At 71.6% G+C, this 57,671-nt stretch carries 42 protein-coding genes and 1 pseudogene (1 of these 43 running past the window's edge); 29 read left to right on the top strand and 14 right to left on the bottom strand.

Annotation, left to right across the window (positions count from 1 at the left end; genetic code table 11):
* Positions 1–4,085, top strand: partial view of a DEAD/DEAH box helicase gene (locus tag MXD60_RS10640; protein ID WP_248818857.1) — the 3' portion only. It extends 2,644 nt beyond the left edge of the window; 4,085 of the gene's 6,729 nt are visible here — the last part of the coding sequence; the start codon falls outside the window, past its left edge; it ends in the stop codon at positions 4,083–4,085.
* Positions 4,082–6,379, top strand: coding sequence for a UvrD-helicase domain-containing protein (locus MXD60_RS10635; RefSeq protein ID WP_248818856.1), 2,298 nt, complete (start codon positions 4,082–4,084; stop codon positions 6,377–6,379). Before MXD60_RS10640 ends, MXD60_RS10635 begins: the two co-directional genes overlap by 4 nt.
* Before the next feature lie 197 nt (positions 6,380–6,576).
* Here the strand turns inward: MXD60_RS10635 and MXD60_RS10630 are convergent, their stop codons facing one another.
* Positions 6,577–6,771 (bottom strand): helix-turn-helix transcriptional regulator, encoded by a 195-nt coding sequence (locus tag MXD60_RS10630; RefSeq protein ID WP_248818855.1) that lies wholly within the window; start codon positions 6,769–6,771, stop codon positions 6,577–6,579.
* Positions 6,772–6,922: 151 nt separating this feature from the next.
* Between MXD60_RS10630 and MXD60_RS10625 the strand changes: the two genes are divergently transcribed.
* A complete protein-coding gene (locus MXD60_RS10625; RefSeq protein ID WP_248818854.1) occupies positions 6,923–7,183 on the top strand; it encodes a frankia-40 domain-containing protein in 261 nt (86 codons plus the stop codon).
* A 319-nt stretch (positions 7,184–7,502) separates the two neighbouring features.
* Here the strand turns inward: MXD60_RS10625 and MXD60_RS10620 are convergent, their stop codons facing one another.
* Positions 7,503–8,243, bottom strand: coding sequence for a DUF2786 domain-containing protein (locus MXD60_RS10620; RefSeq protein WP_248818853.1), 741 nt, complete (start codon positions 8,241–8,243; stop codon positions 7,503–7,505).
* Between the two features lie 619 nt (positions 8,244–8,862).
* Here MXD60_RS10620 and mobF point away from each other — a divergent pair.
* Entirely contained in the window at positions 8,863–13,200 is a 4,338-nt protein-coding gene (gene mobF / locus MXD60_RS10615; RefSeq protein ID WP_248818852.1) for a MobF family relaxase, read from the top strand.
* Positions 13,201–13,423: 223 nt separating this feature from the next.
* Here mobF and MXD60_RS10610 read toward each other — a convergent pair whose 3' ends face one another.
* The 3 genes from MXD60_RS10610 to MXD60_RS10600 form a co-directional block, all read right to left on the bottom strand.
* On the bottom strand, positions 13,424–13,801 hold the full coding sequence (locus MXD60_RS10610; protein WP_248818851.1) for a hypothetical protein: 378 nt from the start codon (positions 13,799–13,801) through the stop codon (positions 13,424–13,426).
* Positions 13,802–14,059: 258 nt separating this feature from the next.
* Positions 14,060–14,713, bottom strand: coding sequence for a DUF2637 domain-containing protein (locus MXD60_RS10605; RefSeq protein WP_248818850.1), 654 nt, complete (start codon positions 14,711–14,713; stop codon positions 14,060–14,062).
* A gap of 354 nt (positions 14,714–15,067) precedes the next feature.
* Positions 15,068–15,760 (bottom strand): hypothetical protein, encoded by a 693-nt coding sequence (locus MXD60_RS10600; protein WP_248818849.1) that lies wholly within the window; start codon positions 15,758–15,760, stop codon positions 15,068–15,070.
* Between the two features lie 655 nt (positions 15,761–16,415).
* Between MXD60_RS10600 and MXD60_RS10595 the strand changes: the two genes are divergently transcribed.
* The 12 genes from MXD60_RS10595 to MXD60_RS10540 all read left to right on the top strand — a co-directional run bounded on the left by MXD60_RS10595 (position 16,416) and on the right by MXD60_RS10540 (position 26,945).
* Entirely contained in the window at positions 16,416–16,880 is a 465-nt protein-coding gene (locus MXD60_RS10595; RefSeq protein ID WP_248818848.1) for a hypothetical protein, read from the top strand.
* The gene (locus MXD60_RS10590; protein ID WP_248818847.1) at positions 16,856–17,743 is read left to right on the top strand and encodes a hypothetical protein; all 888 of its coding nucleotides are present in this window, start codon (positions 16,856–16,858) and stop codon (positions 17,741–17,743) included. Before MXD60_RS10595 ends, MXD60_RS10590 begins: the two co-directional genes overlap by 25 nt.
* A complete protein-coding gene (locus MXD60_RS10585) occupies positions 17,740–18,528 on the top strand; it encodes an SAF domain-containing protein (protein WP_248818846.1) in 789 nt (262 codons plus the stop codon). The genes MXD60_RS10590 and MXD60_RS10585 overlap by 4 nt, the downstream gene beginning before the upstream one ends.
* The gene (locus MXD60_RS10580) at positions 18,525–19,874 is read left to right on the top strand and encodes a TadA family conjugal transfer-associated ATPase (RefSeq protein ID WP_248818845.1); all 1,350 of its coding nucleotides are present in this window, start codon (positions 18,525–18,527) and stop codon (positions 19,872–19,874) included. Before MXD60_RS10585 ends, MXD60_RS10580 begins: the two co-directional genes overlap by 4 nt.
* Positions 19,874–20,788, top strand: coding sequence for a type II secretion system F family protein (locus MXD60_RS10575; RefSeq protein WP_248818844.1), 915 nt, complete (start codon positions 19,874–19,876; stop codon positions 20,786–20,788). Before MXD60_RS10580 ends, MXD60_RS10575 begins: the two co-directional genes overlap by 1 nt.
* Positions 20,785–21,657, top strand: coding sequence for a type II secretion system F family protein (locus tag MXD60_RS10570; protein ID WP_248818843.1), 873 nt, complete (start codon positions 20,785–20,787; stop codon positions 21,655–21,657). Before MXD60_RS10575 ends, MXD60_RS10570 begins: the two co-directional genes overlap by 4 nt.
* A gap of 7 nt (positions 21,658–21,664) precedes the next feature.
* Positions 21,665–21,946 (top strand): hypothetical protein, encoded by a 282-nt coding sequence (locus MXD60_RS10565; RefSeq protein ID WP_248818842.1) that lies wholly within the window; start codon positions 21,665–21,667, stop codon positions 21,944–21,946.
* Positions 21,946–22,398, top strand: a complete 453-nt coding sequence (locus tag MXD60_RS10560; protein ID WP_248818841.1) for a hypothetical protein — start codon at positions 21,946–21,948, stop codon at positions 22,396–22,398. The genes MXD60_RS10565 and MXD60_RS10560 overlap by 1 nt, the downstream gene beginning before the upstream one ends.
* Positions 22,395–22,847, top strand: coding sequence for a hypothetical protein (locus tag MXD60_RS10555; RefSeq protein WP_248818840.1), 453 nt, complete (start codon positions 22,395–22,397; stop codon positions 22,845–22,847). Before MXD60_RS10560 ends, MXD60_RS10555 begins: the two co-directional genes overlap by 4 nt.
* Complete coding sequence (locus tag MXD60_RS10550) at positions 22,844–23,257, top strand: hypothetical protein (protein ID WP_248818839.1); 414 nt, start codon at positions 22,844–22,846, stop codon at positions 23,255–23,257. The genes MXD60_RS10555 and MXD60_RS10550 overlap by 4 nt, the downstream gene beginning before the upstream one ends.
* 201 nt (positions 23,258–23,458) lie before the next feature.
* A complete protein-coding gene (locus tag MXD60_RS10545; RefSeq protein WP_248818838.1) occupies positions 23,459–26,329 on the top strand; it encodes an SARP family transcriptional regulator in 2,871 nt (956 codons plus the stop codon).
* 214 nt (positions 26,330–26,543) lie between these two features.
* A complete protein-coding gene (locus MXD60_RS10540; RefSeq protein ID WP_248818837.1) occupies positions 26,544–26,945 on the top strand; it encodes a hypothetical protein in 402 nt (133 codons plus the stop codon).
* 249 nt (positions 26,946–27,194) lie between these two features.
* Here the strand turns inward: MXD60_RS10540 and MXD60_RS10535 are convergent, their stop codons facing one another.
* Positions 27,195–27,653, bottom strand: a complete 459-nt coding sequence (locus tag MXD60_RS10535; protein WP_248818836.1) for a hypothetical protein — start codon at positions 27,651–27,653, stop codon at positions 27,195–27,197.
* Positions 27,654–28,670: 1,017 nt separating this feature from the next.
* Between MXD60_RS10535 and MXD60_RS10530 the strand changes: the two genes are divergently transcribed.
* A complete protein-coding gene (locus MXD60_RS10530) occupies positions 28,671–30,218 on the top strand; it encodes an SCO6880 family protein (protein WP_248818835.1) in 1,548 nt (515 codons plus the stop codon).
* Positions 30,218–31,612 carry a putative type IV secretion/conjugal transfer ATPase gene (locus MXD60_RS10525; RefSeq protein WP_248818834.1) on the top strand — a complete coding sequence of 465 codons (1,395 nt, stop codon included), beginning with the start codon at positions 30,218–30,220 and terminating at the stop codon, positions 31,610–31,612. Before MXD60_RS10530 ends, MXD60_RS10525 begins: the two co-directional genes overlap by 1 nt.
* 313 nt (positions 31,613–31,925) lie before the next feature.
* On the opposite strand, the gene MXD60_RS10520 is transcribed toward MXD60_RS10525, so the two are convergent.
* The 8 genes from MXD60_RS10520 to MXD60_RS10485 form a co-directional block, all read right to left on the bottom strand.
* A complete protein-coding gene (locus MXD60_RS10520; RefSeq protein ID WP_248818833.1) occupies positions 31,926–33,152 on the bottom strand; it encodes a hypothetical protein in 1,227 nt (408 codons plus the stop codon).
* A complete protein-coding gene (gene fxlM / locus MXD60_RS10515) occupies positions 33,149–35,224 on the bottom strand; it encodes a methyltransferase, FxLD system (protein ID WP_248818832.1) in 2,076 nt (691 codons plus the stop codon). Before fxlM ends, MXD60_RS10520 begins: the two co-directional genes overlap by 4 nt.
* Positions 35,225–35,249: 25 nt before the next feature.
* On the bottom strand, positions 35,250–36,548 hold the full coding sequence (locus MXD60_RS10510; protein WP_248818831.1) for a lanthionine synthetase C family protein: 1,299 nt from the start codon (positions 36,546–36,548) through the stop codon (positions 35,250–35,252).
* Entirely contained in the window at positions 36,545–39,697 is a 3,153-nt protein-coding gene (locus MXD60_RS10505) for a lantibiotic dehydratase (protein ID WP_248818830.1), read from the bottom strand. The genes MXD60_RS10510 and MXD60_RS10505 overlap by 4 nt, the downstream gene beginning before the upstream one ends.
* A 90-nt stretch (positions 39,698–39,787) precedes the next feature.
* Positions 39,788–39,955 carry an FxLD family lanthipeptide gene (locus MXD60_RS10500; protein ID WP_248818829.1) on the bottom strand — a complete coding sequence of 56 codons (168 nt, stop codon included), beginning with the start codon at positions 39,953–39,955 and terminating at the stop codon, positions 39,788–39,790.
* Between the two features lie 222 nt (positions 39,956–40,177).
* On the bottom strand, positions 40,178–40,801 hold the full coding sequence (locus MXD60_RS10495) for a 2'-5' RNA ligase family protein (protein ID WP_248818828.1): 624 nt from the start codon (positions 40,799–40,801) through the stop codon (positions 40,178–40,180).
* Between the two features lie 28 nt (positions 40,802–40,829).
* Complete coding sequence (locus MXD60_RS10490) at positions 40,830–42,074, bottom strand: helix-turn-helix domain-containing protein (protein WP_518467700.1); 1,245 nt, start codon at positions 42,072–42,074, stop codon at positions 40,830–40,832.
* Between the two features lie 108 nt (positions 42,075–42,182).
* The gene (locus MXD60_RS10485; RefSeq protein ID WP_248818826.1) at positions 42,183–43,376 is read right to left on the bottom strand and encodes a toprim domain-containing protein; all 1,194 of its coding nucleotides are present in this window, start codon (positions 43,374–43,376) and stop codon (positions 42,183–42,185) included.
* A gap of 386 nt (positions 43,377–43,762) precedes the next feature.
* Between MXD60_RS10485 and MXD60_RS10480 the strand changes: the two genes are divergently transcribed.
* The 11 genes and pseudogenes from MXD60_RS10480 to MXD60_RS10425 form a co-directional block, all read left to right on the top strand.
* Positions 43,763–44,587 carry a hypothetical protein gene (locus MXD60_RS10480; protein ID WP_248818825.1) on the top strand — a complete coding sequence of 275 codons (825 nt, stop codon included), beginning with the start codon at positions 43,763–43,765 and terminating at the stop codon, positions 44,585–44,587.
* A 26-nt stretch (positions 44,588–44,613) separates the two neighbouring features.
* Positions 44,614–46,656, top strand: a complete 2,043-nt coding sequence (locus MXD60_RS10475; RefSeq protein ID WP_248818865.1) for a type IV secretory system conjugative DNA transfer family protein — start codon at positions 44,614–44,616, stop codon at positions 46,654–46,656.
* Positions 46,657–46,835: 179 nt separating this feature from the next.
* The gene (locus MXD60_RS10470) at positions 46,836–47,885 is read left to right on the top strand and encodes a hypothetical protein (RefSeq protein WP_248818824.1); all 1,050 of its coding nucleotides are present in this window, start codon (positions 46,836–46,838) and stop codon (positions 47,883–47,885) included.
* Positions 47,882–49,435: a hypothetical protein gene (locus tag MXD60_RS10465; RefSeq protein ID WP_248818823.1), complete on the top strand. Its 1,554-nt coding sequence runs from the start codon at positions 47,882–47,884 to the stop codon at positions 49,433–49,435. Before MXD60_RS10470 ends, MXD60_RS10465 begins: the two co-directional genes overlap by 4 nt.
* Positions 49,432–50,514, top strand: coding sequence for a hypothetical protein (locus MXD60_RS10460; protein ID WP_248818822.1), 1,083 nt, complete (start codon positions 49,432–49,434; stop codon positions 50,512–50,514). The genes MXD60_RS10465 and MXD60_RS10460 overlap by 4 nt, the downstream gene beginning before the upstream one ends.
* Positions 50,511–50,894, top strand: coding sequence for a hypothetical protein (locus MXD60_RS10455; RefSeq protein WP_248818821.1), 384 nt, complete (start codon positions 50,511–50,513; stop codon positions 50,892–50,894). The genes MXD60_RS10460 and MXD60_RS10455 overlap by 4 nt, the downstream gene beginning before the upstream one ends.
* The gene (locus MXD60_RS10450; RefSeq protein ID WP_248818820.1) at positions 50,891–52,438 is read left to right on the top strand and encodes a hypothetical protein; all 1,548 of its coding nucleotides are present in this window, start codon (positions 50,891–50,893) and stop codon (positions 52,436–52,438) included. Before MXD60_RS10455 ends, MXD60_RS10450 begins: the two co-directional genes overlap by 4 nt.
* 79 nt (positions 52,439–52,517) lie before the next feature.
* The gene (locus tag MXD60_RS10445) at positions 52,518–52,946 is read left to right on the top strand and encodes a helix-turn-helix transcriptional regulator (RefSeq protein WP_248818819.1); all 429 of its coding nucleotides are present in this window, start codon (positions 52,518–52,520) and stop codon (positions 52,944–52,946) included.
* Between the two features lie 34 nt (positions 52,947–52,980).
* Positions 52,981–54,660 carry a hypothetical protein gene (locus MXD60_RS10435; protein ID WP_283098153.1) on the top strand — a complete coding sequence of 560 codons (1,680 nt, stop codon included), beginning with the start codon at positions 52,981–52,983 and terminating at the stop codon, positions 54,658–54,660.
* A 174-nt stretch (positions 54,661–54,834) separates the two neighbouring features.
* Positions 54,835–56,010 (top strand): annotated as a pseudogene (locus MXD60_RS10430) (ISAs1 family transposase).
* A gap of 316 nt (positions 56,011–56,326) precedes the next feature.
* On the top strand, positions 56,327–57,671 hold a 1,345-nt coding region (locus tag MXD60_RS10425; protein WP_248818817.1), incomplete at its 3' end, for a YopA family protein.

The following is a 57,671-nucleotide window of genomic DNA, read 5'->3' as shown; positions in this document are numbered from 1 at the left end:
GCGGGATCGCCGCGCCGCTGTTCCTGCTGGCCCAGCCGAAGCCGGGCAGCGAGTTCGACGTCGCCGCCGGCCGGCTGTCCTGGTACGAGCGGTGGGCGGGCCGCTGCCTGGAACTGCCGCGCGAGCTGGCCCCGGAGTTCTGGGCGACGCTGCTGCCCGCGTTGGTCGGCGCCGGCCTGCTGGCATCGCACACCCCGCGGGACACCACCGCCCGGCTCTACGGGCTGTCACCGGGGATCATCGAGGCGGAGCTGCTGACCGACGAGGAGGTGAGGGCCGCGTTCGTCCGCTGCCCGGTCTGCTTCTGGGAGCAGACGGTGCACCCGTCGCTGCTGGAGGAGTGGCGTGACGCGCCGTGCCCGTCCTACCGGTGCCGCAACCGGCAGCTGGCCGCCGGCGACCAGCCCGAGCGACTTGGCCGCCACCACCGCGACCGCGACTTCACGCAGGACTACTACCGCCGCCTCTACCGGACCGCCGGCCCCTACCAGGTGATTACCGCCGAGCACACCGGGATGCTGACCCGGCGCCAGCGGGAGCTGGTCGAGAAGGCGTTCCGCGACGGCACCGGGTTCAAGGACCCGAACGTGCTGTCGTGCACGCCGACGCTGGAGCTCGGCATCGACGTCGGGGATCTCTCCACGGTGGTGCTCGGCGCGCTGCCCCGCCGGCCGGCGAACTACGCCCAACAGGTCGGCCGGGCCGGGCGGCGCACCGGCAACGCCTTCCTGCTGACCGTCCTGGACCGGCGACGCCGCGACCTGTATTTCCTCGACCGGCCCAAGGACATGATCTCGGGGCAGATCGTGCCGCCGGGCTGCTACCTGTCCGCGGTGGAGATCCTTCGGCGCCAGTACCTGGCGCACCTGCTGGACCTGGCCGCCGCCGGCCGGCTGACCCGGCCCGACGGGGTGGTGCTGCGCGCCCTGCCCCGCCGCGCGCCGACGTTGTTCGGCCCGTCGGGTTATCTGGTCGACCTCGTTGCGTCCGCGCTCGCCTCCGGCGAGGAGCTGGTCGGAGGGTTCCTCGCCCTGTTCCCGACCGGCGTCAGCGACCAGGCCCAGACGGAACTGCGGGCCTACGCCACCGGCGGCCTGCGCAGCGCAGTCGAACAGGCCGAACGACAGTGGCGTAGGACCGAGGACGGGCTGCGAGCCCGGCTGCGGGCGATCGACGACGCATCCGGCGAACTGCACGACTCCAACCCGGAGCAGGCCGAACAGAGGGCAGAACTGGACGCCGAGCGTCGCGGGGTGAGCCGACGGCTGCTCGAGGTCGGGGACACGCCGGCACAGAGCGCGCTGTGCGACCTGGGCCTGCTGCCGAACTACGCGCTGATCGACACGACCACCACCCTGTCGGCCACTCTGTACGGCCAGGACGGCGTCGACCCGGCGACCGGCCGGCCCCGGTACAGCTCGAAGACAGTGTCCTACGAGCGGCCGCGCCGGCTTGCGCTGTCCGAGCTGGCCCCGGGCAACAGCTTCTACGTGAACGGCTACCGCCACGAGATCACCGGCCTGGAGATCACCACTGACGGTCGGCGGGACTGGCAGACCTGGCGGTTCTGCCCCGGCTGCGGCTATGTGCGGACCGAGAACGCCGCCGCCGACCGCTCGCCCTGCCCCCGCTGCCACACCGATCACATCGCCGACGACGGGTCCTGCCTGTTCCAGGTGATCGAGCCGGTCACCGTCACCTCCCGCGACAAGCAGGAGGACGCCCGGATCAGCGACGACCGCGACGAACGTGACCAGCGCTTCTACACCGAGATCGACGCCGTCGACTTCCCCCTCGACGCGCTCGAGCCCGGCTCCTGGCGCCACACCCGCGCCGCCTTCGGCCTTGACCACTGCCGCACCGCGATGATCGGACGCATCAACGTCGGCCCCCTGCGGTTCGATGCCCGGTCCCACGACCACTTCGCCGGCCACCGGGTCCGGATCGCTCCCTTCCATGTGTGTACCGGCTGCGGGGCGGCGACCGCCGACGGCCGGCCGGTGTTCGACCACGACCCGGACGCGCTCAGCTCCTCGGCGGCGCGCCACCCGGCGCTGAAGCACCATCGCCCCTGGTGCCCCCTGCGCCGCGGGAAACGCGACAGCGGCGTCACCCAGGAGCCGGTGCTGCTGGCCCACCGGCTGCGCACCGAAGCGCTGCGGATCCTGCTGCCGGCCGCCACCGCCGACGTCGACACCCGGGTGTGGTCATTCCGCGCCGCCCTGCGGATGGGTGTCGACCTGCACTTCGGCGGTGATCCGCAGCACCTGGACACGACCCTGGCCTCGATGCCGGACCCGGGCACAGGGGAGCGGCGCTGGTATCTGGTGCTGTTCGACTCCCTGCCCGGCGGCACCGGCTACCTCGACCGGCTCGTCACGCCGGAGGCGATGCGCGACACCCTGCGCGCCGCCTACGAGGCGCTGGGGGCCTGCCCGTGCGCCGAGGAGCAGCGCCGGGCCTGCCACCGCTGCCTGCACCGCTACACCCCCGAACGCCAGCAGGACGTCGTCTCCCGCCAGACCGCGCAGGCCATGCTGGAAACGCTGCTGTTCGACGAGGACGGCGAGGACGGCTGGACGGTCGCGGCCGTCGCGAACACCGGCGACGTCGGCCTGGACGGCCAGGTCGAGTCGGATCTGGAAGCCCGCTTCCTCGCCACGCTACGGACCTGGGCGCGGATCTCCGACGGCGTCGCGCTGGACGAGGACGGCCACGCCAGCGGCCACCTGCGTTTCACCACCGGCCAGGACCTCGTCCACTGGCGGCTGACCGCCCAGAACCAGCTGGCCGGCACCCGCGCCGACTTCACCTTCACCCGGGTCGACGGGCCCAGCCAGAAGGTCCACGTCTACCTGGAAGGCTTCCGCTTCCACGCCACCGCCGACCACAACCGCATCGCCCCCGACGCCGCCGCCCGGACCCGGTTGCGCGCGGACGGCGCGGCCGTCTTCCAGATCACCTGGGACGACGTCGACCTGTTCGAGCAGCGTCCCGGCGTTCCGGTCTGGCCGCCCTACGACGGGCGAGCCCAGCAGATCGCCCGGGAGTCCTACGAGCAGTTCGGCGGCCAGCGCGCTCAGCTCGCGCCGCACGTGTTCACCAACCCGATCAGCAGTCTGATCGCCTATCTGCGGGAACCGGACCGGGTCAGGTGGTCGCGGCTGGCAGGCGCGCTGGTCGCCGGCCTTCTTCCCACGCCCGGGACCGAGCAGCTCGTCAGCGCGGCCCAGCCCGACTCGCTCGCCGCTGCGCTGCGCCGTGAGCTGCGTGAGCTGGGCGGTGCTACGCCGCGCCCGGCCGCGCCCGGCCGGCCTGGGCCGGCCGGGGACTGGTTCCTCTTCCGGAGCCGCGACGGCAACGGCCTGCTGATCCTCGTCACGCTCGACGCCGCCGAGCCGGCCACGCCGCGCTGGTCCGCCGTCGCCGTCCTCGACGACAGCTCGGTGGCCCTGGACGAGAACGGTCACCGCCAGCGGTGGCGGGCCTGGCTGTACTGGACCAACCTCACCCAGTTCCTCACCGCCAATGGCGGCGACGGTGTGCAGCTCGCCACCAGCACTGCCGCCGACTTCCCCGTCGAGGTACTCGCCGTGTGCGGTGGCGCCGGTGAGCTCGACTCGCTCGACCGCACGCCGCCGGCCGCCTTGGCAGTCGAGGCGGCGCCCACGATCGCGCCGCCGTCCGCGCCGATGATCCAGACGAGTCGGGCCGCCGATGCGGCGACCAGCGAGGGGCCGCTCGACGCGGCCTGGGAAGAAATCAGGGAGCTTCAGGAGGACGACGTCCCCGAACTGCGCCAACTCACCGAGATCCTGGCCCGCGGGGGCGTGCCTGTCCCGGTTCCCGGCTACGAACTGGGGGCCAGCCGCTGGCAGGCCGACCTCGGCTGGGAAGGCCACCGGGTCGCAGTGGTTCCCGCTCACCGCGACGGGGACGACGAAGGGGAGCGGCGCGACGCCGCCTATGCCGCCGCAGGCTGGACCATCCGTACCGCCGCCGGCTGGCTGGAACACCTCACCGAGCTGCGCACGCTTCTCGGCCCCGGCCAGGAAGGCCCCCGGCAGGAAGGCGCCACTCGATGAAGGCCCGGATCAGCCTCTATCGCAAAGCCGAAGAGGAGGTCTATCGGCTCGATGGCCGGATCAAGGCCCGGTTCTACGACTTCTGCCATACCTTCCGGAACAACCCCGACCAGCCCGGCCTCGACCTCAGGCCGCTCAAGGGCGACGGTCGGATCTACCGGGCCAAGGTCACTGGCGACTTCCGCGCGCTGCTCACCCCGGCCGGCGTGGACCCCGACGGCACCCAGAGCTGGCTTCTGATCGCCATCCGTGACCGCAAGCACGTTTACGAACAGCTCCAGGTCGCGATCAACCGCATTACCGGCGAAATCGAGTTCGTCGACCTGTCCGTCGTCGGTGACAGCGCCCTGCGCCGCGCGGGCATCACCCTCACGCCAGTCCGGGAGCCGGAACCCGCCCCCAGCCCTGGTGGCGTGCCAGAGCCGGACCAGCCGGCGCTTCCGGTCGAACCAGAACCCGCCCCAGCGCTGCTCGCCGGATACGTCCCTGACCAGCTGCTTGACCTCGGGGTCGCCGAGCCGCTCATTCCGCTTGCCCTCGCCGTCACCACAGACACCGAGCTCGACATCCTTCTGGACAGCGCCCCTGCGCTGTCCAAGGACGTCCTCTACGCCCTGGCAGCGGGCATGACTCCCGATGAGGTCCGTGCCGAGATCACCGCGCACGTCCGCCTCGAGGTACGGCCCGACCTCGACGACATGGCCGCCGCCCTCAACCGTACCCAGGTCACCACCGTCGACGACGAGGTCCGCTCCGCCATCGAAGAAGGCGACTTCCGGGCCTGGAAGGTGTTCCTCCACCCCGCCCAGGCCCGTGTCGCCCACGCGAACTACCGCGGCCCCGCCCGGGTCTCCGGCGGCCCCGGTACCGGCAAGACGATCGTCGCCCTGCACCGGGTCAAGCACCTCATCGGTCAGCTCCCACCCGGCGCAGGGAAATCGATCCTGCTCACCACCTACACGGCGAACCTGGCCAGCGACCTGCGGATGAGGCTCGCCTCCCTGCTGAACGACCCGGCCGATCTGGCGTGCGTCGACGTCACCCACATCGACCAGCTCGCCGCCCGTGTTCTTGGTGAGAACACCTCAGCCCACCATCGCAAGCGGCGCGTCAGCGACCAGGCGGCACTCACTGAACTCCGCCAGCTCCTCGCTGAACTTGGCGAAACCGCCTGGGACGCCGACTTCCTGTTCGACGAATGGGAACAGGTCATCCTGGGCCAGGCCGTTACCACGCGCGCCGAGTACTTCCAGGTCCGCCGGGCCGGCCGCGGCCGAGCCCTCACCCGGCTCGACCGCAACCGGATCTGGAAACTCGTCGAACAGCTCACCGCCCGGCTCGACAAGCTCGGGATCGAAACCTGGGGGCAGGCCGCCGAACGCGCCGCCCGCTACGAGAACGACCGCGCCCGCCGCATCCAGGAACGCGTGGCGGACGACAGCTCCGGCCGCGGCAACCGCACCTACCGCTACCGGCACGTCATCGTCGACGAAGCCCAGGATCTCCGCGCCGCCCACTGGAAGATGCTGCGCGCGATGGTCCCCCCTGGCCCGAACGATCTGTTCATCGCGGGCGACACCCACCAGCGCATCTACGACCACCACGTGACCCTCGGACCGCTCGGCATCAACATCCGCGGCCGTTCCAGCCGGCTGACCCTCAGCTACCGCACCACCCGGGAGATCCTCGCCTGGGCGCTGCGCATCGTGGCGACCGGCCGCGGCGCCTACGACGATCTCGACGACGGCACCGACACCCTCGCCGGCTACCGCTCCGTCCTGCACGGTCGTCGACCCACCGTCGACGGGTACCCGACCTGGGACAAGGAACTCGAGGAGCTGGCCAAGACCCTGATCGACTGGCGCACTCAACTGTCCACCGCCAAGGGCCAGGCAGCGGTGGACCCGGCCGGACGGATCGCCGTCTGCGTCGCCGACCGCAATCTCGTCGGCCGCACCATCGACCACCTGACCGCTGAAGGCCTCACCTGCGTCGAACTCACCAAGGACGGCCCGCGGGGCGACGGCCAGATCCACGTCGGCACCATGCACCGGTTCAAAGGCCTCGAATACCAGAACCTGGCTATCGTCGCCGTCACCGACGGCGTCATCCCCCGCACCGCCATCCACCGTTTCGCCGCCGGGGACCCAGTGCGTTACGCCCAGGAGCTCCGCAAGGCGCAGGCGCTGCTTTTCGTTGCCGCCACCCGGGCTCGCGATACCCTCGCCCTCAGCTGGAACGGCCCCCGCAGTCCGCTGATCCCGACCGACGGAAACGCGGAACGGCACCAGTGACACTGGTCACCCATCTGCGCCCCGTCACCCACACCGCGCATCGGTCAGGCTGAGCCGACCGCGTCGTAGGGCGCTGATTGGCTCCGTTTCGGTCGGCTTCGCCGATCCATTCCTTGATCCGGTGGCCTGACCCTCTTGCGTGCTGACCATCGTGAGGTGGATGCCGTGACCATTGCCCGCAATGAGTCGAGCGATGGTCAGGTGTCTGGGCGTCGCCGCTCGCGTCGGTTGGCGTAGGACTCGATGTCGTCGGTGTTCCAGATCAGGCCGGCGGACAGTTCGGCGATCGGGCGGGGGAACGTGGGGTCGTCGCGGAGCAGCCGGAGGACGTACTGGCGGGAAACGCCGAGGCGGTCGGCGACCTCGCGGGTTCCCATCACCGGCGGTGCCACAAGGCGATCATAGGGAGTTGTCAATTGACAACCTTCGAGTGAAGGGGGATGGTTGTCAATTGACGACCACGTCGAGGTGGCGTGCGTCGCTGATGGTCCCGCCGGCCGCGGCGGTCGGCGGCGGACTCTGGCTACCAGGAGGCCGTAGATCATGAATCATGCTCCGATCCCTGATCCGATCGGTGGTCCGTCTCTCTCGTCCCAGTCCGTTCACGTGGCGACGATCGCCCACGCGCCCGTCGTGGATCATGGGCTGACGGTTGATCCACACGCGACGGTGGGGCAGGTGTCGGCGGCGCTGGCGACGCTGCCGGCGGACGCCTTCTTCGCCGAGCACTTCGGCGATGTCGAGGTGACTCTGGTCTTCCGGGAGCCGCCTAGAGGAGGCCGGCGACTTCCGGCCGCCCGTTGATCGTCTGATGCTCGGGCTGGCCGCGCGGTCGGTCAGCCCGAGCGCCTTTTCGGGCGCGTCGCCGCGGCGTGTTTGCGTATCGCACGGGTCGATTGAGGATCCTGGGAGCTTGCGCGTAGCGCAAGCTCCATATGTGCCGTCGGAGTTTGGTGATGCGGGCTGCCGTTCCGTTCGGCTCCAGGATTCCGCTGGGAACGCGGGGGTGGTCTCCTGGCCGGCGTGCGCGTGTGAGGTAGCGCTGCTTGTTTGGGTGAGTTCGGGCATGCGGAATGGCCGGCGCTGCGTGGGTGGGCAGCGCCGGCCGTTGGGGCTGAGGAGGTTAGCTGCTGAGGGCGGCTCGGCGTTGGTTTGGGGTGAGGCGGGTGCCGCCGAGGTCGGCGCGTTCGCCGGCGCGGTAGCCGTCTCGGCCGCCGGAGCCGGTGAGCTGGCGGGATCGGCCCTTGCGCAGGTGGGGGTAGGTGGTGGTGAGGTGGCGTTGTACGAGGGTGGCGCGGTCGGCGAGGACGAGTGCGGTGGACAGGCCGGTGTGGGTGGCGTCCTCGTCGGCCGCGCGTGCTCTGGCGGCAGCCTCGGTTGCGGTCAGTCGTTTGTGGACGGCGGCGGAGAAGCCGAGGAGCCAGGAGCGGCGGAACGCGCGTGGGTCTTCGTAGGTGGGGACGCGGGCGGCGGCGAGGCCGAAGGTGGCCTGGACGAGCAGTGAGGTGAACAGGACCTGGGTGCGGTCGAGATCGGCGGCCATCCCGAACAGGTGGGCCTCCTGACCCGGGCGTCCAGGCTTGGTGCTCTTGCTGGACACGATCCGGCAGCCGAGGGGACGGGCGATGGAGCAGAGCAGGTCGAGCTTGTCCAATGCGTAGGGTGCGTCAACGGTGATCCGTATGTCGCTGGCCGTGGCTGGTTGTTCCTGGCGGGCCTCGAGGCGGGCGCGGTCGATGCCGTAACGGGCGATGAGTTCGGCGGCTTTGAGGTTGTAGCTTTCACGCGCCTCGTCGGTGAGGCCGTCGGATTCGGCTGTGGCCAGAAGCTTGCGAACCTTGTCGAGTGCGTCATCTGGTTGCATGACCCGCCCCTGTCCGATGTTGGAATTCCGTTTCCCCGGCCACACTACAATTCTACAAAATAGACGCGCCGGTTGACCGTGGAGTGCGAGTTTTTCTTCCGGATTTCCTCGGCTTTTCTGTCGCCGTTTCGGGGTGGCTCCTTTTGTTGATTGGTCGGATAGCTTTAGAAGGCGCCTGCGGTAATTCTCCTTCTCCTGGCTTTGGTTGGACCTCGATGTGCGTCGTGCTGGAGTCGGTCGTGGGCGGGGCGGTGTGATCCTGGGTGTCGCGCAGCGACGCCATGCCGATCCGCCCTTCGTACCAAGATCGGTCTGATAGCGGGCTGTGGGCCGGCGCGATGGCGATGCGAGCCGCGTCGCGGTGGCCGGTCCCGGCTGGCGGCATCTCGGGATCGTTGACGAATGGTTTCCGCGCCCGGGGGATGGGATGGACGGCGCCCGCGGTGGCCCCCGGCTGGCTGGTGCGGTGGAGATGACCCCGGGGAGGTACCTGGCGAGGTCACCGGCGATGCCGTCCCCAACGAGGATGATCTTCTGGGTGATTCTTGTCCGCGCCGGTCCGGCCGTCTGCTGGCACGGCACCCGGGCGGAACGGCCGGCGACTTCGGGGGCGCGCTCTGTGATCACGACGGTCAAGGTGTTGACGCTGCGGGCGCGCGATGCGGCGGCGGTGGCCCGGGCCGCGCGGGCGGTGGTGGCGTATGTGGAAGGTGGGCAGCCGACATCGATGGCGCCGCTGCGTCGGTATTACGGCGAGGGTCTGGCGCCTGGCCGGGCGCGCGGTTCGGCGGCCTACCTGGTGGGGCTGGCGGCTGACCGCCCGGTGTCTGAGGTGGCTCTGGAGCGGCTGCTGTCTGGTGATCATGCTGTCACGGGTCGGCCGCTGTTGTCAGGGTCCGGTTCGGCAGGCCGGGCGGCGTCTGCGGGGCAGCGGAGGCCTGCGGGTGGCGCGGGCGACGGGATGCTGACGTTGGAGGAAGCGGCGCGGCGTGCCGGCGTGAGCGCTTCTTACCTGCGCGAGTTGGCGGCTCGGACCGAAGCGGCGGCGGGGGCGAAGCCGGCGGACACGACCGGGGCTGCCGCCGCATCATCTGCCCAGGGTCCCCGTTTGGCGGCGACGCGGGAGGAGGCTACTGGCCGGTGGTTGGTGAGCGTGGCGGAGGTCGATCGGTTCTGTGCTGACCGGTTGCCGCCTGCGGTGGTCCTTGGTTTCGACGTGACGTGTTCGGCGCCGAAGTCGGTGTCGTTGCTCTGGGCGTTCGGCGATGAGGAGATCCGTCGGGATGTCGCAGCGGCGATGAATGTCGGTGTCGACGCGGTCCTCGCCTACCTGGAACGGCACGGGGTGGTCGGCACCGTGGGCGGCCACAACCGTCCGGGTCTTGGCTTGGCGGCGGCGTCGTATCTGCATGAGGTGTCGCGCAGCGATGAGGCGCATCTGCACGTCCATTCCATCGTGGTCAACGCGACCGCGGTCGCCGAGACCGACGAGCAGGGCCGGCCGGTCATGGACGAGCGAGGACGCCCGCGGGTGGACTGGCGGGCGTTGGACGGTGAGGTGTTTCTCGCCCAGGTGAAGACCGCCGGCTACGTTGGCGCGGCGGCACTACGCCACGAGTTGACGCGGCGGCGCGGGGTGCGGTGGGGGCCGGTACGCAACGGGGTCGCCGAACTCGCCGGATTCCCGCCGGAGCTGCTGGGGGCGTTCTCGACCCGGCACGGTGAGGTCCAGGCCGAGTACGCCCAGCTCGTCGCCGACGGGCTGACCCCGGGCGGGGTGACAGCCACCGCCGCGCAACGCGGCTCACGGGCAGCGAAGAAGGTCCTCGCAGATGCGCAGGTCCGCCGCATCCAGCACGAGAAGCTGGCCGCCGCCGGGTGGACACCAGACCAGGTCCGACGCCTCGCCGCGACGGACACACGCAGCGGGGCGCCGGTCCGCGGTGCGGCAATCGACGGGGACGAACTGGCCGAGTTGTGCCTTCGTCTTACCGGACCGACTGGGCTGACCGAGCAGACCCCGACGTTTGACCGCCAGGCCGTGGTCCGCCAAGTCGCGGCCTGGTCGCAGGACCGCCTGCCGGGGAGCGAGATCGACCGGCTCACCGACCGGGTGCTGGCCGATCAGCGGATCGTCCTGCTCGGCCGCGCTACGCCTCGTGCACGGCGCGACCCCGAGCCGGTCTATACGACGCAGGAACTCCTCGAAGTCGAGGACACTCTGCTTGCCCTTTGCCGGCAGGGCCGGGTCGACGCTGGGGCTCCGCCACGCCTCCTCGTCGACTCCGCCGTCCTCGAGGCCCACCTCGGCGCCGCACGACCACCCCAGCCTGACGGCACGGCGCCAGCGACCGCGGGTGGCGGACCCGGCCAGCGGGGCGGTGAGGCCGCCGATCCGGTGGTGTTGACGGCGGAGCAGATCAACCTGGTTAGCCGGCTCCTCATCTCTGGTGATCTGGTGCGGCCGGTGATCGGCCCGGCCGGGTCGGGCAAGACCGAGGCAATGCGGCTGTTCACCCGGATCGTCCGCGCCGCAGGCGGCCAGGTGTTCGCTACCGCCCACGGCGGCCGGCAGACCGAGGAACTCGTCGAGCGGATCGCCGTTCCTGGCCGGGTGGTGTCCGGTTGGCTGACTCTGCTGGACCACACCGACGATCTGAGCCGGGTCTGGCCGGCCGGCAGCGTGCTCATCCTCGACGAGGCAACCCAGGTCGCCACCCGCGACGCCGCCCGGTTGCTGCGCTACGCCGCGCGCACCGGCACCGTGCTGATCCTCCTCGGTGACCCGGCGCAGCTCGGCGCGGTCGGCGCCGGCGGCTGGTACGCCCATCTCGTCGCCGCCGCCCCCGACGTGCCCGGACTCGGCGCACTGCACCGGCAGGCCGGCGCGGCGCTCGCGCCGGTCCGCGCCGCCCTCGGCGCGCTGCGCGCCGACACCGGCGCGTCGGCGCGCCGGGCCCTCGACCTGCTGGCCGCGGACGGCCGGATCCGCCTGTTCGACTCCCGGGAGGCGCTTCTCGCCCAGGTCGTCGACGACTGGTACGCCGAACGCGCCGCGCACCGCGCGACCGCCGGCGCGGCCAGGACGCCACTGGGCGCGGCATCGCGCATGATGGCCGAACGGACGACCCGCGACGTCGATCTCCTCGCCTGCGCCGCCCGCGAGCGCCTGGTCGCCGACGGCACCCTCACCGGCCCGGTCCTGACCGTGGCGGGCCGGGACTTCCAGGTCGGCGACGAGGTCATCACCCTGACCCAGGCCGGCCACACCCTGGTCCCCGACGGCAAACCCGCCTCCGCCTACATCCGCACAGGCACGTTCGGCCGGATCGTGGATGTCCACCTTGACCACGACCATCCCGATCGGCAGGCTGTGACCGTCCGCTTCGCCGGCAAAGGCACAGTGCGGGTGCCGTGGGACTACCTCACCCACCGGTTCTCCGACGGCCGCGACGGCGGTCTCGGCCACGGCTACGCGATCACCGCGGCGAAAGCCGAAGGCTCCTCGATGCCGACCGCCCGCGCCGTCGCGCCCGACGACACCAGCCGCGCCGGCCTCTACGTCATGCTCTCCCGCGCCCGCACCGACCTCGCCGCCTACATCATCCGCCGCGCGGATCTGGAAGCCGACCTCGACGAAGAAGACTGGCTACCCGTCCTGCGCGACCCGACCGGACCGCTGCAGCGCATCACCGAGCACCTCGCCCAGTCCCGCACCGAACGCCTCGCCAGCGACCACGACCATCTCGCCCACGCAGCGCACCGGCTGCGCCGCACCCACACCCTGTCCGACCTCGCCCGCCTGCCCGCGGGCGCCACCCCCGGCGCCACGGCCGGCGACGCGGACCTGGGCACGCCCACCTCGGTGGATGTGGCGCCGGCCGTGCACCGCCGCGCCGAACTCGCCGCCGAAGCGGCCCTGGCCGCCAACGCCGTCGCCAACCCGCCCGCCGGCCTCGTCGCTCGCATCGGTCCGCGCCCCGCAACCGGGACAGACCGCGCCCGGTGGGACCGGACCGTCGGCGCGCTCGCCATCCACCACGCCCGCCACCAGCCACCCGTCCCACCCCAGGAACCAGGACCACCACCCCCACCGGAGGAACCCGCCGGAACCCTACGAACCCGATGGATACTCCACCACGACCAGGCTGTAGACCTGGCCCGTTCCTGGGCCGACGGACTACCCAACCGGACCCGCGCCCGCTTTCACAGCCAGGCCGAACACGTACCCCGGACGCGAGCCATCGCCGGCCTGCACGCCCTGCTCGACCACGGCCACCCACCCGACGATCTCCTCGCCGCCCTCACCAGCCACGAACAGTCCACGGCGCGCACCGGTGCCGCCGTCCTCGATCATCGAGTCGCCACACTGTGCAAGCAACAGGGACTCATACCCACCGACTACCTGCTCCCGCGGCCACGGCCGGCGCGCGAGGACTGGACCGAACTCGTCGGCCTGCTCAACACCTGCGAGATCCACCACCAGGCCCGCAGACCAACCGCCCACCTCGCCGCCGAACGCCGCCGTCTTCTGCCAACCCAGACAGCAACCCTTGGCCGGCAGGGGCCGGACAGCGATGAGATTCCGGAGCCCGCCGTCGGCATCCGTACGGACGGCCGGGACGAACTCCAGCTGATCGAAGCGGCCCTGGACCAACAGATCGCTCACGCCGTCTTCCGGGCCGGCACCGATCCCGCCGACTACCTGACCGGACTCCTCGGCACCCGGCCCAGCAACGAACCGGACGCCGCCGCATGGGACAGCCGGGCCGAGACCGTCGAACAGTTCCGCCATCGCCACCTCGGCCTGCCCTATGGCATCTCGGCGACCAGTGACGACGACACCAACCCGCGGCGTCAAGCCATCGGCGAGCCGCCCACCGACCCGAGCACCGCGACCGCTTACAGCCGGGTCCTCATGTTGGGCCCTGCGCGCACACCCGCTCTCGACCTGTAGGCAGGCGCGACCCCGCTCCGCGGGACGAGCGCAACCTGTGGCCTGACCATCTGGTGAGCACAGCCGGTGGCGAACGCAGTGCACCAGTCCGCCTGCGATAGCGTGTTGTTGCTCGCCGCTACACAACGAGTCATCGCGGTCATAGCCTCGGTGTCTCGGAGCTATCAGCCAGCCCATCCAGCCTGGGACCGTCGCTGATTCCCGGTCGCGGGCCGCTACCGGATCAGCCCGGGTCGCGCAGCGTCGCCCACGCGGCGAACAATTCCTTGCAGTCCTTCACCGCACCCATGGCAGCGGTCTGAGCGACCGCCTGCGCGATCGTCAACTCGGAGTCGTGGACGCCGTCCTTCGCATCCAGGTCCCTGGTGGCATGCACCAACGCCGCGTTTGCGTCATCGGTCCCACCGCACCCGCTGTCCAGCGTGGTGAGCGCCTGCTGGTACTCGGCGACCTGCGCCGAGGACGGGTCGGCGATCCCGTCGAGGTTGGCGAGTTTCACCGCTGCGGGCGGGTCGCCCGCTGACCTTCCCGAGCTGCTCGACGATCCCGAGCTGCCACTGGACGTGCCCGTGCAGCCGCACAGAGTAGCCGCGATGAACATGACTAACACCCGTCGCATATGTCCCCCCGGTAGCGAAGGAGAGATCGTACCGTCCGGGTGGGGCTCCCTGGCGTGCAGGCGGTGGGGCGGCTGGGATGACCGCGCTGGATCCGAGTAGCGGCGGCCACGGCCCGGTCGCCTTCCGAGCGGACCGGTCCGGCGGTCGGACACTACCGCCGCAGCTCCCGCAGACCAGCAGGGCCAGGGCGGGCGCCGGGGTTGTCGACGGCCCCGGCGCGGCGCGGGCGTAGTGGCGGCTCAGTACTTCGAGCGATGGTGGACGCGGTCCGGTCCAGCGCGGCTCGTCGAGAGCCGCAGGTCGGGGATGTAACGGCGGGCGGTGCCCTCGTGGAGGCCGACGAGGGGGGCGAGGTATTTGGCGAGGGCGTAGTCGGATCTGGGGTCGTCTGGTGGCAGGGCTGCGAGAAGTTCCTGGAGCCTCTCCTTTTTTGTCCCGGATCTGGCCGGCTTCCGAGCTGGTGAGGTGCCGGAGCCGTCGCCGCCCTCATTGGCTGCAGTGCCTGGGGTGGATATCGCGGCCGCTGTGGCGGTGGGCGTGGAGGTGGTCGGCTCGGCGCGTGGCGCGGCCGGAACGCTCGGATGCTCGGTTGCGGTGGTGACGGCGGCGCGGATCTGGGCGGTGAGGAGTTCGTAGGCGCCGATGAGAGCGGCGCTGGGCCAGGCGGCGATGACGCGGGCGGCGAGGTCGGGTTCGGCGTGCATGACGTTGGCGGCGAGGCTGGCGGCGGAGGCGAGGGTGAGCAGCGTGTAGGCGAGCCAGGAGCGCTGTCGGTGGGCGCGGCTGTCGGCGAGCATGGTCATGGACGCGGCGATGATGAGGCCGTCGACGGACAGCGGGATGATCGCGGCGTTGGTGGGGTCCTCGCCGTGGAGCAGCGCGACGGCGCGCATGTGGCGGTAGCTGACGACGGCGGCGATGGCAGCGACGCCGAGGACGGCGACGACCGTGGCGAGATGGATCCAGAGGTCCCCGGTTCGCCATCGGCGCCGGGGCGGGGCAGTCCGCGACGCCGCCGGCGGGTGGGACTGCGGTGCGGTGGGCGTGCCCGCGGCTGTGGTCGCGGGTTCCGGGGTGGTTGAGGCGGCGCCGGCGGCTTCTGTCGGGCTCGCGGACTGTCTGCGGGCCGCATTCGTGGGCGGTGGTCCGGCTGGTTCTGGCTGTGAGGGTCTCGGCGCCGGTGTCGTTGTCGCGGTCGTCTGGGTTGGTGGGGGTGTGAGGGTGCCGATGGTCAGGGGCATGTCGGTCTACCAGGTGGCGTAGTGGCTGAGGTGAAGCGTGCGGCGGCCGGTCCAGGTGAGGTGGCCGGGGGCGATCGTCAGCGCGGTCAGGATGGCGTGTTCTACCTGGAGCGCGAGCTGGTGGAAGGCCGGGTGGTCGCCGTCGCTGTCCATCACGGTGTCGCCGGTCGGGGTGAGGACCGCGAGGAGGCTGGGGCGGATGGCGCCGGTGTCGGTGGTGGAGAGTTCGACGGTGATCCAGGTTGCCTCGGGGTAGGTGAGCGCGGTCGCGTAAGCGGCGTGCTGGAGGTGGGCGCGGGCGAGCCAGGCGGCGGCGCGGTCGCGTTCGCGGCTCGCGTCGGTGAACGACGTCTGGGCTCGGTGGAGTTCGAAGGTGCCGGGATCGGTGGCGATCCCTGGGGCGGGTGGGAGGGCCCAGGGGTCGAAGTCGTCCGGGTCGGGATCGGCCGCCGTCGGCGCGTCCACGGCGATATGACGAGGGTCACTGTCTGGGTCTGTTGTTGCGAGGTGGGAGCGGAGAGCGTCGAGGAGGAGTCGGACGCTGGCCGTGGTGAGGTGGGCGGTGGCGAGGCCGGTCCGCGGGGAGGTGACGCGCAGCAGCATGAGCGGCTCGCTCTGGGGGCCGTCTACCTGCTGATGCACGGTGAGGCTGGTGCCGTCGTCACCAAGGGCGAGGTACGGCTCGAAGTTTCGGGTCATAGTGGCTCCCTCGGGTCGGGCGGTCGGGAGCGGGCTCGGCGGCGTCGGCTCCGATGCCCGCTATCCATAAGTCGGCTCGCACGCGTCGCGACGGTCGACGCACCCGGTGCCGGCGGGAGCCGATGCGACTGCACTGTACGGCCCGCGACCGCCTTGTTTTATGTTTCTCGTGGTTATGGTTGTAGGTGGATTTTTCAAATTCCAGCGCGTGTGGTACCAACGTGTATGAGCAGTACAGGACATAGGAGTTCCACGCCGCGCTGATCATCGCAGGAAAGGTGTGCCCCTGCGGTCGGCGAGGCTCTGTGGCGGCTTGGTGGTCGCCGCGCCTGTGTGTATGAGTGGGTCTTTCGGGGGGATCCGCAGCGGCGGTGGCTGCTGCGTTTGCTTCCGCTGCCGTGGCGGCGGGATCCGTTTTTCCGTGACCGGAATTATTCTTCCGGAGGTTGCGATGTCCGCGAGTCCCTGTCCCCGTCTCGCCCATCCCTTTCCAGTCCTTGTCCTCCTGGTTGCTGTCCTCGGCGCGGCCTGTGGGCATGCGCGCGGTGGTGTGGACGGTGACCCGCGTGTGGAGGCGACAGAGTCAGCGCGTTCGCCGGGGTCCGTCCCGTCGCGACCCGCTCCGTCCGCGGCCACCTCCGGGGAGTCTGTCGACGTGGTTGACAGGGAAATCCACGCGGCCCAGGAAAGGTACTACCAGGCATTCCTCGTTGCGGTGGCAGATCCAGGTGATGAGCGGAGAGTCGACGGGCTGCTGGCCAGCTACACGGCTACCGGCGCGCCGGCCCGCTCTACCCGGGAATGGTTGGGGCTGCTCGCTCAACGCGGCTATGCCGGCCGGGCGGGTGCTGGGAACCGTTACGTCATCGAGAAGATCGACGTGGCCGTCGCTGGTGAGCGGGAGACCGTGGTCGCGACGGTCTGCGGTTATGACGACGGTGTCGTCTTCGATGCCCGTAACCGGGCGCCCGACGGGTCGGAGATCGTTGTTGATGACGTCCCCCGCAGCGACAGGACTCTGTTCACCTGGGTGAAGGGGACGGTGTGGCAGATCGACGCGGCCACCGTCGTGAACACGTGGAAAGGACGAGACGGATGCCCGCCGTCAGAGCACTCCTGATAGCCGGCGCCGCCCTATGCACGTTGGTCCTGTGCACCGATGCGGCCAACGCGGCGACGATGGGCTGGGCGGTGGCGGGCAGCGGCGTCGCTGACGGTGCCGCCAGTGTCGACCAGGGCGCAGGCGCCCTGGTCAGCTCGGTCGAGTCCGCGAAGGCTCATAACGCGGTGCTGTCGGGGTCCGTCGCGGATCCGGTGGTGTGTAGCTGGGAGGTCGGCGTGGCGGCGGCCAGTCGGCTGCCCGCACTTCGACCGGAGTCCGTGGGCCTGATCGACGTGGATCGGATCGAACCGGACGGGAGCAGGTCTCGACTCTACGCACGGGTCTGTGCCGGTCAGGTCGTCAGGTGGCAGTGGCTGCGGGTCTCGGTGGTCACCGACGCGGTTCTGACAGCCGTCGACGAGGTACGTCGCCGCCTGCCGACTCCGCACGGCAGCTTCTCTCCCGCCGCGGCGGCGGTGGTGGTCGGAGTGCCCGTGTGGTTCGCCGTGCCGGGGCAGTGGGCGCCGGTGGTGGCGTCGGCGCGGATCCCGGCCGCGTCGGTGACGGTGACCGCGACCCCCACCGTGCTGCGGTTCGACCCGGGCGACGGCGCGCCGGCCGTGTCCTGCGCGGGACCAGGGCCGGTGTTCGCCGCCGGCATGCCGGCGCCGGCCACGCCGCCGGCCTGCTCCTACACCTATCGGAACGCCTCGACCATCGCCCCCGACGGCCGCGCCTGGCCCGCGACCCTGGCCATCGACTGGGCCGTGACCTGGGCCGCGAGCGACGGCGAACACGACCTGCTCCCCGGGGTGACAACACGGATGACGATTCCCGTCTCCGTGCAGGAGATCGAAGCGGTGGAAAGGGCGAGCCGATGACCAGCCCCGAGCAACCGGCGGATGACGACTGGATGGCCGACGAACCGGACGCGCGCCGGGCAGCGCCGCCGCGCCGTTGGGCCGGCGCGGCGCTCGCGCTGCTGCTCATGGCCATAGGCGCGGCGGGCGCGTTGTGGCTGTCATCGGACGGCGCGCGGCGCGTCAACGTCGTGGCGCTCGCCCGCCCCCTGGCGCGCGGCACGGTCGTGGAGCCGGCGGACCTCGCCGTCGTCGGGGTGGACGCGCAGGGCGGCCCGGTTCGGCTCGTCTCCCCGGCGACGGGGCGCCGCACGCTCGTCGGGCGTCCGGTGCTGCTGGATCTGCCGGCGGGCACGCTGGTGAGCCCGGACATGGTCGGCTCGGTGGCCACACCCGCCGGGGCTGTCTCGATCGGGGTGACGGTCAGCCCGGACGGTCTGCCGTCACCTTCGATCCGGCCCGGCGACCTCGTCAGCGTCGTCGGGCTGGACCCGTCGACGAGCCGGGCTGTGATCCTCACTCGCCAGGTTCAGGTCGCCGGCGTCGGCCCACAGGCAACGTCGGGCCGTCCCGGCGACACCGTCGTCTTCCTCACCCTGCCGGAGCAGAGCGCGGAGGCGGTGGAAACGGCTGCGATGTCCGAGCACGGCGTTCGCCTGCTCGGCGTCGGTACCGGATCGCAGGCTTCCACACAGCACGCCGGGGGCGACGTCAGCGGGAGCCGAACCGGCGCCACGCGCGCTGACCAGGGCGACGACCTCGGTGGTAGCGGGCAGGGCTCCGCTGGCGAAGGGGGTGCCGGGTGATATCGCCACCGGTCGCTACCGGGTCCAGGGGCGACACGCAGGTCGTCGAGGAGCTCGCAACGACGATCAACACCGCGGTCCAGCGCCAGGTCGTGGCGGCACGCCGCGCCGGCCGCCGATTCAGCGCCACGGAACGCGCCGCGCTCGCCGAAGAGTTGCTGGCCCGACAACTGGCCGACGTTCGGTACGGCACCGCCGACCTGCCGCAGCTTGATGCCGCGGCGGAGAACGAGGTGCGGCTGCTCGTCCGGCAGGCCCAGTCGCCGCTGGGCCCACTCGGTCCGTTCCTGCTCGCGGACAGGTTCTCCGACGTCGAGGTCAACGGCGCGGTCAACCTGGTACTGACCGAGCGGGGCAGCGGCGATCGGATCGAGGGCCGCTCGCCGTTCGGCAGTGACGCCCAGGCGTTCGAGTGGGTCGCTGAGCACGCGGCCCTGGCCGGCCGCCGATTCGATGAGGCCAATCCCTCGGTCCGCTTCCGGCTACCGACCGGGGTACGGGTGCACGCGGTGTCGCGGGTCACCCAGCTGACCCACATCGACTGCCGCCTGTTCGCGCCCGGCCTGGACACGCTGGACGGTCTGGCCGACGCGGGCATGTTCACCCCGGACGTCGCCGACCTGCTTGCCGGGACGGCGGCGATGCGGCAGCCCTTCGGCCTGATCATTTCGGGTGGGACGGGCGCCGGGAAGACGACGCTGCTGCGAGCGTGGATCAACGCGACCCCGCAGGAGCAGATCCTTGATCGTGTCGTGACGGTCGAGGACGAGCAGGAGCTGTTCCTGGACCACAACCGGTTTCGCAACCTGGTCGAGTTCGAAGCCCGGGAACGCAACGTCGACGGCCGCGGCGAGTACTCGATGGCCCGCTACCTCGCCGAGAACCTGCGCCGGCAGACCCCGTACCGGGTGCTCCTCGGCGAGCTTCGCCCGGACGGCGGTGTCCTGCCGCTGCTGCTCGCCGTCGGGCAGGGCATCGCGCAGGGGGTGGCCGCGACCATCCACGCACCCAGCGCCGCTGATGTCGTCGCGCGGCTGCGCACCTACGCCGCGTTCGAGGCGCATCCGGTGCCGGAGGCGGCGGCGTTGGAGACCATCGCCGCGACGGTCGACCTGATCGTGCACGTCGCGGCCGTGGCGGGCCGGCGGGTGGTCACCGCCCTGCGTGAGGTGGCCGAGTACCGCGACGGGCGGGTGACGTCGTCGGAGCTGTGGCGTTGGGACCCGCGGTCCCGTCGCGCGGTGCGTACCGACCTGGAGTTCTCTGACCAGCTGGCTGGCAAGCTGCGTGCCGCCGGAGTCGGCGCCTCGGCGCTCGCGGCCCGCCGCAGAACCAGGGCGACGTGATGGGCGGGGGAGCGCGGCTTCTCGCCGGGGCGATGTCCGGGGCGCTGGTCGGGCTGGGCTGCTGGTTACTCGTCACTACCGCGCTGCGACGAGGGAACCTCGCCGTCGGCCGGAGTCGCGGAGGAGCGGGTGCGGACGCGCCACCGGGTGTCCGCTGGGAGCGTCGAGACACCGCGTCGGGATGGCGCGGGCGCATCGGGGACGTCGCCTGGCGGACGGTGGCCGGCGGCGCGGTCGGCGGCCTCGTTCTTGGCATTGCCGTCGGGGTGCCTGCCCTTACGACGGCGGGGATCGCTGGCGGGTGGCTGGTGGGCGGCGTCCGCCGGCAGCCGGGGGCGGACGAGCTGACCGAGTTGGGTGAGGCGGCCGCGACCTGGTGCGAGACGGTGCGCCAGGAACTGGACGCGGGCCAGCCGCTGCGGGCTGCGGTACTGGCCTCCTGCCAGCTGCCGCCACCCGCGCTCGCCGCGCCGATGGCCCGGCTCCGCGGCCGTCTGGAGCGGCAGTCGCTGCCCGTCGCTCTGGCCGGCCTGCGTACCGAGGTGCCGCATCCGCTGGTCGCCACGACCGTCGCCGTGTTGTCCCTGACCTACCGGCGCGGGGCCGGTGATCTGTCCAGGCTGATGGCCGAGCACGTGGAGGTGACCCGTCACCGTGTCGCTGTCCTGCGGGACCTGCACGCCGCCCGGGCCCGCTACCGCCGGTCGATGAGCCTGTTGCTCGGCCTGTTCGCCGTGTCCGTGGTCGGCGTGTTGATGCTGTGGCCGGCGATGGCGGCGCCCTACCGCACGGCTTGGGGGGAAACCGCCGTGGTTCTGATCACGGGGGCTGTGGCGCTGGCGGTGCGGTCCCTGATCCGGATGTCCCGGCCGGGGGCGGTACCCGACCTCTTCAGCGACAGCGACGCAGCATGATCGGCCCGCTCACCGCTGCGGCGGCGCCCGCGCTGTGTGGCGCGACCGCCGGTGGTGGCCTGTGGCTACTCGGCCGGAGCCTGCGCACCGGCAGCGGGGGTGCTGAGCCGCGTGGCGATAGCGGCATCGCTGCGGCGGTGGCGCGCTGGCTGACCCGTGTCGTCGGTCCCACGAAGGCCCGACGGCTACTGCTTGCGGAGGATCTCGCGGTTCTCGGTGTCGACCTGGCCCATCACACAGTCGCCAGGATGATCCGCATTTCGGCCGCGCTGGGCGTCGTGGCGACGATGGCCGTGCTGACAGCGGCGAGCGGACATCCACTGCCGACGTCGGCCCTGCTGCTCGGCTGCGTCGGTGCGCTGCCGGCCGGACTCGGATGGGCGGACCGGCCGCTGCGCCGTCGGGCCGGAGCGCGCCGTCAGGAGGTTCGGCTGGCGGTTGCGGCCTACCTCGATCTGGTGCGGATTCTGCTGATCGGAGGGCTGCCCCTGCACACCGCGCTGCAGACGGCCGCGGACACCGGCCGGGGGTGGGCCTTCACCCAGCTGCGCCTGGCTCTGCGGTGGGCCTGGGCCCGTCAGCTCCCACCCGATGCCGGCCTGGATCGCCTCGCGCGGCAGGTGCCCGTGGCGGAGTTCGCCGAGCTGCGGCTGACGATCAGCACCGCGCTGCGCGGTGCGTCCCCGGTCGGCGCGCTGCGCAGCAAGAGCGCCCACCTGCGGGCCGCGGAAGCGGCGCACGCACGCCTGACGGCCTCGACCGCGGACGCGGCCATGGAGCTCCCAGCCGTCGTGGTCGCCCTGGCGTTCGTCGCGTTCCTCACCATCCCTCTCCTGGTCATCCTGACCGGGATCGACGCCACCCCATGACGGACAGGTGCATCGGCCCCGCGTCCCGGGTGCCGACGAGACGACAGCGAAGGGAGTGACGACGATGCGCCGACTTGGTGTCCTGCTGACCCTGGCACACCTGTGGTGGACAGATCGTCTACAGCGAGGTGCGGAGCGAGGCGATGACCGGGGCGATGCGCTGTCGACCGCGGTCATCGCGGTCGGCCTCGTCCTGGTCGCCGGCATAGTCATCATGATTATCCGAGCGAAGGCGACCGAGGTCGCGAACGAGGTGTGCACCAGCGCCGATCCCACGACCTGCCGGTGATGGCCATGGTTCCCGCCGAGACCGGCGTCGGCGCCACACGTCGGCGGCCCACGGCCGACGCCGGTAGCAGCCCGGTGGAACTCGCCCTTGTGCTGGGCGGCGTCATCACCCTCCTCGTGATCACGCTCGGACTGGGGATGCGATGGCTCGCCGTCCAGGCGGCGGAGGCTTCCGCGCAACGTGCTCTCGAGATCATGCAGAGCCCGGACGGAACCGCCGAGGACGCCGCGGCGGTCGCGGACCAGCTCGCCCGCTCCAGCCGCGCGGTCACGCAGGTGCGGACACGCGCACAGGTGGGGACGCGGATGGTGACGGTGACTGTGACCGTCACCTCCGTCCTCGGCGTGACCGTCACCCGCGCCGCCAGCGGCCCGCGACTGCGCTTCGTCCCCCAACCGGCGGTCGCGTTACCAGACGATGTGATCGCAGCAGGCATGACGGGGCCATCGTGAGTGCCTCGTGGCGAGGCCTGGAACCGATGGCACCGCGTGGCGCTGTCCTCTCGAGACGGGACGAAGGGGCGCATTCCGTCGAGTTCGCGGCCGGCTGGGCGATCTTCCTGGCCGCGGTGGCGATCATCGCGGTGGCCTTCCAGACCCAGCAGGGCCGGGCCGGCGTCCGCAGCGCCGCGCGCGAAGCGGCACGAGCCGCGTCGCTCGCCGCGACGCCCGCCGATGCCGACCTGCAGGCGGACGCGGTCGGACACCGGGAGCTGGCGGGCGCATCCTGCGCGGCGGGCAGCGAGACCATCACTACCGACGTCGGCCGCTTCGCCCCGGGCGGGATCATCACCGTCACCGTGCGATGCCGCCTCCATCCCGTCCTCGGCCCGACTCGCGTCGTCACCGCGAGCAGCGACGAGATCATCGACCGGTACCGCGGCGGGCTGCGGGCACCATGAACCTCCACCGATCCACGTCGCGCCGCGACCAGGGCTCGGTGAGCCTGCTGCTCACCGCGCTGTTCGCCGGCGCGGTCCTGCTCGCGGGCCTGCTTACCGACGCCGGCCGGGTCCTGTACGCGAACGCGGACGCCTCCGATCTCGCCGGGAAGGCAGCGAGGGTCGGTGCACAACAGATCGAGCCGTCCGCGCTGCGGGCCGGCGAACCGATGCTCGACCCGGAGGCCGCCGCGTCGGCGGCTTCGGCCTACCTCGACCACCACCGTGTCAGCGGCACGGTGACCGTCACGGGAGACATCGTGACCGTCACCGTGCGGACCCGCGTCTCCTATGTCCTGCTCGCCGCGTCGGGACGCACCGGCGCGACGGTCGTCCAGACCCGGTCCGCCATCGCGCTGCGCGGCCCGTAAGCCAGCGGAGTACCAGCCATGCCCCAGCTCACCTCAGACCGCCGGCTCTCGCGGCGGTCCCCATCTCCGTCCGGATCGCGACCCGGTGGCCCACCGCCGCCTCGCCGGCATCGGGCACACGCCACAGAGGTAACCCACCGGTCCGGCGCCGAGGCCCTGCGCGGCCTCGGCGCACTGATCGGACTGCTGGCTTTCCTCATCATGGTTCCCGCCTTCCTGGCGACCTGGCGCGGCTACCCGCTGCCCACCACCTGGGAGCCGACCCGTTGGGCCACGCTCGCCAGCCGCGGCTACCTCAACCCCGACGTTCTCCCGGACGCCATCGCCGTGGCGGCCTGGCTGATCTGGGCCTACCTGACCCTCTGCATCCTCGCGGAGGCCGTGGCCCAGCGGCGCCGTGGACGTCACGTCGTGGCCGCCCAGGCGCGTGCCTCGCGCCTGGCCGGCGCACCGGCAGCCGGATGGCGCCCACCCGCGCCGGGCGCGCTGCGGCGCGGCGCGGCGCGCTGGGTGGCGCTCGCCTCCGTTGCCGTCAGCCTGCTCTCCGCCCGCGCCGCGCTCGCCGCGCCGGCCAGGCCAGCCGACCGGCCCTCGACAGCGGCGGGCGCCGCGCCGGCCTCGGCCACGCACCTGGTCCTCCCGCACGAAACGCTCTGGAGTATCACCCGCGGCGCCTATCCGCAGGCCCGACCCGGCGATATTCCCGGCCTGGTCGAGCAGGTGTTCCGCGCCAACGTGGGCGTGACGGATCCTGCCGGCCGACACTTCCATGATCCGAACGTCGTCAACCCCGGACTGTTGCTTCGCCTGCCGGCCAGCCCCACGGCCACGCAGACCGGACCAGCCGCGCCCTTCGTGCCTCCCGGCACGGCGCACCCGACCCCGCCGTCGGCGCCGCGAACGGACCAACCACCGGCCGTCGTGCTACCGACCATGCTGATGTCCGGGCCAGGCGGGCCGCCTCCCAGCAAGGCAGCTCCCACGCCCAGCAGCGTGAGACCGTCCCCCGGCCCCGGCAGCTCGCGCCCAGCGGCACCCTCCTCACATCCGCGGCCATCGCCAACCGGAGTCGCCCGCGCCTATCCGCGCCCGATCGGCACCCGCCCTGCCGATCACCGCGCCTCGCCGATAACCACGCCGGTCTGGGTAGGCGCCGCCGGCCTGCTGACCGCCGCGGTCGCGGCGACGATCGCCGCGCGCCGGCGACGGCGCGACCAGACGGTCGACCGGAACAGCGCGCCACCGAGACCCGACCCCCGCGCCGCCGCGCTGCACACCGCGGTGCTCGCCACGGTTGACCCCACCGGCCTATCCCGCCTCGACGCCGCGCTGCGCACGCTCGCCGCCCAATGGATCACGACCGCGCCGGGCACGAGGCCGCCCGGCCTGGCCGACGGTCCCGAGCCGATGGTTGTTCTCGTCCGCCCGGACGACACCATCGACGTCTACCTGCGCGATCCACAACCCGCTGCCCCCGCGCCGTGGCTGGCCTTCGTCGGTGGCCGCATCTGGGTTCTGCCCGCCACGGCTTCGCTGCCACCGCTTCCCACACTGCCGCCTCCCTGCCCGCTGCTCGTCCAGCTGGGCACCGAACCCGACGGCGCCGAGCTCTACGCCGACCTCGAAGCCCTGGGAAGCCTGACCCTCGACCCCGGGAACACCGGTGGGGACGGGCTACGCGCGCTCGCGCGAGCGTTGCTCGCCACCCTCGCCCTGTCCCCGCTCGCCGCGCGACCGCGCGTCGAGGCGGTTGGTTTCGATCCCTTCGGACTCCTCGACGAGAACCGGGTCGACATCGCCGACGACCTCCCCGACCTCCTCGACCGGATCACTCCCGGCCTGCGCGTTCTGCGTGAAGCCCTCGCCATGACAGGCCAACCGTCCACGTTCGCCGCACGGGCCACGGTTCCCGCCGAGAACTGGGAGCCCACAGCGGCCCTGGTAGTGCCGCGTCGCCCGATACCCGAGGACGTCGAGGCCCGAGCCGGGCTCGCCAACCTCGTCAGCGGCGGAGGCCAGGGACTCGCCGTCGTCACCGCGGTAGCAGGTGGCCCGGCGACCGGGGCGCAGGCCACCTGGCGGCTTGTCTTCGAGGGGACCTCGGGACCCGAAGCCGAGCCGATGTGGCGCCTCGACCCGCTGGGCCTGCACATCCGCCCACTCCAGCTGGCAGCCGACGAACTCCGCGACCTCGGTCTCCTCCTCGACGACGCGGACCAGGCGCCGGACGCCGTGCCGCCACCGCCCGCCGCCTCCGAGCCCGAGCCCTACACCGGCCCCGACTGGCAGGTGATGATCGGCCTGCTGGGCCCCCTCACGGTCGTCGGCCGCGACGGCCGCCGTCCACCCGCCGAGCTCGCCCGCGAACGCACCTTCGAGGTGCTGGCCTGGCTCGCCACACACCGCGGCCGGACCCGCACCGACCTGGAGGCCGCGATCTGGCCCACCGGCGCGCAGGCCCGCTCGATCAACAACCAGCTCGGCCGCGCGCGCGGGATCCTCGCCTCCCTCGCCGGCGAACAGGCCCGACAGTGGCTCCCCACCCGCCGCACCACCATCACCCTTCATACCGCCGTCGTGACCGACCTCGACCTGCTCCACGCCCTCATCGCGCACGCGGAAGCCCAGCGGAATCACCCCGCGGTAGCCATCGCCGCGCTCACCGCCGGACTCGACCTCGTCCGGGGTACTCCCGCCCGCCAGCCCTGGCTCGACGCTGAACTCGGCTCCCAGCTCACCACCACCGTCATCCGCGCCGCGCTGCTGCTCGCCGATCACCAACTCGGCCGCGGCGACACCGGCGCGGTCCTTGACGCCACCCGTCGTGGCCTCGGGGTCCTCCCCGCACATCCCGGCCTGTTCGCCCGCCGGATGCGCGCCTACGCACAGGCCGGCGACCGCAGCGCGATCCGCGCCGAGTACCACGCCTACCTACGCGCCGAGCGAGCCGATCCTCTGTGGGATGGCGAGACCGATCGCGATCTCGAAGAGCTGCACCACTCTCTGCTGAGGCAGCCGCTGCCTCCCACTCCGAGCGGCACCGGGGCCTGGCCCGGGCAGGAGGCGCACTAACGCCGGAGCTGCCGCCGGAACAGTTCGGCGTGCAGCGGCGACCTGTTTTCCCCCTCTCGGCGGCTTCCGATTCGGGGGAGCCAGTTCACACATCCGGAGTGCGAAGAATCCCGTACTCCCGGAGGTGTCCATGATCAAAGGCTCTGGCCGGTCCGGGCTTCGTGCGCGTGCGTGCCGCGGCGAAGGGCCCGCACGCCGGCGGTGGCGGTGCGGCGTGGCCATTCTCGTCCTGGTGACCGGGGCGTTCATCGGCGTCGGCGGACCGGCGTTCGCGGCGGTGGAGCCCGCTCGACCGGTCGGACTGCTGCTCGCCGCGAAGCAGCCGGCGTTGGTGCTTGCGGACTCTCCGGCGCCCCCGCAGCCGATTGACGTGACGCCAGACTGGCACGACATGCCGGCGAAAGACCGCATTATGGATCTGCTCGACACGTTGTCGCGGATCGCTGAAGTATGCTGCGTCGCGGTCGCCATCATCGGGGGCGCAGCCCTCGGTGTCGGCCGCGTGTCAGGGTCGGCTCCGCAGGCTAATCGCGGAATGGGGATGCTGCTGGGTGGCGGCGCTGGCGCCATCGTCATCGTGTATGCCCCGGATCTTATTGCCTGGCTGGCCAAATAGTCATTGATTATCGCTCTGCGGTCGACCGTGCGATCTTCGGCTCCTGAGTGCGATATGGGACGTCCACACAATGATCCTGAACTATCTGCGCCAGGCCCCGTCGGCGGTCGCCAACGGTGCCATCAAGCTGGTGATCGGCTGGTTTGTCGACTCGCTGGGAGATCAGACGAAGGCGCTGGCGGGGGACTTCGGCTCGACGACGACCCGGCCGGAGGTGAGCGCGACATTCTTCATCGGAAAAGGGGGCGCCTACCAGACGGTGGCCTCGCTGTCCTGCCTGCTGCTGGCTGGAGCGACCGCCATCGGAGTGGCGGCGGCGATGCTCTCGGGAGAGCCGGGCAGGGCGCTCGCGCGACTGGTACGAGACCTCCCCCTGGCTGTGCTCGCGATCCTCGTCTTTCCGTGGTCTGTTGATCGACTGCTCTCCCTGACGGATGTCATCGCTGAAGCCATACTCCCGAGCGACGGCGGGGACAAGATACTGGCGATCATCTCCCCGTCGCCGGCATCGGATATAACCGGCCTTCTGGTGAACGTGATGGTGTTTCTGGCGGTAGTAATAATCTTCCTTGAGCTGGTTGTGCGTAACGTGCTCACGTTGATCGTGACCGCGTTGGCGCCATTGTCGTTCGCCGGGATGACGATGCCCCCGGCGCGCCAGGCCGCAGGGCAGATGGTGAAGATGACGGTGGCGATCGCGTTCGCCAAGCCCGCCATCTTCGTTGCGCTGCGGGTCGGCGCGGACCTTATCGCCGCCGATGGCGATCGATCTACGCCTGGTGGATGGGGCCGGTATTTGACCGGCCTGGCCGTGCTCGGGGTGGCCGTGTTCATGCCCTTCGTGGTGTGGCGGCTGATCCCGGTGACCGAGGCATATCTGGCGGCGCAGGGGGTGTCGCGCGCACCGTTCCGGGCGGCGATGCAGGTGGCGCAGACCGCGTACTGGGCTCAGGCATTCGCCGGTCGGGGAGGACTCAGCGCAGGGCGAGGTGGCCGGCTCGGTAGAGACCCGGGCAGCGGGCCCGGAGGCAGCGGTCCGTCTGGAGATGGGCCCGGTGACTCCGGCCCGCGGGGGTCGGGCAGACAGGGCCCACCGCGGAGCCTGCCTGATCCCGGACGGGGAGGGCGCCCACCGCGTGGCGGTCCACAGCGTCCGGGCCAGGGACCCGCGGGTGGTGGTCCCGGCGACAACGGCGATCAGGGACCCGGCGGGGCAGCTCCCGCGCGTCGGGGGCCGATCGATGGCGGGGGCGGAACGGCCGGCGGCGGTATGGCTGGGCGGTCCGGTTCGCGGCGGACTCCACCGGACGACGGCGCTACCAGCGGCCACCGGTCAGCGGGCACCGGCCCGGCCGGACCGCAGGGACCGCCAGGACCACGCGGGTCATCGGGTTTGCCCGGTGCGTCGAGCCCGCCCGGCCCGCCGAGATCGTCGGATCCGCCCGGTTCACCTGGTGCGCCGGGATCGGCCAGGCCGCCGGCACAGCCGGGGTCGCAGGGCGCCTCTCGGCCGCCGGGTTCGTCGCGTTCAAGGGAGGCGACGGCGCCCGCGGTGCCGCCAACCAGTGGGAAACCAGCCGCTTCGCAGCCCGTTTCCTTGGGCAGCGAGGACGGCGCGTCGCGACGCGGCGTGCCTGGGGCGCCGCCAGGTTGGCGGCGGCGGCCGGCTGCCCGTCCGCCCAGGCCAGGCGGCGTCGGGACGCCACGTGATGATCGGAGTGGACCATGAGCGAACCGAACTACTATCTGGTGCCGCGGCGGGCCGGGACGGCGCTGTTCGGCGCGAGCGTCCCGCAGGTCGTTCTCGTCGCCATCGGGGCCGGCGGGCTCGCGATGCTGCCGACGCTGCTCGGCGGCAGCATGGGCGTGATCCTCGGCGTCGGGATTCTCGTCGGCTGTCTCCTGCTGGCGTTCACCAGAGCCGGTGGCGCTCCGCTGGTGCATGCGCTGCCAGCGGTGATCGGCTACCTGTTTCGCGCACGCGTCGACCGAGTGCGACGACGTCCGCAATCCAGCGATGGGGCGGGGGAAGATCGGTGCACGAGTCGGGCGGCGGGCCGGGTGGAGGTGCCTGGCCTTTCTCGGTCGGTGGAGTTGCTCGCGTCGCCGGCGGCATGCCGTGTCCCGACCAGAAGCGGGGAGCCAGCGGGTCTCGTCTGGGATGGATCCGGTAGGACGATCACCGCTGTCCTCGACGTGCGGGGCGGGCCGTTCGGCCTGCTCGACGGCGCCGGACGGGACCGGAGGGTCGTGGAATGGTCCCGGGTGCTCAGCCAGTTCGCCCGGGAGGCCCCAGTCGCCCAGCTGGGATGGACCGTCCGCTCTGGTCTCGGAGCCTCGCTGGACCCTCCGGCCGAGCCCACGTCCCGACCGGCTTCGGCGGCGGCGGAGGTGTTGGCGTATCAGAACGTGCTCGCCGAGGCCCGGCCGCTCCTGACCTGCCACGAACTGCGGCTGTGGCTGACCGTCCGCCCGACCCGCGCGAGTCGCCAGGCCGATGCCCGGCACACCGCGCTGGCCGCTCTGGAGATGCTGGCCGAGCGGTGCACCGCGGCGGGCCTGCACGTCGCTGCCGTCCTGACCGCCGAGGAGCTCACCGACACCGTGCTCGACCACGCCGATCCGCTGGGGCACACAGGCCTTGGCCCGGCTGCGGCTGATCTCTCCTCGTATCCGGGGCTGGTGGCCCGCGCCCACCTGCCCGACACAGACGCCGCGCGGCGCCCGCGTCGGGTGCCGGCGGACGGGCTCGACGTCCACACCTCCTGGGACGCGATGCGGATCGGCGCGACCTGGCACCGGGTCTTCTGGGTCGCTGGCTGGCCGAGCGGCGGGTTGCGTCCCGGCTGGCTCGATCCGCTGCTGCACGAGGTGCCGTGCGTGCGCACCCTCGCTGTTGCGATGCGCCCGGTGCCGTGGCGGGCGTCGCGCCGGCGCATCAACTCCGACAGCGTGTCCATCGACACCGCCGTGCACCTGCGGGACCGGCACGCCTTCCGCGTCCCCGTCGGCCTGCACCAGGCGCACGACGACGTGGACCGCCGGGACGCCGAGCTCACCGCCGGCTATCCGGAGTACGCCTACCTCGGACTCCTCGACATCGCCGCGCCCGGCCGTGGCGAACTCGACGGCGCCTGCGCCGCGATCGTTGACCTGGCCGCCCGCTGCGGCATCGTCGACGTCCGCCCGCTGCACGGCCGACACCACCAGGCATGGCCGGCGACCCTGCCCTTCGGGCTGGTGCCCCGGCAGTCCGTGATGGGGGCACCCTGATGCCAGACCAGACGGCCGGCCGCGACCCAGGCCGCCGCCGACGCCATGAACGGAGAGGACGGTCTGGCGCGCGGCTGGCGCTGCCATGGAACACGGCCACGACCGCGCACCTGGGCGTCGTGAACCCCTGGTCGATCGAAGCCGGCCTCGGCGAGCACGGCGTTCTGCTGGGCGCCAACCGGCTCGCGGGCGGCCCCTTCACCTTCGACCTCGTCGACGCCTACGAGGCCGGCCTCATCCAGGGCCCGAACATGGTCGTCTCCGGTGCCGGTGCCTACGGCAAGTCCGCGATCGTCAAGTCCTACGTCCACCGCGCCGCCGCACACGCCGCGCTGACCGGGCGGCGCCGTTTCACCGCTGTCATCGACCCCAAGGGCGAATGGACCCTGCTCGGCGAACGGCTCGGCTTCGCCACCCTGCGCCTACGCCCCGGTGGGGGCCTGCGCGTGAACCCGCTCGACACCGGACCGGGTATCCCGCACACCTCAGCACGGACTGGCCTCGATGACGTGGCTGCCCGTCGCGCCGCGGTGCTCACGGCGCTGATCGCCATCGCCCTCGACCAGGCCAGCCTGCCGATCAGCGAGCGACGGCTGCTGTCGGCCGTCGCCTGTCACCTCTCCACCGCACAGGGGCCGGCTCCCACCCTCGTCGACGTTCGGCGCCTGCTCGCCGCGCCCAGCCAGGACCTCGCCGCCGACCTCGACACCACCCACGCCGAGCTCCTCGACCGGCGCCGCCCGCTGCTCGACGCCTGCGCGACCCTGCTCGAGCAGGACCTGCGCGGCATCTGCGACGGCCCGACCACCCCCGGCCTGTGGGATCACGCCCCCGGCCTCATCCTCGACCTGTCCGCGCTGCTGACCCACCGCCGTGCGCTGCGCCTGGTCCTCACCGCCACCGCCAGCTGGCTGCAAGCCGTCATGTACGGGCAGAACAACCAGCACACGATCATGATTCTCGACGAGGCCTGGATCGCCCTCGACGACCTCGCCATCGTCCGATTCCTCCAGGACCAGTGGAGACTCGGCCGCCAGTGGGGCGCCGCGAACATCCTCATCACCCACGCCGTCGCCGACCTGCGATCCCAGACGGACACCGGCAGCGCCACCGCCCACATCGCCGAAGGCCTGCTCAACACCACCTCCGTCCGGGTCTTCCTCCACCAGAACCCCGAACAGGTCGGCCACCTCCTCACCGACCTGGGCCTCACCGCCACCGAAGCCGCCATCCTCGGCGACCTCCCACCCTTCACCGCCCTGTGGCACGTCGGTCCTCACCCCGCCCTCGTCGACCACCTCATCACCGACGACGACTGGACCCTCGCCGACACCGACACCGCCATGCGCGCAGGTACCCGCCGGAGCCGTCCGAGCGAGCCGGACGGTTCGTAGGGGACCGGCTGGCGTCATTGGTCGATACGCCTTCCCGGGCTGGACCGGCCGATGCGTCGCCCGGGGTGGCGTTGGGGGTGGCGTTCTCGCTTTACCCGCTGTCGCCCGGTGAACCGGGTGCAGTGGGATCATTACCGGCGGTGCCACAGGGAGGATCATCGTGTCCAATGCCCCGGCCGACCCCGACCCCGGCCCCGAGCAGGCTCCCGACGCCAACTGGGACTCCGCCTCGCCGGCGCCGGACTCTCACGCCGGCGCTGGTCCGGAGTCGGCCGTCGCCAGATGGTTCCGCGGACCCATCGTGAGGCGATCATCAGGGGCGTCGTAGCTGGGTGGCGAGGGCGGTTTCGCTTCGGCGTGCTGCTTTCATCAGCGTGTCCAGGTCGTCGGTGGCCAGGGGTGTTCCGAGGCCGGCCTGGCGGACGATGTTGTGCATCTGGGACCGGTAGGCGTCGCTGAGGGCTGGGCAGGGCAGGGCGGTGAGGAGCTCCCGGGCGAGGTAGGCATCGTGGCTGGCCTGCCCGAGGAGGTGCTCCTTGGCGAAGCTGGTTACGCACGCGGTCTGGTGGCTGTCGCGGGCGATGCCGGCGGCTGCTGCGACCAGGCGGAGGTGGAAGGTTGCGCGGCCGGGGTCGGGGTTGAGGGCGATCACGCTGTTGGTCATGGCGGCGATGTCGTCGTTGTTGGCGTCGCCGGCCAGGGTGCGGGTGACGACTCGTAGGTATGCGGCGACGGCACGTTCCCAGTCGGTGGGGGTGTCGCTCTCGTCGAGCATCCCGGCCGCTTCCGCTGATCGGCCGGCAGTGGCGTGATCGAGGATGGCGATCTGGCGGCCGTCGAGGAGACGCTGGCCGATGCCGTGGTGGCGTTGGGCGTGGTGGTGGGCGTCGGCCCAGCGACCGGTCTGGCAGAGCGCGCGCAGGCCGCTGGAGAGCAGGACGGTCCACAGCCACTGCACGATGGAGGTCTGCTCCTCGCCGTCGGCGATGAGGGTGTCGAACCGGACGGTGTGACCGTCGATGAGGAGGTCGCCACGTTCGCGGGCCGCGTGGAGAATCTCTTCGTGGAGGCGGTAGGCGGTGGTGCCGTCGCTGTCGCGGGCGTGGAGGCGGGCGAGGTTGATCAGGGGCTGGAGGGCGAGTTTCGCGGTGCGGTGGTCGTAGGGGCCGGGTCCGGTGGCGAACTGGTAGATCTGGCGCCAGCAGAGATCACGGGCGAGGCGGGGCATGTCGCAGTCACTCGCGATGAGAGCGGCGAGGTTGAGGGCCTCGGCCGCGTGAAGGAGCGCGGCGTCGTCGTGTTCGCGTGCGAGAGTCGCTTTGTGGCGCAGCCGGTCGAGGCGGTCGGCGAGGCTGCCGCAGGTTGGCTTCGGTCTGGGCAGTAGCGGAAACCGCTGCGGGAGGGTCCGGAGGATGGCATCTCGGTCGCCGCCGTTCATCAGGCGAGTGGGGCCGTGTTCGCGGAGCCGGGCCTGGGGGCGGGAAGATCCGCCGGTGCTGCCGGTTCTGGTAGTGGGCCAGGTGGTGGTCACGGCGCTCACCAGTTGATCGTGAACAGTGTGTGGGGGCGCCGGAGGTGTGTGCCGCTGCTGGTGACCGGTGCCGGGTCGGCAGCGTGGTGCGCGGTGATCGTGGGCTGGGCGGGGCGGTGCTGGGCCCAGGTGTCGAGGAGATCGGCGAGGTGGGCGGCGAGCTTGTCGCTGTCCGGTCCGTGGGCGGTGATGCCGAGTTCCAGGGCGTCGTCGGTGGGTTCGCGGGCGGTGAGGTAGACGAGGGCGGCCTCGTCGTGGAGTGCGGCGCCGCCCCAACGCAGCGCGGGGTCGGCGATGCCGCTGGTGCGGGCGGCGGTGCTGACGGACAGACGGCCGAACTGGCGGTCGGTGGTCGTGGCGAGCCACAGGTCGAGGTGCTCGGCGGGTTCGTCGTGGCGGACGCGGATCCCGGTCCACCGTGGCTGCGAGGGGTGATGCAGCGCTGCCGCGAGCGCGGCGTGGTCGGACGACTCGGCTATGTCGATCTTAAGGATGACGTCGTCGGCGAGGCGGACGTGCCCGGCGGTGCTCTCAGCACTGCCGCGCATCGGGACGAAGCCGCAGACGACCGCTGAGGTGCTGGTCATCCGGCCGGGCGCGTCGTGGTCGAATGCGAGGGCGCGGGTGAGGCCGCTGCCGTGCAGGCGCAGGGGGACGACGGCTCGGCCGCCGACGCGCAGTTGGTCCCACCAGGCAGGGGCCAGGTCGGTGGCCTCGGCGGTGACGATCAGCCGGTCGTAGGGGGCGCACTGCGCGTGTCCGAGGGCGCCGTCGCCACAGACGACGTGTACTCGGTAGCCGGTATCCCGCAGGTGGTCGGCTGCGCTGGCGGCGAGGTCGTCGTCGAGTTCGATGCTGACGACGTCGCCGGCCTGGCCGACGAGTTCGGCGAGGAGCGCGGCGTTGATGCCGGTCGCGGTGCCGATCTCCAGCACGGCGTGGCCGGGCTGCGGGGCGAGTTGTTCGAGCATCGTGGCGACGAGCGTCGGACTGGACGCGGACGACAGGGAGGTGCCGTCGGCGGCGCGTCGGGTCACGATCGGGTTGCGGCCGTAGGCGGTGTCGAGGTCGATGCCGGGGAGGAACCGGTGGCGCGGCACCGTGCGGAAGGCGGCTTCGATCTGAGGTGTGCGGAACGTTCCCCAGCCGGCGATGTAGTCGGTGAGGGCGTCACGCAGCTGCGCGGCCCGCTGCTCCCGGTCGGCGGCGGCGTCGTCCGGGTCGTGGTGGTCATTCGAGGCTGAGTTGTTGGCCTGGGACGTGGGCTTGCTGACGGGGGTCCCTGTAGTGGGGCTGGTGTCCGGCAACCCGAAGATGGCCGTGCTGGCGGCGGTGGCGAGTGCGTACAGGTCGGTGGCGCCGACGCCATGCCGGTTGAACAGGAACAGCAGGTGATGGACGAGGACGCCGCGCAGGCCGCGGGTCAGGGTTCCGGCCGCGGCGAGCGCGGCCAGGTTTCGGCCGGCGTGTTCGAAGGCGTCGACCCAGGCCGGGTCCGCGTGCAGGGGACTCTGCGGGGCGTCGGCGCTGGCGGTGATCAATGTGTGGACGGCGAGGAGGGCTCGTGGTTCCGGTGCCGCCGGCGGCGTCACCGGCGTGCGGTGGGTGGCGAGCTGGTGCCAGCAGTCGCCCTGCTCGTAGGTGTCGAGGCCGGCAGCGCGCAGGAATCGGGCGGCAAGCACGACGGGCAGTTCGCGGCGCAGGTGCGGGCCGGCCTGGGCAAGGTGTTCGAGCAGGCGTCGGCTGTCGACGCTGAACAGCTCGTGGGCGATCTCCATGCCGGCTGGGCCGCCGAAGGCCTGGGTCTCCGGCTCGTAGCGGACCTGCGTCCACGAGCCGATCGCCTCCTCACGCAGGAGGGTGCTGGCCATCTGGTCGATCACCTGCTCGTGGGCGGGTCGAATCCGTACCCGCCAGGTGTCACCCTTGCGGACGAACCACCAGGCCTCGACGGCGCCGGCGTGGCCGGCGTCGACGAGCAGCGGGCGCAGATGCGCCGTGGCCATCCGTTCGGCTGCGCGCCAGTCGGCGCATGCGAGGTTGAGCTGGCACCAGCCTTCGCTGGCCAGGGACATGGTCATGTCGGGTGTCCTGTCGTCGGTTGGGTCAGTTGAGGAGCAGGCAGGAGGGCCAGGGCGGGGGTCCGGTCGTGGTCGGCGCGGCGAGGAGTTCGGCGACGAGGGCGGCTCCGGCCAGGCCGTTGATGAGTCCCCGTGCCGGCCGTCCGGACGGCGGGTCGGGGTTGACCGCGTGGTCGAGAAACGCGCGGGTGAGGCCAGGCAGCGTCGCAGCGGGGCCGGACGTGGTGGCATCAGCGGCGACGAACCAGGCGGTGAGGGCCACGCCCGCCCAGCCATGGCAGACGCTCAGGTCGGTGAGCCGAGTGAGTTGGTGCGGGTCGGTGAGGCAGGCGGTGAGGGCGTGTTCCGCGGCGGCCTGCCAATTGCGGTCGCCGCGGACGATCGCCGCGAGTTGCTGGGCGCGGGCAAGTCCGGGGGTGCCGTAGCACCAAGAGGGTCTGGCCGGTCCGGGCTGGGTAGGTTGGCCGGACCGTAGGTCCGCGACGGTGATGCGCTCGGGCCACCACGGCCCGGCGGGCGCGGGCTGGCGCCAGGTGTCGAGCCAGTCGCTGATCCGGTCGATCGCGTCGACCTGCCCGGGAACGTCGATACCGGCGCGCAGCGCGAGCGCGAGGAGCGCGAGCGGGCCGGCGATGCCGTGGGCCATCCCGAGATTCGCGTGGCCGCCGAGATCGGCCGGGTTGCCGGGAGGCGGATCGGCGGCCCACCAGCCGGGGGCGTCGGGGCTGGCGGCGTCGTGCGCGGGCAGTGGCCGGGTGAGCGCGACCAGGTAACGCAGGACGTCGCGGAGCAGCGGCCTGTCCGGGGCAGCGCGCAGCAGGTAAGCGCCGAGTCCGGTCAGGCCGCGGACAACGTCGAACTCGCTGAGCGGAGGCCGCGCAGCCGCGAGCATGCGTGCCCAGGCGGCGTCCAGGCGTGCCCGGGTGAGAGCGGCGACGGTTCGATCCAGCGTTGCGCGCGCATCCGGGTATCGCTGCGGCGAAGCGATGGTGACGGCGAAGGCGATGGCCGGAGCGCCGAACCACAGCCCGGCGCCGTGGCCGATGCTGAGGCCGCCAGCGGTCGCGTGGCGCAGCCACCGGTGGACGGACTCCTCGCGCCGGGCGGTGGACGGGCGCAGCGCGTGGAGAAGCGCGATGCCGGGCGCACCCTTCGACAGGGACTGGTGGTGCCACCGGGCACTTGCCGGGGCGCAGTCCTCGTCGGTGGCAGAGGGCGGCGGGTCGGCGAGGTCGACGGCGATGCTGGCGGCGAGCGCACGCGCGCGGTCAACGTCGCCGACGCCGAGGCACGGCCCGCTGTGGGCGGTGGTTGGCAGCGTCATCGCTGTGCTCCGGCGGCGTGGGCGAGGGCGATCGCGCGGGCGAGGCGATGTGTGCGGTCCTCTTCCGCTGGGCCGGGACCGTGAACCCGGTTGTGGTGCAGGTGGAGAAGCGATCCCAGCACTGCGTCCGGAGTCGGGCCGGCCTGCCCGTCACGGAGAAGCCGGGCATAGGCGCCGGCCGCGTCGCGGCGCGCGCGCCAGGCCGACGCGACCGCTGTGGACGCGGCCGCGAGCGGCATGGAGTCAGCGGGGGGCTTGATCTCCGCATAGGTGGCTGCGAGGCGGAGTGCCTGAAGCCGGCTCTCGCGGTCCACCGGGACGGCCCCGGTGTCGCCGCGGTGTTCGACCAGCCAGGCCAGTCCGGCGGCCCGGCTGCCCAGGACGGTGATGGTGAGGTCGACCAGGCTTGCCGCGGTCAGCGCCTGCTGATCAATGCCTTTCACTGTGGCGACGGCGGTCAGCTCGGCGAGTGCGGCGGCCGAGTCGGTGGCGAAGAGCTCCTCGGCGGCGGCCAGGGCAGCTCCCCGGCCGTAGCGCGCCGGCTCCGGCCGGTAGGTGTCCAGGGTGAGGGTGTCGGCGAGGCCGTCGCGGCGCAGTCCGGTGACCCACGCGCCGGCGTGGGCGGCGGCGCGTCCATAGTCGGCGGCGCGCAGCCTCATGCGCAGGTGCGGTACCGGGTCGCGGTAGCGGACGAACCACCAGCAGGGCGCGGTGTCCCAGTCCGCCAGCAGCGCCGGGAGGTGGTCGATCAGGATGCTGGTGAATCCGTCCGGGTCGCCGTACACCTTCGCGTACAGCGTTCCCGCGCCGGGCAGGACGTCGTCGCCCGGGTCAAGCAGCGGCAGTGTCCCGGGCCAGGCCAGGACTGGGGGAGCGGGTGCAGGTGTCGCGGTGCTTGCTACCGGGATCAGGACCTCATTAGCGCGGCCCGCGCACCAGCCGAGGTCATCCTCGGACGGCGCCTCGGTCAGCGTCACCATCGACTCCGCCAGGAGCGCTTTCGGCGCGGAGCGGCGGAGATGGTCGCGGAGCAGGTCGACGTGCATCGGGTCGTCCAGCCGCAGCCGAAGCTGCCGGTCGGCGACACCGACGGCGATCCGTTCGGGTAGCCGCAGCCGCTCCCGTAGCCGGCCCACTGCCGCCAGCCAGGTCGACAGCGGCGCGTCCGCGCCGGGAAACGCGCCGCGCGGAACGCGCCAGCGCGCCGGCGCGACGATCGAGCGGCCATAGCGCAGCCTGGGCTGGGAAGGCAGTCCCGCCGCGGCGCCCCAGTCGAACAGCCCCACCGGCGCCGAGGTGGCGCGGGCGACGTCGACCAGCAGCCGAGCCATCGGCGGCACGACGTGCCGCGCGGCGGCGCACACCAGCGTCGGCTCGACCACCCGCCGCCGCGACAGCGACACCACGTACATCCGGTCCAGATCCGCGGTGACCGCCAGATCGGGCAGGTCGAGGTCGCCTGCGCCGGGAGTCCGGTGTTCGCCGAGGCTGATAACCGCGGGCAGTACCGGCGCGACGGCGAGGACGTTGCGCGCCCGCGTGCGGCGCGGCGGAAACGACACCTGCGCCGCGAACGCGCCGTCCACCGCGACCGGCAGCGCCGCATACGACTCGACGAGCCGTTCTTGGTCGGCGCGTGGCAGCACGGAGAGGAACCGGCCGCTGGTCGCGATCGCCGACTGGCCGATCCCCGTCACCGACAGCCGGAAGTCCCTGGCGTCCAGCGCTGCCGCCGAGGCCGCGAGGACCTCGACACACACGTCCAGATGCGGCGCGCTGCGCGGAAGCCCGACCCCACGGTCGGTGGCCGGGGCGGACGTGAGTCGGCCGATCGTGTCCTCGTCCAGCAGGACTTCGTCGACGCCGTCCAGCGCGGCCTGCTGAGCCAGCGCCAGCAGCACCTCGTCTCGGCGGCCGACCGGCATCCGCTGCCGGCCTCGTGGATCGCGATCGTCACGGGGATACCCCAGACCGCGTGTTCTGGACACGAGCTGGACCACGGGCACGACTGCCCCTGGCCCGAAACGCGCCAGGAACCGCTGGTGATACTCCCGCAGCGTCGGCGGCCCCTCCGGGTGGGCGCTGAGCCGCACCAGCACGCTCGCCGCCGATGCTGCCTCCGCCGCAACGGCGGCCGGCAGCGAGACGCCGGTCGAAAGCCGCAGGTCCACCGCCAGTGGCGACGGGCCCTCGCAGTTCGCCAGCGTGCGCATCCGCGCGGCCAACCTGGCTGCTGGGTCGCCGGTTGCCGACCCAGGCTGGGTGGCCATCGACTCCCGGATTGCCGCCAACTCGCGGACGACCTGCGCGGCCTGGGGCACCTCCACTGCCTTCACCGCCGCCAGCGCGGTGAGCAGATGGTCAAGGCCGTCGACCGCGGTAAGGGGCGGCCGCAGGCTGGTGATCAGCGCTCCTGTCGCGACCAGGCTCGTCACCAGCTCTCGCGCTGCTGGTTCTCCGGCCTGCGGGAACTCGGCGGCAAGCTTGTCGACCAGCACATGGACGGCAACCGGCGAGCGGGCGGCGTCCACCGCGAACCGAACCGGCGCCGTATACCGAAGCGACGCTGTCGCTGTCGCCCTCGCCGTTGTCCCCGACCCTTCGTCCGCGGACGCCGACCGGGCCATGACCAGCCGGCTGCCCCGCACCTCGGCGAGGTTGTCGGCTACGACGGGGAGGCGATCCAGCAGAGCAGGACTGCACTCCAGCTGAGCGATCACGGACGCCAGCCAGTCCGCGTCGGCCCGCACCACAGCCCGATGCCCACCCTCACACTCGTAGGCCAGGCCCTGGGCGCGCGCGCCGAGCCGCAATGGCGCGACGCCAGCGAACAGGCCGAAAGGCGTGGCCCGCCCGTACAGACGGGTGACGTAGCCGGCGAGCGACACCGCTATCCGCCGTAGCCGTTGCGGATCAAGGACTGCGCCGGCCCGCGCGGCGGCGGCCCGGTCGGCCAGCACGGGGCTCGCCACCGTCACCGCGGCGGCAATCTCATCGATCGCCCAGGCCTGGCTGATCCAGCTCTGCCACGCATCTGCGTCGGCGCCGTTCCCGCTGTCCGGCCAGCCTGGGACGGCGCCGGTTTCGACGGCCACGCTGGCGCGCAGCAGCGCGCCGTCGACCGGCCGGTAGCCGGGGTGCCCACGCACCGGATCGTCACCGCCTTCACCTCGAAATCGACAGGAGTGAGGACGCCGCGGCCTGTCCCAGCGCGATGCCGGGACGGGCCGCGATGCCGGTCAGCAGTTGCTGCCGCGGACGGTGTCGCAGCCGTCGTCGGTGTCACCCAACAGCGCGGCCGCGACCGGGCCGCGCTCGACGATCCGTATGTCCAGATCGAACTCATCGATCGTGGCCGCCGGAGGTGGAGTAACCGCCGATAGCGGCGACGCGGTGGAGATGGTCATCAGAACTCCCTTCGAACAGGGCAGGCTCGTGACGCGCCGGCGAATAGCGCTCGCGCGATGCGCTCCAGTGCCTGCCGGGTGTAAGGGATATCTTTCCGTGCGTGACATCCGACAGGTAGGCGGTGCTGTACTGGTCTTGTCCTGGTCTTCGACACCCGTGTGGGAGCGTCCAGAGGGCTCGCCGCGGACTCGGCGGAGTCGGTCCTGGGATGGCGGCGAAGTTCAGGCGGGAAGGGAGATCCTGGCGACCGGCCGCCAGGCGTAGGCCCGTTCGCGTCGTTCCAGGTGCACGAGCGCCACCCCGGTGATGCTGGCTGTGACAGGCGCGAGCGCCCGCAACGTCTCGACCGCGGCGTGGGCCCGGGCTGTGGGAACGTCATCGGTGTTGCAGTAGGCGAGCGATAGATGCGGCTCGAAGTGCCGCGTCATCGGAGGCAGGCCCGGGAGGGCCGCGCGGGTGGCCAGGCGGAGCGTTTCGCGGAGTTGGCACAGCGGTTCGGTGGGCTCGACGGCGAAACCAAGAGCACCGCCGGTGCCACCCAGGGCCCCGACGGTGATGTCGAATGGGCCTTGGGCGGCGCAGGCCCGGGCGGCGGCGGCCGCGACCGCCGACACCTGATCGGCGCTGATCTCACTGCTGCGCGCGATGCGGCCGAGCGTGAGGTGCAGCCCGTCCACCGGCACAAGGTCGTAGAAGGGGAAGGCGACCGCCGCCTGGCAACGTGCGACCAGCGCGTGCAGGTCCGGGCAGTCCTCGAAGGTCAGATACCACTGCCAGGAGCGGCGTTCACCTGGCCGGCCCCAGTGGTTGTGCAGTCGGTCGAGCTGCCAGAACTGATCGGCCACGCCAGGGGCGCCACGGTCCTCGGCGCCGTCAGGCACGCGCACCCCAGAAGCGGGACGTGGCGTCGTGGACCGGGTCGAGGTCACGAACCTGCCCCCACCGTTGCGTCGCGTAGCGAGTGAACTCGACCGCGCGCTGCTGGATCGAGACGACCGGCCGGTCCCCGGCGTCCTCGAACGCCGCTAGGACCAGCCCGCACGCCTGCTCAAGATCGGCCTGTCGGTCCTGGGTGACCGCGGTCGCCAGATCGATCTTGACGAGGGCGCGACCCCACGGCGACCCGGCCGCGTCGATGGCAGGCAGCGCCCGGTCCAGATGGCGCCGGACCTGATTCGGCATTCCCAGCGACAGATAGGCGGTGGCCGCGTTACTCGACACCTGCGCCTCGCTGTAACAGCCAAGACCAATGCTCGACGCGATTCCCGGCGGCACGTCGTGGCGGGACTGCATCTCTTGTGCCTCCCCAACGAGGCGATGAACACCCTGGGCGTCGCCAAGCCTGCCCATCGCCCGGGCCGCCCCGTTGACCGCCAGCCGCACGCTCTGCGGCCCGGCGCCGGCATGCCGCAGCCCGTCGACTGCCAGGTCCAACGCCGTGGTGTAATCCTGCAGGTAGTAGGCGCAGAAACTCTGCAGCCCCCGAGCCCACGCCATCAGCTCCGCCCGTTCGGCGCACTCGCCGAGCTGGAACGCCTCCGCGCAGTACGCCTCTGCCAGCGGGAACCGGCCTTGCCCCACCGCCACGTACCCGAGAACGCCGGACGCCGCACACGCCACCTCGAACAGTTGCCGACGCTGCTCAGGCCGCCCGCAGACGTCGATCAGCGACTCTGCCTGGACCCGCTGGCGACGCAGCTCCGGAACGAACTCCGCGTGATCCAACTCCTCGTACCGGGCGACGACGTCGAGGACCTCGTTGCTTAGCCGGCGTAGGATCTCCGGATCGACCTGGCGACCGCGGCGATGGATTCGTTCGAGCACCTCGCTGACATTCTCGTCCACCACCGGCCCCGGATCGCCCGGCGTTACCTCGCCGAGGCGGCGGTCGGCGAGCGCCGCGTCGAACCGGGCACGGACCTCCTCGTCAGCCATGCGCAGATCCAGGTCCAGGATCTCCGCGGTCTCGTCCCGCAGTCGAATATCCGCGCCGCGTCGCTCCCAGTTCGACACCGAGGCGACGGCGACACCCAGATGCGCGGCGAAGGCACGTACGCTCATCCGCCGCGCCTCACGCAGCGCCCGGGTCTGCCGACCCGACCACCTCGCCACCGCCACTGCCGACGCACCTCCCGCAGACGGCCGTCACCGTCACTACCAGCATTCTCTCCGTACCCATGCCACCGGCGACGTCCCGCCCCGTCGGCGGATCTGTCGAAGGGTCCCTCAGACATCCGGCAGGTGGTGCTCGAGCACGGGATGGTCGGGGACAGCTTCGATCGGTGAAACGGTGGGTCCTCCGACTGGTGGGACAGCTGCCGGGTGGGCCAGGGCGGCGGGAATGCTGCTGAAGGTGGCGCTGACCAGGTTGGAGTCCTGTTGCCACCAGGTGTTGAGGTCCTTGATCCCCGCCGGGGTTTGGATGTTGAGGACGAGGTGTCCGCGGTGCGCCAGTTCGTCGGCGAGGCGGAGAGCGGCGTTCTGGCCGGCGGGGAGCTTGTCCTGCTGGACGGCGGTGTCGTCGTCAAAGCAGATGACGAACGCGGATCCGGGGCATTCCTCGATGAGGCGGCGGGCGAGTGCGGGCGCTCCGGTGGCGCTCGCGTGGGCGGTGCCGAGGAGGGCGACGGCTGCGAGTCCGGTGTGGGCGGCGGTCAGCGCGTCGGGGAATCCCTCGCAGACGACGGCGACTCCGGGTTGGGCCGGTCGGGTGGTGGCGAGGTGGGCGACTTTGGGATTCGGCGCGAGTTCCTGGGCGGGCTGGTCGTAGCGGCGGCGGTGCCTTGGATTGAGGTAGCGAAGCTGGTAGTAGATGGTCTGGCCGTCGTCGGGGTGTAGGACGGGGAAGACAACGCCGGGGCCTGCATGGGGCAGTCCGTCCGGGCGGGGGAGCTGGCGAGGCCCGGGATCGAAGCCGACGCGATTCGCGAGGAGCAGCTCGTCGGCGAAGCCACGGCCGTGGAGGTAACGCAGCGCACCGGCCCCCACCGGCTGCCAGAGTAGGTCCGCGGCGGCGGTCACGAGCTCGCCGATTGCCGGAGCCACCGGGATTCCTGATGGGGGAGGTTCCGCCGGCACGGGCGCTCTGGCAGCCCGGGCGCGCGGGCGGCGTGGCACCGGACGCTGGGCGATGCCGGCTCGGTCCGCGAGGTCCAGCAGCGCCTCTCGCACGGTTGTGCCGGCGCCGATGACGAGCAGGTCGATGGCGGTGCCACCTTCTCCGCAGGCGTGGCATTTCCACCGCCACTGGCTGCGAAAGCCCTGGTAGATGCCCATGGAGGGATGCTCGTCGGGATGTGCCGGGTTCGGACAGTGCCAGCGAGTGCCCCGACCTTGCCCTTTCGGCTCGCCGCAGATCTCGGTGGCGAGCGCGCGGAGGTCGGTGGCGTCGAGAACGGCATCCCGGTCGACCGGCGGCACCGGACCGCCTCCTTCCGAATACGCGGACTCATGGTGCTGTGTGAGTGGGCGACGTCGATGCGGAAGGCGACGACCGCCGGAAACGTCCTGCCGTCGTCTGCCTGCGGCCCGGTGGATCGCTCGGTCCGCCGCCAGCCCGGGTGATCCCTGCAGCTAAATGATCGCATCGAACGGGCGATCACGACTGCCGTCCGCCGCGGACGCGACGCTGGTTTCCAGCGTGGCGGTGACGTCCACGAGGACGTCTCCGATGCGGGTGCTGCCTGCGATGACGTGGCCGAAGACGGCGGCGATGACGTGGCGGATGGTGCTGGTTCGGACCGTCTGGTGTCATGTCGGATCACACGAATCTGGGTGTCGAGCGTCGGCGGTTCGAGCCGCGGACGATGGCGGTTCGCCGGTGGCAGGCGGACTGGGATAGCTGGTCGGTCGGGGCCGAGGCGACGCGGGGGCTGCGTCGCTGGGCGGGCGAGCCTGCGCTCGCCGGGTGCTGCGGGTCGGTCACGGATCTGCTGGCGGCATGCGGTCGGGACCGGGCGGTCCCGGTTCCGGTGGCGGATGGGCGGCTGGCCGCGCTGATCGCGTTCGCGCGGGCCGGTGACCGGGCGGCGGCGCGGGTGGTGCTGGAGCGGGTGATGCCGGCGCTGACGGTGCAGGCCGCGAAGCGGGCCCGCCGAGGCGGTGGTGCCGGTGTGTCGGGCGTGACGGGTGCGGGGTTCAGCGAGGTGCTGGCTGAGTTGGTCGGGGCGGCCTGGCTGGTGATCTGTACGTTTCCGTTGGACCGGCGGCCCCGGAAGATCGCTGTGAACGTGGTGCTGGACACGGTGTACCGGGTATTCGGCTACCGCCCGCGGATGGACCGGGCGACCGTCTACCTGGAGCTGATCCCGGATGCGCCGGCAGGTCTGGACGGCCGGCCGGTGGCGGGATGGGACCGCGGCGGCTCCAGCGCCGAGTTGCTGGACGTGCTGGCCGAGAGCGTCGCGGGCGGGGTGGAGCTCAGGCATCTGCAGTTGCTGGCCAAGCTCGCGGTGGCCGGGCGCAGCCAGAAGCAGGTTGCCGCAAGCGCGGGGATCACCGATCGCGGCGTACGGCTGCGTCGGGACGCCGCCGTACGGGCGGTGCGGGCAGTCATCCTGCCCGCCGCCGACGGTGATCACGCGGAGCGTGCTCCCGTGGCTGCGGGTCGGATCGCGGGCGGTGCCGCGTGATCGGCCCGGGGGAGTCGTGCACGGCGATGATGCCGAACTCGAAGGTGCTGCTCCTGATCGCGCTGATGATGCCGCTGCTGGGCGGTGTCTGGATGGGCGCGCAGGTGTCAGCGCTGCTGTTCGGCGCACACGAACCGATGTCGGTCGGGCTGGGCTCGACGATCGTGGCGTTGCCGCGTCTGGCGCTGCATCCGGGTGATCCGGCGTGGGCGTGGCCTGTGGATCAGGCGGTCCTGCTGCCGGGGCCGACGGCGTACTGGATTGGGACGGCGCTACCGGTCGCCGTGGCGCTGCTGCTCAGCACGCTGCTGTACCTGCTGTTGCAGGGCGACGTCGGGGTGGCTCGCCGGCGGCGGATGGGACTGGATCCGGAGGCGCGTTTCGCCCGGCCCTGGGAGATCTCGCCGATGTGGGTGGGTGGGCCGGTGCGGGGCCGGGTGATCCTCGGCCGGGCCCGCCGGGGCGTGTTCAACCGGTTGGTGGCGACCGAGGACGCGTCGTTGCCCGTGGACGACACGGTGCCGACGGTGCTGCATCCCTATGTCGCGCGGCGCCGTGGTGATCGCGGTGCGGTGCTGGTCATCGGCCCGTCCCGGTGCGGGAAGACGGCGGCGTTGGCGGTGCCGGCGATTCTGGAGTGGGACGGACCGCTGATCGCTCTGTCGGTGAAGAACGATCTGCTGGCCGCGACGATTCGCCGTCGGCGGGCGGTGGGGGAGGTGCGGGTCTTCGACCCGACCGCGATCACCGGCGAGGAGTCGGCGACCTGGTCGCCGCTGGCGGAGTCGGTGGACCTTGCGGGGGCACGGCAGGCGGCCCGGTCGATCGCGAACAGCACCGACTGGACCTCGGCCGGGTCGGACATGAGTTTCTGGACCGCCGCGGGTGAGGACCTGCTCGGGCTGCTGTTCTGGGTCGCGGCCACCGCGGGGCTGGGCATGGGCTCGGTGGTTGGGTGGACGACGAGCATGGATCGGGACGGCGTGATGCGCTTCGCGCAGGCGTTCGCCCGCCACGACGATCCGGTGATCCGGGCGGACGGCGAGCAGGTCCTGGCCGGGCTGACCGCGGTGTGGAAGACGGATCCGAAGCAGATCTCGTCGGTGTTTCTGGTGGCCCGGCAGATGATCCGGCCGTGGCAGGAACCGTCGGTACGCCGCTCCGCCGACGGCTCCGACATCGACCTGGACTGGCTGCTCGGCGAGGAACCCGACCCGGCGTTCGTCTCCCTCCTCGATGACCCGTTCGAGGACGAGCTCGATCGCCTCCTGGACGGAACCGAGCCATCGACGGGCGCATCGCTCGACCCCAGCTCTTCCGAAGGCGCCGGGGTGAATGGCGGGCCGCGGCGGCGAAGCGCGAACACGGTCTATCTGTGCGCGGATCTTGATGGTGCGGAGCGGTTGGCGCCGGTACTCGGAGGCCTGGTCGATGACCTGATCCGCGCGGTGTACGCCCGGGTCGGGGCGACGGGCAGGCCGTTGGACCCGCCGCTGCTCGTCGTCATCGACGAGGCCGGGAACTGGCCGATGAAGAACCTGCCCGGACGGATCTCGACCTGTGCGGGCATGGGCATTCAGCTGATGCTCGTCTACCAGTCCAAGGCACAAATCGACGCCGCCTATGGCAACAAGGCCGACGTCGTCGTCTCCAACGCTGTCACGAAGGTCTTCTTCTCCGGGCTGTCAGACAAATCAACCCTGGACTACGCCGCCTCGCTGCTCGGGCAGGAACACGTCGCCGCGCGCAGCGTGTCCAGCGACAGCGCGCCGGGCGGAGGACGGCAGGGCGTCAACGACGCGCCGACCAGGCTGGAACTCCTCCCGGCGCATCTGCTGCGCCAGGTGGCGCCAGGTCAGGCGCTGCTGCTGCACAACACCCTTCCGCCGGTGCATCTGCACGGCCGGTACTGGTTCCGCGACCCCGCGCTTCGCGCGCTGGCGGCCGGCGAGACGACGCCGCCCGCGCCGCCAGTAGTGGTCCAGCGTCCGACAGCGGAAGGCTGGTTGCTCCGGGTGGTGCGTGATGCCTTGCGCCGGTGGTGTGACCGTCACGGAGTCGGCGCGTGAAGGCCGTCGAGTATCCGCGTCGGGGGTCCCTGCGGCCTGGGCCGCGCTCGCGCCAGGGGGTTCAGGTCGTCCACCGAGCCGATCTTGACTGCCCGGCGCGAGTATCCGCCGTCAGTCGGGTGCGGCTCGCTGCCGACGGGGCATCGCACACGGTCGCAGCAGGTGGTGGCAGGCCCCCGGTGGCCGTGGTCGAGACGCCGTCGGGAGAGTGGCTGATCGGCATCGACCCGCCATCCCGGCTGTGTGTCGCCCTCCACTGTCCAGCCCCGGTGGACTTGGCGGCGCGGTTCACCGCTCCTGCGTACACGGTGGCCGCGTCGTCGAGCTGGGAGCTGGAAGCGCGGATCGGGGTGGCGCTCGGCGACGAGATTCACCAGGCCCTGCGGACGGGAATCGTGATCGTGCCGCTGAACGGCACGGTCAACGGCGTCAGGGTCGCTGCGCGTGGGGCAGATCAGCTGAGCCTGGACGCGGATCGGATGCCCCGGGGCTCGGATCTGGTGCGCCTTCCCGGTGGGCGGCCGCTTACATACCACCAGTCCCTGGCCGGATCGTCGGTGCTTCTGCGCTGGGAGCAGGCCGGCCTTGAGGATCCGTCTGATGTTTTTCGACTGGACGTCCTTGCGCTCGGTTCAGAAATTCAGGATGGCCGCCGGGATCTGACCTACCGGCTGTCACTGAATGATCGGGTGTTGCTGGCCGGGAACGACATCGAGGTACCCGCCGACATCGTGGTGCGCAGCAGCGACACGATCCGTGGCCTGGTGGCGATGCTGACCAGCCCTGACCTGGAAACGCCGCCGACCGCGGGGCAGCAGGTTCTTTTCCCGCGGCGCGACGAGCTGCTGAGCCTGGTCGCGGAGAATCCCGGGCCGTTCCCTCCCGATGAGCGGGTCGAGGTGCGGGTACCCGACGGGCGGCTTCTCACCGGCACGGTTACTGCGGCGATCCGGGGCGCGGATCAGCCGGCGCGGTCCTATCAGTGGATCCCCGACCGGTCGTCGCTGCCGGGCGGCCTCCTGGGCCCGGGTGGGGTGCTGCGTGGCGGGATCGTCAGCCCCGCGTCGGCCGTGCGCGCCAGCCTGCTCCCCGAGCCGCCCGAGCTCCCCGAGCCGGCGGAGCTGGACGCGAACCTCGACCTGTGGGGATCGGCCGCGCCGGGCCCGCTGCCGGCGACGCCGACGATCCAGCCGCAGATCGCGGCCGGCCTGGGGGGAGCCGGCGGATGACCGCTCCTGCTCCCAGGGATCCCGTCGGCTCCTACTCGTACCTCATCGACCTGGCGCCCGCGCGCATCGGCGTGCCCAGCGGCTGGTGGCGGTTCCTGCCCACCAGGGACGCCCGTGGTGCCGCGACCATCACCGCGCAGCTGGTGCGCTGGCACGCCGAGAACGACTCCACCACTGTCACTGCCACTGTCGTCCGCCGCAGTCTCCCGGAACTCGAGCAGACCCTCGGCTTTCCGCTCCCTGTGGCCGTCGACGCGGCGCTCGCCACAGCTGTGTCACGCGATGACCTCGTCTGGCCGGGGCCGGTCGGCGGCTGGCAGGCCGCGCACGGACAGCTTCTCCTGGACGTCGGCCTCGACGAGGATCAACGCCCCTGGCGGGCCAGCCAGGTCGACGTGGAAGGTCGCGGGGCGGCCACCTACGGCCGGCTGCTGCACGCCGACCCGCCGCTTCGGACCTGGCAGCAGGACCCCTTCCGGGTCGACATCGTCAGCGCCCGCCACGATGAGGGCGACCTCGACGGCGCGGGATTCGCTCTGACCTACCGGGTCTGCCTGGGCGCGAACGTCGTCTTCGCCGGCGACGACGCCATGATCCCGCCCGAGTGGGATCCCTGGTCGGATGATGCCGTCCGCGAGGTGATCGCTCGGGTCGTCCACCGGGAGTGGGACCGTCGCGAGCTGTCGTTCCCCCAGCAGAGCTTCCTGGACGTCCAGCGGGAACGTCTTACGTTGCAGTCCCTCGGTCTGGCCCCGCCCTATTCGCCGGGCACCCGGATCGGCGTGCGCATGTCGGGCGGGCGGAGTGCGACCGGCACGGTCCGCGGGCCGGTCGTGCGAGGCGGCCGGACGGTGGGCTACCTGTGGCGTCCGGACGTCGCCGATCTACCGGGCCATCCCGGCCACCGCCACCCCGACTACGTCCTGTACGCCGACGCGGCGCGGGTTCGGGACACGCTGGCGGCGAAGGACACCGTGATCGACGGGCCGGACGGGCCGGTGGTCCTCACCTTCGGGGCCACGGTCGCCACCGTCGACGATCCCCGTTTCGACCGCGGCCGGGTCCTGCGCGCCGTCGACACCGACGGCCGGCTCGCCTACGACATCCAGCCGATCGACGATCCGGCTGCCTGCCATCGGCTCGACGCCAACGACGTGATCGCGCTGACCGGCACCGCCTGGCCGACCATCGATCCGCTGCTGCAGGCCCGCGAGGCGGCCAGGGTGCCACTGATCGGCGGCGAGATCCTCGTCGCCGTCCGGGAGATCGCCGTGATGCCCGAAGTCCGGCCGGCGGTCGCGGCCGCCCTCGTCCGGCACGAACTGCACTCGCCGGACCAGATCCTGGATCCCTCCACCCCGCTCGCGGCCACCCATCCGGCCCTCCCAGCCATCCCGGGTACCGAGGACCTCACCGCCAGCCCGGGCCCTGAGGACTTCCTCGGCCTGCCGCCGGCTCCAGGCACCACGGGGCCGGCGAGCCTGCCCTACCCGCGCAGTCCGGAACCACCGGACGCGCCGGGGCTCGGACCGATGGGCCTCGACCTGTGACCGCACCGCCGCCGGAACCCGGTTCGGATCCGCCGCCGCTCAACCACGATTCCGCTCCCGCCGGTGTCGGCTCGAATCCCGATCTCGACAGGGCCGACATCCCCGGGAGCCGGCTGCGCACGTCCGACCTCGCTGGTCCGCGGCTCAAAGTCGCCCGGCTGCATCCCAGCGGCGTGATGCTGGACCTGCCATTCACCCCGCCGCCGGGATCCGCGGTCCACGCGGCCACCTTCTGGCCCGAGCCGACCGCTCCCAACGGATGGGCGTACATCCCCTGGGAACGCGGGCCGCACGGACGCGGTGTGCAGCTCCCACAGCTCGTCGACCTCGGCGACGTCGTCGGATTCCGCGCTGTCACCCGACCACAGCTCGCAGACGTCCCATCGTCGGCCTCCCACGCGGGTGCCCCGCAGCCGCCACCGGCGGCGGTCAACGTCGTCGAATGGTGGGGCTACCTCCATGCCGTCGAACGCGGCGCGCTCGTCCTGCACGGCCCGCATCCCGGCGTAACCGCTGCCTACGCCGCCGCGCAGCATGCCCTCACCGCTCAGGTGCTGGCCCGCGATCCGACCGACCCTACGCAGCCCAGGGGCCCGGCGGGCAGCCAAGGCGGCCATCCGCCACGGGACCGGGCCTGGCGTGAACCAGCCCAGCCTCCAGCATCTGTATCGCTGACCTGGCACGGCGACATGGCCACGGTCAGCGATCCCCGCTTCGGCTGGCTGCACGTCCCCGCCGACGATCTCGCCGCCGCGCTCACCCTCCGCGCCGACGATCTCGTCGACCAGCTGCGGCCCCTCGTCCGCGGCATCGACGGCACCGAGCCCCCGATCACCCTCGCGGCCCTCGCCGCCCTGCACCTGCCCCACCTCCCCGACGTGCACGCCGCTGCACCGCCCCCCGGACCGGCCACGCCGACCGCGTCACCATCCGGGCCGCCGCCCTCCGACCAGCCGCCGGCCGCGACCGGCCCGGCCGACCCCGCGCCCCCCGACCCACCACCGCCGTCACCCGGACAGGCGTCAACGGCACCGCCGTCCGAAGTCCCTGACGGCCCCGATCTGGATGGACCACTGTGACCAGCCCCGAATCCACTGCGCCCGAGCCCGAGTGGGACGTCAGCGTCCTCGGCCGGCCCGTAGTCCTCACCGTGCCCGACCACCTCGGCCACGATCCGGACGCACTCGTCGCGCTCGCCGCCGTCGCGGTGCGACATCGCTACGAGGAATCGTCCTCCTCGAAGATCATCTCCTATCTGGCGCATACCGGTGTGGTGGCACTGGAAACGCCGAGCGCCGTCTTTGAGCTGCGTGAACAGCGAGACGGCTGGCGCCTTGTCCGCAGCTCGGGGGAACCCGAACCCAACGAGCTCGCCGCAGCCGCATGGATCCGTGCCCATCGGCTCGCCCGTGAACGCGCCGAGAGTGCCCCCGCCATTCGACCCGACGGCCTGCCATGAGCACGGCCGACGACGGCCTGCCCGGCCGGCGCCTCCCGCCTGACGTCAACCGGGCAGCGCTCGGGCGGCGCGACCACGGATTTTTCGACCGTGAGGGCAGTCCGCGCGGGCAACGGGATCTCGCGCACGCCCGCTTGCCGTGGACGGGCACCAGGCCCCGGCGGGTCGGCTCGGCCACGGTCCACGACAGAACTCTCGGTCTGTCCCGCACCACGACCATGTGGCCCGCGCACACCCCACCGGCGCTCGCGCGCGGCCGGGACATCCGCCGCCGCGCCGCCGACATCATCAACGACCTGCGCACCCACCCCCGCCCGGACCCCACCCGGCCGACTGTCGCACCTGGCCGGCTGCTCCCCGCGTTGCACGAGACCGCGACCCATGTCCGCGGGAAGCCGGCCCGCGGCCAGCTCGCGGTTGTGCGTCGCATCGCGGTCTCGCATCGCCTCGAATCCGCGATGTTCCTCGACGTCGCGTTCGGCGTCGGCACCCTCATCGCCCGCGCCTCAGCACCGCCGGCCGCCGGCCGCCGGGTTGTGCGCCCTGGTCGCGCCGAGGGGCGGGCGAGCCTGAACGCGTTGCACGGCGCGAACCTCCCGCTGGCCCTCGACACGTACCTCGCTCGCGCCCACCTGCGCGACAGCATTCCGGTCGCCGATCCCGACCTGCCCCGGCTGTGGCTGCTCGCGAACGCGCTCACCCACGGCATCCCCGCCGAGGTGATCCTCACCGAACCCGCCGCCGTCCACGGACCGGACGCCGCCATCCACCCGCAGCGGGCCGACCTCGTCGGCTGGCACGGCATGTCCCACGCCGTCGCCGAGCTGGACGCCGCGGTCCTCACCGCCGCCGAAGGCCGCCGCTGGCTCGCCCACGCCCAGCCCGGCCGCGGGGACACGGTGCTGCTCGCCCTCGGCGTCCTGCACGCCACCCACCCCACCCTCGCCGCGCAGCTCGTCCTGCGCGGGCCGGGACAGGTGCGCCTCGCCGACCTGCAAACCGTCGCCCACCGGTTCCCGCCGCCGGCACACCCCGTCGAACTCACCGACACAGCGCTGAAAGCGGTCTGCGACCGCAACGGCTGGCTACTGGGCACTCCCGACGAACGCCACCACCGCGAACTCGTCGAACGCGTCCTGCCCGACACCATGACCGGCGAGATCCGCAGCCGGCTCGCCCACGGCGACAGCGCCGCACTCGCCGACGCGGTGCGTCACGCCGCTCCGTCCGACGCCGACCTCGACGCCCGCACCCACCGGTGGGACCCGGCCGCGGAGGACGCCGTCCAGGTCCGCCAACTCCTCGGCGAGGCCTCCAGGGAGGCCCACGCCCGCTTCGCCGGCTGGCACATCACCCCGCACCCCACCCGTGCGGTCGCGTTCCTCGGCCGATTTCCCGACCGCGTCCTGCGGCGCGCGCTCGCCGTTGACCCGCAGGAACTGCGCCCGCCCACGCCGGCCGGACCGGCGCCGCCCCGGCCGGAACCGTCCATCCCCCTGCCCGATCTACCCGCCTGGCCTGGACCTCCCATCCCCGGCATGTGACCGCACCGTCGCGCCGGATCCCCGGCCGGCGTTGCCGCCTGTCGCCGCCGTCGCATCTCGACCGCCGAGAGAAGCACCCATGTACCCGCCGGTAACACCCGAAAGCCTCCGACGCCTACCCCTCGTCCTCGACCTGCCGACCGCGGCACCGTTCTTCGGGATCGGTCGCACCTTCGCCTACGAACTCGCCCGCGCCGACGAGTTCCCGTGCCCCGTGCGCCGCTACGGCCGGCTCTACCGCGTCCGCACTGCCGACGTCCTGGACACCCTCGGCCTCGACCGGGCCGGCTGGGCCGCCTGGCAGGCCGCCCGCCTCCACCGCCTCCCACCCGTCGTCGATCTCCCCACCGCCGCGGGGCTGTTCACCATCGGCCGCAGCCTCGCCTACAGCCTCGCCAAAACCGACGACTTCCCCTGCCCCATCCGCCGCTACGGCCGCCTCCACCGCGTCCGCACCGTCGACCTCCTCGACGCCCTCGGCCTGGGCGCCGAGCAGCCGGACACGTGAGCGGCCACCGTGAACCGGACCTTCGCGGCGAGCGATGCGTGAGCCCCTCACCTACGGCAGCCTCGCGGACGAAGCCGCCCGCGTCGCCTCCGCAGCCGCCGAAAACCCACCCCGGGCCAGTGCCCGCCTCGGAGAAATCCTCGACCACGCCGCCGGCATCGGCCGCCTGCTCGCCACCGCCGGACGCCACGCCAAGTTCCTCGACGCCCCCTTCGGCGCCAGCAGCGGCCGCTCCACCCCCTTCGTGAACCGCCTCGTCACCACCACACTGCTCGCCGACCAGCTCTACGCCCAACCCACCCCCGGCCGCACCCCCTGGCACCGCGCCGCCGACACCCTCGGCGCCGCCCACGACCTGCTCGCGTCCCACGTCGACCGCACCGGCCACCACAACAGCCTCGACGCCGTCATCCTCGGCGACCCCCTCGCCGTCCGCGGCGCCATGACCCGCCTCACCGACATCACCCTCCCCGCCGCCCTCACCGCCCGTGCCCTACCGCCCCTGCTGGCCCGGTTCCACCCGAACCCGTCGGTCATCCCGGCCATCCGCATCCTGAGCCAGCTCGGCACTCTCGCAGGACCCATTCGGATGTCCCGCGAACGCCTCGACCGCCACGGCGACCAGGCCCTCGACCCGATCGGCCCACTCCTCGGTGACCCCACCGCGCCACCCCTCGACCGGGCCCTGCACCAGGTCCGACACCGGCTGCATCACCTCGGCGAACCCGACGCGCTCATCAGCCCCAGTGCACTGCACGCCTTCGCCACGTTGGCCATTGGCATCACCGACCGCACCCAGCTGCTCCTACGCCGCACCGCCAGCCACACCCGAGGCCCCGCCCGCGCCCGCCTCGACCTCGCCGGCGACCAGACCGCCGCCACCACCACCTCGTGGCGCACGGTCCGTGCCTTCCTCCGCGAGACCACGACCCGCGGCGTCGACGGCGACGACATCCCCGCCCTGGTCCAGGCCACCGGCCGCCTGCTGGCCGCGAGCACTCGCATCCCCACCAACCCCACCCGCCGCGACCTGTTGCGCGCCCTCGACGTGATGCGCGCCGCGACCCTCCTGCTCCCCGAAATCGCCCACCGCAACGCCCGCGCCCTGCACAACCTCACCGCCCACCAGGCCCTCCTGCGCCCCGCATCCGCCGGCACCGGCTACGAACCCATCGGCCTGGTCGAGCAAAGCCTGATCACTGGCGCCTACCAGACCGCCACCAGCCACGGCGCCTCCACCATCACCCACCTCCTGCGCCTCCCCGACCCCCACCCCCACCACGCCCGTGCCCTCTACCTCGTCCAACGCCACGCACCCAGCCCCGACCACGACCTCCTCGGCCTACCCGACACGAACCCCACCTCCGCCGACACGGCCAGGCCGGGCGGGCGCACCCCGACCCTCACCGAGACCGCCGACGGCACCCTGCGCATCGACGACCCTCGCCACGGCACCCTGCACGTCGACATCACCACCCTCTCCACCGCCGTCACCCACACGCCCGAAGCCCTCCGCACCCTCCTCGCCCACCACCCCTGGATCGACCTCGACGGCACCGAAACCCTCATCACCCTTGCCGCCCTCGCCACCATCCACACCCCCGAACACCTCAACGCGACAGCTGGCCTACACCCTGCGCCCGAGCTACCGAGCGCTGCCTTGCCACCACGGCCCCTGGCCCCGCCGGGAGACATCTCGGACATCACGCCTTGAGCACACCCCAGGGCCGCGGCAAGTTTGCTGGGTAGCTGGCGGTGGGGCGTGTCGCGGGCTTGCGGTGGAGCTGGGGTGTGAGGACCTGGCGGGTTCTCGCCCTGGAAACGGGACGAGCATGACCCCCGGGTGATCATGGAGGTTCCTAGGCCATCCTGATCGTCCCTAGGTGCCATGCCCGCCGCACCATCATCTCCGCCTGCCCCTGTTCTGGATCAGCTGGCGTCGGCTGTGGCCGGCGCGGCATCGCCCCCGGTGTCGCCGACGGGGTTGCTGGCGGTGTTCGCGCAGGTCAACGACCCGAGGAAACGGCGCGGAACGCGGCACCGGCTGCCGGTCGTACTCACGTTGGCGGCGTGCGCGGTGTTGGCGGGGGCCCGGTCGTTCACCGCGATCGCCGAGTGGGCCGCGGACGCCGGCGAGACCGTGCGGGCCACGTTGGGGATCGTGCGGGTCCCGGACGCCTCGACGTTCCGCCGGGTCCTCGCCCGCCTCGACGCCGACGCGCTGGACACGGCCCTCGGAACCTGGGCCACCACCATGACCACGCCGACCTCGGGACAGCGGCGGCGGATCGCGGTCGACGGGAAAACCCTGCGCGGCTCACGCCATGGCGACACACCCGGCCGGCATCTGCTCGCCGCGTTCGACCAGCGGCACCACGTTGTCCTCGCCCAGCGTGGCGTCGACGCGAAGACGAACGAGATTCCCGAGCTCACAGCACTGCTCGACGCTCTCGACCTGGCCGGCGCGGTGGTGACCGCGGACGCGCTGCACACCCAGCGCGACACCGCCGCCTGGCTCCTCGAGCGCGGCGTCCACTACATCCTCATCGCGAAAGTGAACCAGCCGACGCTGTAGGCCCAGATCACAGCCCTGCCCTGGAGCCAGGTCGCCACCCGGGCCCGCACCCGCGACCGCGGCCACGGACGCCTCGAAACCCGGACCGTGAAAGCCACCGAGGTCCGCGCCGGCATCGACTTCCCGCACGCCGTCCAGGCCATCCAGATCACCCGCCGCCGGTCCGTGGGCGGCGGACCCACCACGACCGAGACCGTCCACGCGATCACCAGCCTGCCCACCCACCAGGCCAGCCCCGCCCTGCTCGCCGACCTCGCCCGCGACCACTGGTCAATCGAGAACCGACTGCACTGGGTCCGCGACGTCACCTACGACGAGGACCACCACCGCGCCCGCACCGGCAACGCACCCCAGGTCATGGCCAGCCTCCGCAACCTCGCGATCGCCATCCTGCGTCTGTCCGGCGCCACCAACATCGCCCAGGCACTACGCCACCACGCCCGCCGACCCGAACGGCCACTCACCACGATCATGAACTTGAGTTGCTAACCAGCAACTTTGCCGCTGCCCTGGAGTACACCCCGGGACCAGATTACGATCTTCAAAGCCGGCAGTCAGCGCTGCCGTATCTGGACTCGCGAACGCGTCCAGCCCGAATAACTACGGCGAGTGCGGTATCCGGCACGCCAACGTCCTCGACTTCATCGCCGGTTCTCAGCCCACGTGCGTGTACCGGAGCCCGAAGAGCGGGGTGGCGTTCTCATGGGTGCTGGAGCGGGAGATAGGCCACCTGGGCGTATCAGCCTGACTGCTCCAGAGTAGAATCTTCAGAATCAGAATGATCTCTAGAGTAAAAGGGCGACCAGTGAGCCACCTCGACGAGTTCGATCTGCCCGACCCGGCACTTTTCAGTCTCAGCCGAATGAGCGCCAATGAGGTTCTCTACGACGGCACTGCGATCGAGAAGGAGACGGGCTTGGAGTGCCGGCTGGTCGTGGAAGCGTGCTGGTCGCCGCGCCGCTTGATCCGCTGGCAGGCTGAGTTCGGTGCCGATTTACCATTTACCTTGATTTTCGGAGATGGCGAGTACGGTTTCACGCTTACTTCCGACGGCGCATATTCCGACATGCAGCTTGACGGCCTCAACGGATTTCCTGGTGGCGACCGTAAGCTTGGTGGTCGAGCAGGAATGGGACTCGTTGCTGGAAAGCCCGACCAGGCGGCGAATTATGTGAATCTGCGTTGGGTGAACCTTCATAATATGGGTGATGGATTGCCGCTCGATCCGCCCGATGGCATCGAGGGTCACCGTTGGCCTGGGCGTAGGCGGTGGATTTTGGACGGCTGGGAAATGATCGTTGATTCCCGGCCCGACCTTAAAGAGACTCTTGAGGATCTCCGCGAAAGCTATGGATATGCGGTCACTCATCTTGCCAGACTTCGGCGCTGCGATCGTACGCCTTTCACCTCGGCGCAAGTTGAGCCGATTCTCTTTGCATACCAACTTGCGGCGTCATTTGCGCTCAGCCGGTGGGCATCTCCGAGCCTCTCCTCAGGAGCGGACTCCTCTGGCATGGTTGTGTGGCGGGAATGGGGTGTACGTCGAGCGGATGCGTTCGACGGCGTGCCTCGGTGGTGGGGAAGGCATCTCGGACCGATCGAGGAAATCATTGACCGAGTGGGGCGCCGTGTCTTGCATCCAGAGTGGAGCATGGCAGCCAGGTTGATCATTCAGGGGTACTTGGCGTCAACTCACGGTGGATTTGTAGAGGAACGGATAACCGTCGGGTTTGCTGCGCTTGAACAGCTTGGCTGGCAGAGAAATGTTGTCGAAGATGGGTTCGACGAAAAGATGTATGACCGCAAGTTGAATGCAAGTAAGAGAATTCGCATGGCTCTAGATGAAGCGTCCATTCCCTGTGGCGTGCCAGTAAGCCTGCCGTCCCTGCGGGATTTGATTGGTTGTCAGAAGGATGATAAAAATGATCCCAAAGATGGGCCACGGGCACTCGCGCTTGTCCGTAACCGCCTGATGCATCCCAAGGATCCTAATACGCTTTACGGGCGAAAGGGTCTTGTAGCTGAGGCATGGTTGCTCCTTGAAAGCTACCTTCAGTTTCTCATACTGCACTGGGTGGGCTACAGCGGTATGGTGGAGGACTCATTGATGCTGCTTGATGGAGAAAATACCCTTCGGCGGGTTCCTTGGG

It is taken from the genome of Frankia sp. AgB32 (genome assembly GCF_023243045.1).
Lineage (GTDB): Bacteria > Actinomycetota > Actinomycetes > Frankiales > Frankiaceae > Frankia.
This window is presented reverse-complemented; position numbering and strand designations above follow the sequence as displayed.

Coding starts and splice junctions, on each gene's coding strand:
- MXD60_RS10560 (WP_248818841.1), top strand. CDS start 21,946: ATGGCCATGGTTCCCGCCGAGACCGGCGTCGGCGCCACACGTCGGCGG.
- MXD60_RS10465 (WP_248818823.1), top strand. CDS start 47,882: ATGACCGCTCCTGCTCCCAGGGATCCCGTCGGCTCCTACTCGTACCTC.
- MXD60_RS10585 (WP_248818846.1), top strand. CDS start 17,740: ATGACCAGCCCCGAGCAACCGGCGGATGACGACTGGATGGCCGACGAA.
- MXD60_RS10570 (WP_248818843.1), top strand. CDS start 20,785: ATGATCGGCCCGCTCACCGCTGCGGCGGCGCCCGCGCTGTGTGGCGCG.
- MXD60_RS10625 (WP_248818854.1), top strand. CDS start 6,923: ATGAATCATGCTCCGATCCCTGATCCGATCGGTGGTCCGTCTCTCTCG.
- MXD60_RS10545 (WP_248818838.1), top strand. CDS start 23,459: ATGGTTCCCGCCTTCCTGGCGACCTGGCGCGGCTACCCGCTGCCCACC.
- MXD60_RS10510 (WP_248818831.1), bottom strand. CDS start 36,548: ATGACGCTGCCAACCACCGCCCACAGCGGGCCGTGCCTCGGCGTCGGC.
- MXD60_RS10550 (WP_248818839.1), top strand. CDS start 22,844: ATGAACCTCCACCGATCCACGTCGCGCCGCGACCAGGGCTCGGTGAGC.
- MXD60_RS10605 (WP_248818850.1), bottom strand. CDS start 14,713: ATGCGCGCCGTCGCGCTGCTCCACGGCGAGGACCCCACCAACGCCGCG.
- fxlM (WP_248818832.1), bottom strand. CDS start 35,224: ATGACCATGTCCCTGGCCAGCGAAGGCTGGTGCCAGCTCAACCTCGCA.
- MXD60_RS10475 (WP_248818865.1), top strand. CDS start 44,614: ATGATGCCGAACTCGAAGGTGCTGCTCCTGATCGCGCTGATGATGCCG.
- MXD60_RS10620 (WP_248818853.1), bottom strand. CDS start 8,243: ATGCAACCAGATGACGCACTCGACAAGGTTCGCAAGCTTCTGGCCACA.
- MXD60_RS10600 (WP_248818849.1), bottom strand. CDS start 15,760: ATGACCCGAAACTTCGAGCCGTACCTCGCCCTTGGTGACGACGGCACC.
- MXD60_RS10500 (WP_248818829.1), bottom strand. CDS start 39,955: ATGACCATCTCCACCGCGTCGCCGCTATCGGCGGTTACTCCACCTCCG.
- MXD60_RS10635 (WP_248818856.1), top strand. CDS start 4,082: ATGAAGGCCCGGATCAGCCTCTATCGCAAAGCCGAAGAGGAGGTCTAT.
- MXD60_RS10445 (WP_248818819.1), top strand. CDS start 52,518: ATGTACCCGCCGGTAACACCCGAAAGCCTCCGACGCCTACCCCTCGTC.
- MXD60_RS10590 (WP_248818847.1), top strand. CDS start 16,856: ATGCCCGCCGTCAGAGCACTCCTGATAGCCGGCGCCGCCCTATGCACG.
- MXD60_RS10450 (WP_248818820.1), top strand. CDS start 50,891: ATGAGCACGGCCGACGACGGCCTGCCCGGCCGGCGCCTCCCGCCTGAC.
- MXD60_RS10435 (WP_283098153.1), top strand. CDS start 52,981: ATGCGTGAGCCCCTCACCTACGGCAGCCTCGCGGACGAAGCCGCCCGC.
- MXD60_RS10525 (WP_248818834.1), top strand. CDS start 30,218: ATGCCAGACCAGACGGCCGGCCGCGACCCAGGCCGCCGCCGACGCCAT.
- MXD60_RS10575 (WP_248818844.1), top strand. CDS start 19,874: ATGGGCGGGGGAGCGCGGCTTCTCGCCGGGGCGATGTCCGGGGCGCTG.
- MXD60_RS10610 (WP_248818851.1), bottom strand. CDS start 13,801: ATGTTCATCGCGGCTACTCTGTGCGGCTGCACGGGCACGTCCAGTGGC.
- MXD60_RS10480 (WP_248818825.1), top strand. CDS start 43,763: ATGGCGGTTCGCCGGTGGCAGGCGGACTGGGATAGCTGGTCGGTCGGG.
- MXD60_RS10530 (WP_248818835.1), top strand. CDS start 28,671: ATGAGCGAACCGAACTACTATCTGGTGCCGCGGCGGGCCGGGACGGCG.